Raw genomic sequence first — 53,376 nt, 5'->3', positions numbered from 1 at the left:
AGGTGGCGCGCTGCACCTGCCGGAAGATCCCCATCGGCACGGTCTGCATGCTCGGGTCGTCCAGCCGGGAGAGCGCGAACGCCGGGGTCGGGTCCTGCTCCGTGGGGTCGTGCACGACGACGCTGGTCCCGTCCGGGACCTGCCCCTCGGGCACCACCTCGAGACGCCCGTCCGTGCGGCGCACCACGACCCGGGCCTCCGGCGAGCCCTGGGCACCGATCCGGACCGGCTCGCCGGCGCGCAGGTGCGCGATCCGGGTGGTGGCCTCGTCCCGGTCCTTGAGCAGTTGGAAGGCGCCGTCGTTGAAGATCGGGCAGTTCTGGTAGATCTCCACCAGCGAGGTGCCCCGATGCTCCGCCGCGGCCTTGAGCACCTCGGTGAGGTGCGCACGGTCGGAGTCCATGGTCCGGGCGACGAAGGTGGCCTCCGAACCCAGCGCCAGGGACACCGGGTTGAAGGGGTGGTCCACCGACCCGGCGGGGGTCGACTTGGTGACCGCGCCGACGTCCGAGGTGGGGGAGTACTGGCCCTTGGTCAGCCCGTAGATCTTGTTGTTGAAGAGCAGGATCGTCAGGTTGACGTTGCGCCGCATCGCGTGGATGAGGTGGTTCCCGCCGATCGAGAGGGCGTCGCCGTCACCGGTGACCACCCAGACCGACAGGTCCTCGCGCGCCGTCGCCAGGCCGGTCGCGATCGCCGGCGCGCGCCCGTGGATGGAGTGCATGCCGTAGGTGTCGAGGTAGTAGGGGAACCGGCTGGAGCAGCCGATCCCGGAGACGAAGACCATGTTCTCCCGGCGCAGGCCGAGGCTCGGCAGGAAGCCCTGCACCGAGGCCAGGACCGCGTAGTCGCCGCAGCCGGGGCACCAGCGCACCTCCTGGTCGGAGGTGAAGTCCTTCTTGGTCTGCTGCTGTCCCTCGCCCACGGCGGGGACACCGCTCAGCCCGCTCACCGGCATACCGAGGTCCGTACTCATGAGGTCACCTCCTGCTCGACGTCCATGAGGTTCTCGTGGATCACCTGGGCCAGCTCGCCGGCCGCGAAGGGCAGGCCGCGGACCGTGGTGTGGCTGCGCACGTCGACGAGGTACCGCCCGCGCAGCAGCAGCGCCAGCTGGCCGAGGTTCATCTCCGGCAGCAGCACCCGGTCGTAGCGGCGCAGCACGTCGCCCAGGTCGGCGGGGAAGGGGTTGAGGTGACGCAGGTGCGCCCGCGCCACCTGGGCCCCGGTCGCCCGGACCAGCCGGGTGGCGGCCGCGATCGGACCGTAGGTCGAGCCCCAGCCCAGCACCAGCACCCGCGCCTCACCGCCGGGGTCGTCCACCTCGAGCGGGGGCAGCGAGTCCGCGATCCGCTCGATCTTCGCGGCCCGCAGCCGGACCATCTTGTCGTGGTTGTCCGGGTCGTAGGAGATGTTGCCGGTGACGTCGGCCTTCTCGATGCCGCCGATCCGGTGCTCCAGGCCGGGGGTGCCGGGCACCGCCCACGGCCGGGCCAGGGTATGCGGGTCGCGCAGGTACGGGTGGAAGACCGGCTCCCCCTTGGCGTCCGTGGCGTTCGGCTCGGTCGCGTGGGTGACCGTCAGGTCGGGCAGGTCGGCCGCGGTCGGGATGCGCCAGGGCTCCGAGCCGTTGCCGAGGTAGCCGTCGGAGAGCAGGATCACCGGGGTGCGGTAGGTGGTGGCGATCCGGGTCGCCTCCAGCGCCGCGTCGAAGCAGTCGGTCGGCGAGGCGGCGGCGACGACCGCCACCGGGGACTCCCCGTTGCGTCCGTGCAGGGCCTGCAGCAGGTCCGCCTGCTCGGTCTTGGTCGGCAGCCCGGTGGAGGGCCCACCGCGCTGGATGTCGATGACCAGCAGCGGCAGCTCGGTGGCGACCGCCAGGCCGATGGTCTCGCTCTTCAGGGCCAGACCCGGACCGGAGGTGGTGGTCACCCCCAGCGACCCGCCGAAGCTGGCGCCCAGCGCCATCCCCACGGCGGCGATCTCGTCCTCCGCCTGCAGCGTGGTCACCCCGTGCCCCTTGAGGCTGGACAGCTGGTGCAGCACGTCGGAGGCGGGGGTGATCGGGTAGGACCCGAGGACCAGCGGCAGCCCGGTGCGCTGCGCGGCGGCGACCAGGCCGAGGGCCATCGCCTGGTTGCCGGTGATGGTGCGGTAGGTCCCCGGGGTCATCGGGGCGGGCGCCACCTGGTAGCGGACCGCGAAGTCCTCGGTGGTCTCGCCGTAGGCGTGCCCGGTGCGCAGCGCGGTCAGGTTGGCCTCGAGGATCTCCGGCGCGGAGGAGAACTTCGCGCGCAGGAAGGCCTCGGTCGAGGCGACGTCACGCGAATAGAGCCAGGACAGCAGGCCCAGGGCCAGCATGTTCTTGGCGCGTTCCTTCTCCTTGCGGGTCAGGCCCTCGACGTCGGCGAGCGCCTCCACCGTCATCGACGTCAGCGGCAGCGCGTGCACGTGGTAGCCGGCGTCGGCCAGCGAGTCGTCCTCGAGCGGGCTGACGGCATACCCGACCTTGGCCAGGTTGCGCTTGCTGAACTCGTCGGAGTTCACGATCACCGTCGCCCCGCGCGGCAGGTCGGAAAGGTTGGCCTTGAGCGCCGCCGGGTTCATCGCGACGAGCACGTCCGGGGCGTCCCCGGGGGTGGCGATCTCGTGGTCGGCGAAGTGCACCTGGAAGCTGCTCACGCCCGGCAGGGTGCCCTGGGGGGCGCGGATCTCGGCCGGGAAGTTGGGCAGGGTCGACAGGTCGTTGCCGAGGCTGGCGGTGTCCGAGGTGAACCGGTCGCCGGTGAGTTGCATGCCGTCCCCGGAGTCCCCGGCGAAACGGATGACGACGCGCTCGAGCTGGTGCAGTGGTGTGGAAGACATGACAATAGACAAGGGTACTCTCCCCAAATACCCGGGATCGACCGTGTGGCGGGGCGGACCGCCCCGGCGGTTGCTGCGCCGGCTACCCGTGCCGGACGCAGGTGGTGGCCCAGGGACGGGCCTCCAGCCGGGCGGGCGGGATCGGCTCGCCGCACACCGCGCAGGTGCCGTAGCCGCCCGCCTCGATCGCGGCCAGGGCGGTGCGGACCTGGGCCAGGATGTCCGCCAGGTTGTCGTGCGCGCTGACCGCGGAGTGGCGGTCCACGGCCATCGCGGTGCCGTCGCCGACCCGCTTGCCGAAGGAGATGTTGCCCTGCTCCTGCATGGGCCGGCTGAGCTGGTCCATCTCGGCCTGGATCTGGACCGCTTTGGCCTCCAGCTCCGCCCGCGCCCGCTCGTGCATCAGGCTGTCCCGCCCCGGGCGGCGACGACCTCGTCCACGGTGCCCGCCTCCAGCGCGGCCACCAGCCCGGCGACGGCGTCCTCCACCTGGTCGTACATCGCGACGTAGGCCTCGCGCTGCAGGCCCCAGGGGTCCGGGACGTCCAGCACCTCGCCGTCGTCACCGGCGAAGGCGCCCAGCCGGACCACCTTGGCCTCGTCCTGCGGGGTGCGGGCCAGCGCCAGCACGTCGGCCAGGTTCGAGGAGTCCATCACCAGCACCAGGTCGGCCCGGTCGAAGTCCTCCGGGGCGAACTGCGCACCGCGCGAGGTGAAGGCATACCCCCGGCTCTCGCCCTCGGCCACCGACTCCGGGTGCGGGGTCTCACCGACGTGGTAGTCGGCCGTCCCGGCGGAGCTGACGGTGACCTCGTCCAGCCCCGCCTGCTCGAGCCGGTGGACGAGCACGGCCTCGGCGGCGGGGGAGCGGCAGATGTTGCCCAGGCAGACGGTCATGATGTGCATCCGTCCACCCTCTCAGGTCGGCGCCGTCCGCGCGCCGCCGTCCTGCCCCTGAGAGGCTGGACCGATGAGCACCGAGCCGTTCACCAAGACCCGCCCCGACGCCCCGGCCGGCTTCTTCGACCGGGAGGCGGTGGGTCTGCGGGCGCTCGCCGGGGCCGGTGCCCGGGTGCCGGAGGTGGCGGACGTCGCGCAGGACCACATCACGCTGACCCGGGTGGTCGAGGGCGGCCACCGGACCGCGGCCACCGAGGAGGCCTTCGGCCGAGAGCTCGCGGCCCTGCACGGCAGCACCGGCGACGCCTACGGCGCGGTGGACGGCGAGCCGCGGGCGTGGCTGGGGGACTGCCCGGTGGACCTGACCCCGAGCCCCACCTGGGCCGAGTCCTGGTTGACCCGCCGGGTGCTGCCGCTGACCCGGCGGGCCGTCGACGAGGGGCACCTGGACGCGGGCAGCCTCGCCGACGCCGAACGGATCAGTCCGGACGGGCTGGGCCCCCCGGAGCCCCCGACCCTGGTGCACGGCGACCTGTGGGCGGGCAACCGGCTGGTCGACCGCGGCGGTCGCAGCTGGCTGATCGACCCGTGCGCGCACTACGGGCACCGGGAGGTGGACCTGGCGATGATGCAGCTCTTCGGCGGGTTCAGCGGCCGGGTCTTCGCGGCTTACGTCGAGGAGCGTCCGCTGGCGCCGGGCTGGCAGGACCGGGTCGCGGTGTACCAGAGCGTGCCGCTGCTGGTGCACACCCTGCTCTTCGGCGGCGGGTATGCCGTGCAGACCGGTGACGCGCTCCGTCGGGCGGCAGAGCGGTGACCGGGCTCGGGCCGGCTACGGGCCGGGTGCTGGTCTGCTGCCTGGTGCTGACCGCGTGCAGCGGCCCGGGTGAGGACGACGCGGCGGTCACCTCCACCCCCGCGCTGGTGCTGGAGACGGACGGGGCGACCGCGGCCCCAGACCCGTCCGCGGCGCCCGAGGAGGCCGCCGTGACCACCGGCCCGGCGGACCTGCCGGAGATCGACCTGGCGGAGACCGTCACCGACCCTGAGCTGCGGGGGGCGCTGCGCTGGGTGCTGGGCCTGCTGGAGCCCGGCGCCGAGGGACCGGCAGCGGACGAGGCGGTCCGGCGGTTCGCGCCGGACTTCCTCGAGGAGGTGCCGGTGACCCGGCTCGGCGGTGTCCTCGCCCAGCTGCGTTCCGGAGGCCCCTGGACGGTCACCGACGCCCGCCAGGGGGAGGGCACGGCCCGGTCCGCGACGCTCGTCCTGGACGCGCCGGAGCAGCCGATGGTGATGACGATGGCGGTGGACGCCGAGCACCGGATCGCGTCCCTGTCCTTCCAGCCCGACACCTCCGGCGAGGAGCCGGAGCTGACCGGCTGGGCCGACCTGGACGCCGCCCTCGACGGGCTCGGCGGGCAGAGCCAGGTGGTCGTCGGGCGGGTCGACGGCGGCGCCTGCGAGCTGACGCACACCACCGCCGGCCTCGAGCCGGGCGGTGAGGCCGCCCCCAGCGCCTCGGTGGTCAAGCTGCTGGTGCTCTCCGCCGTCGCCGCGCAGGTGCAGGCCGGTGAGCTGGGCTGGGACCAGGAACTGACCGTCACCGACGAGCTCCGGAGCCTGCCCTCCGGGGTCCTGCAGGACCGTCCGGAGGGGTCCAGGGTCACCGTGCGGGAGGCCGCAGAGCTGATGATCTCGATCAGCGACAACACCGCCACCGACCTGCTGATCGAGGCCGTGGGCCAGCGCGCGCTCCGGTCTGCCGCCGACGCGGCCGGCCTGGACACGGTCCGGGTGATGCCGGTGCCCAGCACCCGCCAGCTCTTCCAGCTGGGCTGGCAGGTCGACCCCGAGGTGCGGACCCGGTGGGCCGAGGCCCGGGTCCCCGAGACCCGGGAGGCGATCCTCGCCGACCTGCCGGAGGAGCTGGAGCTGGACCCGGGCGCGGTCAACGGACCCCGCTGGCAGAACGACGTCGACTGGCTGCTGACCGGCGCGGAGATCTGCTCCCTGCACGCCCGCCTCCAGCAGCAGGCCCGCGACGAGGCCGCCGCGCCGGTGCGCGACATCCTCGCCGTCAACCCCGGGGTCACCACCGGCGAACCGGCCGCCTACCAGGCGTTCAAGGGTGGCTCGGCGCCCGGCGTGCTCGCCCTCTCCTTCTACGTCGAGGACGAGGCCGGCCGAGGGCAGGTGCTCGTCGTGCAGACCCGCAGTGCGGAGCCCGTCGACGAGCTGCGGGCGGTCACCCTCGCCCGGGCCGCCCTCCGGCATCTGGGCGCCCCGGCGGACTAGGCTGGCGGCACGATGTCTGACTACCTCGTCGTCGCCCTGGTGACCCTGACCGGCGTGGCCCTGGTCGCCGCGGCGACCGGCGCACGCCGGCTGCTGGCGCCGCACGACCCGACCCCGGCCAAGGTCACCACCTACGAGTCCGGGGTGGACCCGGTGGGCTCCGGCTGGGAGCAGGGCAGCGTCCGGTACCTCGTGTACGCCCTGCTCTACGTGGTCTTCGCGGTGGACGCCGTCTACCTCTTCCCCTGGGCCCTGGTCATCCGGACCGACCTGGGGGTGGCCAGCCTGGTCGAGATGGCGGTCTTCATCGGGATCCTCGTGGTCGCGCTGCTGCACGTGTGGCGCCGCGGCCTGCTGAGGTGGTGGTGAGGTGAGCACCGACCTGCCGACGCCGCGCCTGGGGGCGCCCGTGGAGAAGGCGCCCCGCGCCGTCCAGGTGGTCCTGAACTGGGGACGGAAGTACTCCCTCTGGGTCTTCAACTTCGGCCTGGCGTGCTGCGCGATCGAGTTCATCAGCGCCTCGATGGCCCGGCACGACTTCATCCGGCTCGGTGTCATCCCGTTCGCGCCCGGCCCGCGCCAGTCCGACCTGATGGTCGTCTCCGGGACCGTGACCGACAAGATGGCGCCGGTCATCCGCCGGCTCTACGACCAGATGCCCGAGCCGAAGTACGTCATCTCCTTCGGGGCCTGCTCCAACTCCGGCGGTCCGTACTGGGACAGCTACTGCGTGACCAAGGGCGTCGACCAGCTCATCCCGGTGGACGTCTACGTGCCCGGCTGCCCGCCCCGCCCGGAGGCGCTGCTGGCCGGCATCGTGGCGCTGCAGGACCAGATCGCCGAGGAGACCCCCGGCCGGGCCCGAGGTCAGGGACGGCCGCTGTCCCGGTATGCCGACCGCCCGGTCACCGCGGGCGAGGTCACCCGCGGCCTGGTCGCGCCTCCCAAAGGTGCCCCGTGAGCGCGGGCGTCACCGTCGAGGAGCGCCGCGTCGAGCCGTCCGGCTGGCACCGGTCGGTGCAGGAGGCCCGCGCCGAGGGGTATGCCTTCTTCGACTGGCTCTCGGCCGTGGACGAGAGCGACGCCGAGGAGCCAGGGCTCGAGGTGGTCTGCCACCTGCTCGACGTGCGACGGCGGGACGGCACCGGCCTGCGCCGGGTGCTGCTGCGCACCCGGGTGCCGGAGGGCGGCGCCCTGGCCTCGGTCACCGACCTGTTCGCCGGTGCGGCCTGGCACGAGCGGGAGACGCACGAGATGTTCGGGCTCGTCCTGGAGGGCTTCGAGGACGGCACCGGGCTGGGGCTGCGGCCGCTGCTGCTGCCCGAGGGCTTCGAGGGACACCCGCTGCGCAAGAGCTTCGTGCTGGCGGCGCGGGCCTCCAAGCCGTGGCCGGGCGCCAAGGAGCCGGGGGAGGGCGGCCGTCCGCCGGAGCAGGAGGCGCCCACAGCGCCTGCCAGCGGCACCCGGGCGAGGCGTCCCCGCAAGCGGCTGCTGCCGCCCGGTGTGCCGGACCCGTCGTGGGGGCCCCGCTAGGACTGCTCGGCTCCCTCCCGGAGCCGCTGCAGCTCGGGGTCCAGGAACCGGCCGAGGACGCTGACGCCCTGGTCGGCATACCCGAGCCGTTCGTAGAAGGCCAGGGTCCCGGCGTTCTCGGCGCGGACCATGAGCATCACCTTGGGCACCCCCTGACGGTCCAGCCAGTCCTCGGCGGCCCGCAGCAGCTCGGTGCCCAGACCGGTTCCGCGGTGCCCGGGGGCGACCGCGAGGTAGTAGACCCAGCCGCGGTGCCCGTCGTGGCCGGCCATCACCGTGCCGACGAGTCCTCCCGGGGGACCGGACGCGGTACCCGGGGTGCTTCCGGTGCCGTCCCCTGCCTCGGTGCGGGCGACCAGCACGGTCGAGGAGGCCCCGTCCACGGCGCGGGCCAGGTCGGCGTCCGGGTCGTTCCAGGGGCGGGTCAGGTCGCAGTCCGCCCAGAGCCGGGTCACGGCGGCGAAGTCGGGGGAGCCGGGGGAGAGCGGGACGATCTGCATACCGCTCATCCTCCCCGACACCCCCCCTGGGGCGGGGGACGCGCGCTCAGTGATGGACCCGGACGTCCCCGGTGCCGGTCCGCACCCGGACCTGCAGGTGCGGCTGCCCCTCCTCGGGGGCGCCGACGCTGTCCAGGTCGCGGCGCACGGTGCCCAGCCCGCTGCTCAGGTCCAGCCAGGTCGGTATGCCGCGCGGCAGCCGCACGTCCACCGCACCGGTGCCGGTCCGCCCCGCGAACGAGCCCCGGCCGTGGTCGCAGGTGATGTCACCGGTCCCGGTGGCGACGGTCACGTCGGTGAGCATCTGCCCGAGGTCCACGTCACCGCTGCCGGTGCGCACCTCGAGGGTGTCGGGGCCGGTGGCGCTCCGTACGGTGACGTCCCCGGAGCCGGAGGTCAGCGACCCGCCGGGCAGCGATCCCACCCGGATGTCCCCCGAGCCGGTGCCGGCCCGCAACCGACCGGAGTCCTGCACCGTGAGGTCGCCCGAGCCGGAGGAGATGGTGGTCGCCCCGCAGACGCCCTGCAGGACCACGTCACCCACCTTGGTGCGTACCTCGACGTCCGCGCCGGGGGGCAGGTGCACCTCGACGCGGGCCGGCTCGGACCGGCCGCCGATCGACAGCCTCCCCAGGGACAAGGTGCGCCCGCCACCACCGCCGGCGGCGTCCGCCCCGGTCAGGGCCGGGACGTCCACCGTCACCCGGCCGCGCTCGCAGGTGGCCACCACCGCGGAGAGGTCGACGGGGCGCCGGGTGGTGACGGTGACCTCGGCGGTGCCCTCCGGCGCGTCCAGGACCACGGCGACGTCACCGCTGTGGTTCTCCAGGGCGAGGGACAGCGGCAGGTCGTCGGCGAAGGAGAAGGTGCGGGTTGTCTCGGTCGTGCGGTGCATCTCGTGTCCTCTCAGGCCCAGCCCGTGACCCGGCGGGGGTGCCGGGTGGACTGGTCGGTGTGCCGGGCGGTGGGGGTGCTGGCGGTCGCCTCACGGATGACGTGGACGACCCAGGTGTTCAGGGACTGCCCCTCCTCACCGGCGCGCTCCTCGGCACGACGCTTGAGCGGGCCGGGCAGGCGCACGGTGAGGCGGGCGGTGCCGGCGTCCTCGCCCCCTTCGTCCTCCTGCTCGCCCGGGGCCGGCGGACCGGGCGGGGGCGGCGGGGCCAACGGGGCGTCGCCGGGCAGTCGCCGGACCTCGAGGACCGGTTCCCGGCCCTCCATCCGGACGGTGACGACGGCGTCGTCCAGCTGGGTGGTGAGGCCCGATGCGGCATCGGAGAGCGCCTGCACCAGGGCCAGGCGCACCGCAGGCTCGATCGCGGTGGCGACCCGGCGGGCCACCTCGCGGGTGTGGTCGTCGGCGAGCGCCGCCGCCCGGTCCAGGTCCTCCGCGACGGCGGAGACATACGGTTGAAGATCCATGACATCACTATGGCGTCATAATGATGTCATAGTCAAGACCTATGACGTCATCGCGCTCTCGGGTCGGGTCGGGTCAGCCGCGACAGCGCGCCGACGTCGGTGCGGCAGCCGCCTCCGCCCCCCGGGCCTCGGTAGGGTGGCGCGCAATGCTTGCCGAACTCCCGTTGGCCCTCGAGGTCGCGCTGAAGGCCGTCGTGGTGCTGGCGGCCTTCCTCACGCTGCCCCTCGCACTGGGCCAGCTGGAGCACAAGCTGATGGGGCATATGCAGGGGCGGCTCGGGCCGATGGAGGCCGGGTGGCACGGCATCGGCCAGCTGGTCGCGGACGGCATCAAGTTCGCCCAGAAGGAGGACATCACCCCGACCGCGGCCGACCGGCCGGTCTTCCGGCTGGCCCCTGCGGTGGCGCTGATCCCCTACCTGGTGGCGCTCGCCCCCCTCCCGCTGGGGGCCACCTGGGTGGCCGTCGACGTACCCGCGAGCCTGCTGCTGGTGCTGGCGGTAACCAGCGTCGGCGTGATCGGCACCCTGATGGCCGGCTGGGGCTCGGGCAACAAGTACTCGCTGCTCGGCGGGCTGCGGGCAGGCGCCCAGCTGGTCTCCTACGAGCTGCCGCTGGTGCTGGCCGCCGCGAGCGTCGCGATGGCCGCCGGCAGCCTCTCGCTGGTCGGGATCGCCCAGGAGTGGTCGTGGTGGTGGCTCGTCTGGCAGGCGCCGGCCGCGTTCGTCTTCCTGGCCGCCAGCGTGGCCGAGCTGCAGCGCACCCCCTTCGACGCGCCGCTCGCGGACTCCGAGCTGGTCTTCGGGCCGCTGACCGAGTACTCCGGGCTGCGGTTCGCCTTCTTCCTGCTGGCCGAGTACGCCGGGATGGTGGTGATGTCGCTGCTGTTCACGGTCCTCTTCCTCGGCGGGTGGCGGGGTCCCTGGGGTGATGTCGGGGTGGTCGGCGCCCTCTGGACACTGCTCAAGGCCACCGGGGTGGGCGTCGTCATCCTGTGGCTGCGGGTCGCCTGGCCCCGGGTCCGGGAGGACCAGCTGCAGCGCTTCGCCTGGCTGGTGCTGCTGCCGGTTGCCCTCGGTCAGCTGGCGCTCACCGGCGTCGGGGTGGTGGTGCTGGGATGAGGTCGATCACCGGACTGGTCCAAGGCCTGCTCACCACCGGGCGCACGCTGCTGCGTCCGGCGCACACGGCGCAGTACCCGCACACCGAGCCCGAGCTGCCGGAGCGCAGCCGCGGCGTCATCGCGCTGCTCGAGGAGAACTGCACCTCCTGCATGCTCTGCGCCCGCGAATGCCCCGACTGGTGCATCACCATCGACTCGCACAAGGAGGAGCTGCCGGCCGAGAGCGAGGGCGGACGGGCCCGCACCCACAACGTGCTGGACCGCTTCGACATCGACTTCTCGCTGTGCATGTACTGCGGCATCTGCATCGAGGTCTGCCCCTTCGACGCCCTCTTCTGGGCCCCCGACTTCGCCTACGCCGAGGGCGACATCCGCAACCTGCTGCACGGCAAGGAGCGGCTGGGGTCGTTCATGGCCCGCGTCCCCGACTCCGCGCTCCCGCCGGGGTATGCCCGCCCGGAGCCGGAGCCGGAGCCGGAGCCGGAGCCGGAGCCGGAGCCGGAGCCGGACGTCGAGGACGGGTCATCGGGGCGGGGCGCATGAGCGGACTGGACGTGCTCTTCCTGGCGGTGGGGCTGCTCACCGCGGGCTCCGCGCTGCTCGCGGTCACCTCCCGGCAGGTGCTGCACGCGGCGCTCTGGCTGGTGCTTACCCTCGGCGGGCTGGCCGGCTGCTACCTGGTGCTGGGCGCCGAGCTGGTGGCGCTCGTCCAGCTGCTCATCTACGTCGGCGCGGTCGTCGTGCTGGTGCTCTTCGCGCTGATGCTGACCCGCTCCGGCGGGGTGCCGGTGGTCACCGGTCTCGGTCAGCGCGTCGCGGCCGGACTGGTCGGTGCCGGGACCACGGTGGTCCTGGGGGGCGGGCTGCTGAGCGCCTTCGGCTGGGGTGCGGTCGCGGTCGACGGGGCCGACAACGAGCAGGTCGCCGCCGCGATCTTCGGCACCTACGTGTGGCCCTTCGAGCTGCTCTCGCTGCTGCTGCTGATCGCGCTGGTCGCGGCGGTGGCGGTCGCCCGGGCGCCGGTCGGCGGCCAGGACGACGCGAGCCTGCGCCCGGACGCACCCGCCGAGATCGAGGCGGCGCAGGGGGAGGGGGAGCGGTCGTGATCCGTCCTGCGCTGCCCTACCTGCTGGTCGCCGTGCTGGCCGGCCTCGGCGTCTACGGCATCCTCGCCCGCCGGCACGCCGTGCTGGTCCTGATCGGCGTCGAGCTGCTGCTCGGTGCGGCCGGGCTGCTGCTGGTCACGGTCGCCCAGACCGGCGCCGCCGGTGACCCGGGCGCCCAGGTGCTCACCCTCTTCGTCATCACCATCGCGGCCGCCGAGGTGGTCGTCGCGCTGGCCGTGCTGCTGGCCCTGTTCCGGGCCCGTGGGCACGTCGACCTGCACGCGCCGCTGGAGCAGCGGCACACCCCGGGCACGGCGGAGGTCGAGCGGTGAACCTGCCCGGGCTCCCGGACCTGAGCGACCTGAGCTGGTCGGACCTGCAGCTCCCGCAGCTGCCGCTGCCCACGGTGCCGGTGCCGGAGCTGTGGGGTGCCCCGGCCCAGTGGGCGATCCTGGTCACGCTGCTGGCGGCGCTGGGCGGGCTCGGGCTCACCGGTCGCTCCAACCGGCTCGGCGCCTGGGTCGGTGTCGGCGGCACCCTGGGGGCCTTCCTGGCCAGCCTGTGGCAGCTGCAGACGCTGACCCAGACGCAGGGTGCCGTCCGCACCGCCGGCACCGTCGGGTCGCCCTGGCTCGGCGACCTCGAGGTCCCGCTGCAGCTGGTGACGACCTGGCCGATGGCGCTGATCGGGGTCACCGTCGCCACCGTCGCGCTCATCGTCCAGGCCTACGCGCGGTGGTACCTCTGGTACGACCCGCGCTACCGGGCGTTCGCGGCGACCGTGTCCCTGTTCACCGCGGCGATGCTGCTCACCGTGCACTCGGGGGACGTGCTGCTCACCCTGGTCGGCTGGGAGGTGATGGGCTGGTGCTCGTTCCTGCTGGTCGGTCACCAGTCCACCCGGGGAGCCGCCCGCCGGGCCGCCGGCAAGGCGCTGCTGGTGACCCGCACCGCCGACATCGGCTTCGTGCTGGGGGTGGTCGTCCTCGCGGCCGGCGCCGGGACCACGAGCACGGCCGGGATCATCGAGCACTGGAGCGCCCAGGGGCCGTCGTTCACGCTGACCACGGCCATGGTGCTGCTCGTCGTCGGGGTGGCCGGCAAGTCCGCACTGTTCCCCTTCCAGGACTGGCTGCCGGACGCGATGGAGGGGCCGACCCCGGCCTCCGCCCTGATCCACGCCGCGACGATGGTGGCGGCCGGCACGGTGGTGCTCACCCAGCTCTTCGCCCTGCTGACCCTGGCCGGCCCGGCCCGGATGCTGCTCGCCGTCCTCGCCTGCGTGACGATGATCGGCGCCGCCCTGCTGGCCTTCGCCCAGGCAGACCTGAAACGGCTGCTGGCGTGGTCGACCGTCAGCCAGGTGGCGCTGATGCTGGCGGTGCTCGCGGCCGCGACACCGGCCACCGGACCGGACGCCGCCGCCCAGCACCTGATCGCGCACGCCTGGTTCAAGGCGCTCCTCTTCCTCACCACCGGCTGGCTCGGGGTGCTGGTGGGCGGCACGGCAATGGCGCTGGTCGCCTCCGGTGCCCGCCGCTACCGGGTGCTGCGGCGTCGCTTCGGGTGGGGACTGCTGGCCCTGGCCGGGGTCCCGCCCTTCGTCGGCTTCTTCTCCAAGGAGCTGATCCTGGGCACCGCGGAGGTGGGTGCGGCCGACAGCGGCGGGCTGGCCGCGGTGCTGGTGCTCGCCTCGGTGGGGGCCTCGGCGCCGCTCACCGCGGCCTACTGCATGCGGGCCTGGCTGGTGCTCAGCCGCCCCACCGCCGCCCAGGGCCACGCCCGGACCTACCACCCTGGGCCGGTGGACCGGATCGACGACTTCTTCGACGAGCCGCAGGTGGTGCAGGAGGCCGAGGGGGTGGAGCGGGCCGAGGCGGCGATCAGCTCCAGCGCCCGGATGGGCACCTCGGTGCTGATGCTGATGACGGTGCTGGGCGGGCTCGTCCTGCTGCTCCCGGTGTGGCGCTCCGACGTCGACCTCGACCTCACGCTGCTGGGCGCCACCCTGCTGCTGATGCTGGTCAGCGCCGTGCTGGTGACCCTGGGCGCCCGGGGCATCCGCACCCGGGACGCGGCGGCCAGGATCCCGGCCGGCACCTCGCTGGCCGGCGAGCGGGGACTCTACGCCGACCACGCCTACCGGGTGGTGGTCGTCGTCCCCGTGCTGGGCCTGGCCCGGGCGGTGACCTGGTTCGACCGGGAGGTGCTCGACGCCTGGGTGCGTGGCACCGCCGTCAGCACCCGGCTGCTCGGCCGGCTCGGTGACCTCAGCAGCCCGCGCCGTGCCACGCCGAGCCTGGCCCTGGTGCTCGCCGGGGTGCTGGTGCTGGCCGCGATCGGGGTGGTGACCTCATGAACGACACCCTGCGCGGGTTCCTGTCCGACGCGCTCGACCTGGTCCCCGACCTCGGCGCGCTCTGGCTGCTGGTCGCCCTGGCCCCGCTGCTGCTGGTGGCGGTGATGCTGCTGGGCGCCGGTCGGTGGCCGGTGCAGCCGGGCCACCGGGTGGTCCACCGCACCTCGATGGTCGCCGCCTCGCTGAGCTCGATCGGGGTGGCGGGCGTCGCGCTGCACCGCCCCGTGGTGGAGCTGTCCTGGATCCCGAGCCTCGGCGTCTGGTTCACCCTGCGCCCGGACGGGCTCTCGGTGCCGCTGCTGCTGCTCACCGCCGTGGTGGGGGTCGTCGCGACGTCCCTGCACCTGTACCCCACGCACGTCCGGCGCGAGGTCGGCCCGGAGCTGGAGGGGACGGACCCCACCTCCCCGATCCCGGTGGTGCGCGGCGCCGACGTCCCCGGCCTGGCCACCTACCACGCCTGCCTCCTGCTGGTGCTGCTCGGCGCCCTGCTGGCCTTCCTGGCCGGCGACGCGCTGCTCTTCTTCATCGGCTTCGAGCTGGTGCTGGTGCCCATGTGGGTGCTCGTCGCGCGCTACGGGGACCCGAACAGCGACCGGGACGGCGCCGCTCTGCGCTTCCTGCTGGTGACCGTGCTGGGCTCCTCCCTGGTGCTGCTCGGGCTGCTGGCGGTGGCGACCGCCACCGGCAGCACGGACCTGGCGGTCTGGGCGGAGCAGGGCGGCTCGGCGATGGGCCGCGGCACCCAGCTGGTGGTCGCCGCGCTGCTGCTGACCGGCCTGGCCCTCAAGGTCCCCGTCTTCCCGCTGCACACCTGGCTGCCGTGGGTGCACGCCACCGCCCCCACCGCCGGGTCGGTGCTGCTGGCGGCGGTGCTGCTCAAGCTCGGCACCTACGGCATCGTCCGGCTGGTGCTGCCGGTGGTGCCCGAGGGCTTCGCCGTGTGGTCCCCGCTGCTGGCGGGGCTGGCCGTCACCGGCATCGTCTGGGCCGGCCTGGTCTGCCTGGTGGAGCGGGACCTCAAGCGGCTCATCGCCTGGTCCTCGGTGGCCCACCTCGGCTTCGTGGTGCTGGCCCTGGCCACCGGCACCCAGGCCGGGCTGCAGGCGGCGCTCTTCGGCAACGTCGCGCACGGGCTGATCTCCGCGCTGCTCTTCGTGGTCGTCGGCGGGCTCAAGCACCGGTGGGGGAGCGCGGACCTCGCGGTGGCACGGGCGTCCCTGCGGGAGGCGACGCCCTTCCTCGGGTTCGCCCTGGTGGTCGGGATGGCGGCCTCCCTCGGGCTGCCCGGGCTCGCCGGGTTCTGGGGTGAGATCGGTGCCCTGCTGGCGGCCTGGTCGCCCGCCGCGGACCGTCCGGAGGGCTGGTTCCGGGCGTTCACCGTGGTGGCCGCCGTCGGGGCCGCGCTGGCCGCCGCCTACGCGGTCCGGGTGCTGCGCGAGGTCTGGTCCGGGGACCGGGTCGAGCCCCGGGTCCCCGACGCCGCCCTCACCGAGCGCAGCGCGCTGCGCATCCTGGGTGTGCTCGTGCTCGTGCTCGGTCTGCTGCCGGGCACCCTGCTGGCCCTCACCGCGCCCTTCGTCCAGGGGGTGCTCACACGATGAACATCGACCTCCGGCTGATGGCGACGCTGCCGGTGCTCGCCCCGGCGGCCGCCGCCGTCCTGGTGCTGCTCGTCGACGTGGCCCTGCCCGACCGTCGCCGCGTGCACCTGGGGCTCGCGGCGCTCGGCCTGGTGGTCGGCGTCCTGGGCGTGCTGCCCGGCCTCCGCCTCGGAGCGGGGGACCGCCGCGGCGCCTTCTGCCTGGACTCCGGCCACTGCGGGTATGCCGCCACCCACCTCACCTCGGTGCTCCAGCTGGCGGGTCTGCTGGCCGCCCTCGTGGTGCTCGTCCTGGCCCGGGACGACTGGGCCGCCCCCGGTGCGGGGGGCGCCCCCGACCGGACCGGACGCGCCCCGGTGGTGGTCGCGCTGGCGCTGGCGGCGACCGCCGGGGTGGTGGCCGTGCCTGCGGCCGGTGACCTGGGCACCCTGCTGGTCTCGCTCGAGCTGGCGACGCTGCCCACGGTGGCCCTGGTGGCCCTGGTCCGGACCGGCTGGCCCTCCGAGCGGCGGGCCCGGGCCGTCGACGGCGCGGTCTCCCTGCTCACCACCTCGCTGGTGTCCTTCGCGCTGCTCGCGCTGGGCGCGGCGTTCTGGGTCGCGGCGACCGGCAGCACGGTGCTCGGGTCCGTCACCGACGTCGCGCACCCGCCGCTGCTGGTGATGGCCGCCGTGCTGATGGTCGCCGGGCTGGCGTTCAAGGTCTCCGCGGTGCCCTTCCACGCGTGGACGCCGATCACCTACGCCGCGGCCCCGATGCCGGTCACCCTCTACCTGGCCACGGTCTCCAAGGTGGCCGCCCTCGGCGGGCTCGTGGTGGTGGTGCAGGCCCTCGGCGTGGTGGACGGGACCACCCTGGTGGCGGTGGCCGTGCTCGCCGCGGCCTCGATGACCCTGGGCAACCTGGTCGCGCTGGTGCAGCAGGACGTGCTGCGGCTGCTGGCCTGGTCGACCGTCGCCCAGGCGGGCTGGGTGCTGCTGCCGCTGGCCACCCTGTCCTCGCGCGCCACCCAGGCGGCCGGCTCCTACCTGGTGGTCTACCTGGCCGCCACCCTGCTCGCCTTCGTGGTCGTGCTCACCGTGGCCGTGCTGGTCACCGCGCACGACCAGGGGGAGGGGCCCGGGACCCGGCTGTCGGCATACCGGGGGCTGCTGCGGTCCCGACCGCTGCTGGCGCTGCCGCTCGGGCTGGCGCTGCTCACCCTGGCCGGGCTGCCGCCCGCGGTCGCCGGGGTGGTCGCCAAGATCGCCGCGCTGCGCCCGGTGCTGGGCGAGGAGATCTGGTGGCTGGCGCTGGTCGCGGCCCTCAACGTGGCGCTCGGGATCGCGGTCTACCTGCGCTGGGTCGCGGTGCTGGTCGCCACCGACCGACCCGGCCCGGTCACCGCCGCGGTCCGGGTCCCGGCCCCCACCTGGGTCCTGGTCGGGCTGCTCACGCTGCTGCTCGTCGTCGGCAGCATCGTGCCGCTGGGCGTGGTCTGAGCGGTGGGAACAGCCGGGCACGTCCCGCTCGTTGCGCAGACATGAGCAAGCACTACAACGGGTTGAAGACGACGTTGCTGTTCGGTGCCATCTGGGCGATCTTCCTCGGCCTCGGTGCCGTCGTCGGCAACGGGCGTTTCATCTGGTTGTTCGCCCTCATCGGCCTCGGCACCACCTTCTACGGCTACTGGAACTCCGACAAGCTGGCGATCAAGGCGATGCGCGCCCAGCCCGTCACCCGGGAGCAGCAGCCGGCCATGTACCGCATCGTGGAGGACCTCTCTGCGCAGGCCGGCAAGCCGATGCCCCGGCTCTACGTGAGCCCGACCGCCGCGCCGAACGCCTTCGCCACCGGGCGCAACCCGAAGAACTCCGCGGTCTGCTGCACCGAGGGCATCCTGCACCTGCTCGACGAGCGGGAGCTGCGGGGGGTGCTCGGCCACGAGCTGATGCACGTCTACAACCGGGACATCCTGACCAGCTCGATGGCGGCCGGCATCGCCGGTGTCATCACCTCGGTCGCCCAGATGATGCTCTTCTTCGGCGGCAACCGGAACGCGAACCCGATCGCGCTGATCGCGATGGCGCTGCTGGCCCCGCTGGCCGCGACCGTGGTGCAGCTGGCGATCAGCCGCACCCGCGAGTACGACGCCGACGAGGACGGCGCGGCCCTGACCGGCGACCCGTTGGCGCTGGCCTCGGCGCTGCGCAAGCTGGAACGGGGGACCGCCGCCGCACCGCTGGCGCCCGAGCCGGCGCTGGTCAACGCCAGCCACATGATGATCGCCAACCCGTTCCGGGCCGGGGACGCCAAGAAGCTCTTCGCAACCCACCCGCCGATGGACCGGCGGATCGCCCGGCTGGAGCAGATGTCCCAGGGGCAGCAACCCGGGATCACCCGCTACTGAGCAGGCCCGGGTCCTCGCCCGTCGCTCAGTCGGTACAGGGTTCGCCCCGCACCGCGCGGGCCGGTGGCCGGTCTCCCCGGAGGCTGGCCACCATGTCCACCACCCGCCGGGTCGCGCGCACGTCGTGCGTCCGGAAGACGGTGGCACCGAGCCAGGCGGCCACCGCGGTGGCCGCCAATGTCCCCTCCAACCGGTCCTGCACCGGCAGGTCGAGGGTCTCGCCGACGAAGTCCTTGCGGGATAGGGCCTGCAGCACCGGGTAGCCGAGGGCCGCGACGTCCGCGGTGTGCCGCAGCGTCACCAGCGAGTGCCGGGTCGTCTTGCCGAAGTCCAGGGTCGGGTCCACCAGGATCCGTTCGGCCGGCACCCCGGCCGCCCGGGCCGCCGCGGCGCCCTGCGCCAGGGTGGCCAGCACGTCGCGGACCACGGCCAGCTCGTCGTCGCCGTGCCCGTCGGCATACCGGACGTCGACCGGGTCGGTGCGTGGCGGCAGCCCGCCGGTGTGCGAGACGACCACCCCGGCCCCGATGTCGGCCGCGACCCGGACCAGCTCCGGGTCGTGCCCGGCCCAGGTGTCGTTGACCAGGTCCACCAGCCCGGCGGCCGCGCGCGCGACCTCGCTGCGCCAGGTGTCCAGGGAGAGCACCAGCCGCGGGTATGCCCGACGTGCCGCCTCCAGGACCGGCAGCACCCGGTCGATCTCCTCGGCGGCCGAGACCCGGGCGCCCTGCTCCCCGGCCCGTACCCCGCCCACGTCGACGATGTCCGCCCCCTGCTCCACGGCGGCGTCCACGGCGCTCAGCGCGTCCTGGAGCACGGGGTGCCGGTTACCGGCCCAGAAGGAGTCCTCGGTGCGGTTGACGACGGCCATCACCCCCGGCGCCGACGCGTCGAGGACCCTGCCGCGCAGCACCAGGGACGGGGGCCGGGGCAGGGTCCTCGGTCGCGGGAGGGGCATACCCCTCATGCTCGCACCCGCTACTCCCAGGCCCTCCAGTCGATCTCCTCGTCGGCCAGCGCGAGGACCGGGTAGCTCATGCCGTCCTCGGTGATCAGCGTCCAGGCGGGGACCTCCACGCTCCCGGACTCGGTCCACAGGGTGCCCTGGACCAGCTCGGCATCGACGACCGTCTTGTCCTTGAGCAGCAGCGGCAGCCTGTCCCCCGGCTCGAGACTCACCGGCTCGGGCAGCGTGGGTTCGACGAACTCCACGGGGGCGTCCCCGGCGAGGTCGTCCTCCGGCAGGCTGATCCCGTACTCCATCGAGAACTCTCGCAACCCGTACCGCTGCACCGCCTCGACCGGGGAGATCACCTGGTAGTCGCCGAGCGAGGTCATCTCGCCCAGCGAGGCGTAGGCGGTGACGACGCCCCCGGGGGCGACGGTCACGCTGGCCTGCAGCGGCCCGTACCGGTCGACGCCCTCGGGCCACGCCTCGACGGTCACGTACAGGGAGTCCGGCTCCCCATAGTCGATCGTCTCCAGGGTGTAGTCCTGCACCGGGACGCCGGCGTCGCGGAGGAAGTCACCGGCCAGGGTGAGCGCCTCCTCGTCGGTGGGACGCGGGCCCTCGGGGGTCACGCAGCTGTCCACCGACGGCATCGCCAGCTCGTCGCCGAAGGCGCTCTGCCACTCCTGGCGCAGCACCGCCAGGTCGTCCTCGGTCATCCCCTCGTAGTTCTGGGCGCAGTACTCGTCGCGGTAGACGTCGGAGTAGCTGAAGGACAGGGCGGCGCCGTCGTCGTGGACCGTCATGGCGCGGCCCGTGTCCGGGTCGAAGACCCCGTCCCCACCGAAGAAGTCGCTGTCCTGCTCCAGCGGCACGCCGGCGAAGCCGGTGGCCGCGGTCCAGGCGTCGAGGAACTCCTGCGGCTCCTGGTCGGCGACCAGGGCCCGCACCTGACCGGTGGTGCCCTCGGTGGACAACCCGGTGCCGGCCACCAGGCGCACCGGCCCGGGGTCGTAGGCCGCCGAGGTGGCCTCGGCCATCCCGACGCCGGAGTCGGTGGACGAGGTCAGCATGGCCTCGCTGGGCAGGTCGCCCTCGCCGACGGAGCTGCCGGGGCCGATCGCGGGGGTGAGCGGGTTGTCGGCCAGCACCACGGTGCCCTCGCCCTGCTGCTGGCCGAGGGCATACCCCCCGACGCCGACGGCGAGCGCCGCGACGGCGGCGGCCGCGATCCAGGGGGTGCGGATCCGGGGTCCGCGCAGCAGGTCGTCGTCGATCCCGGTCGCGGTGTCGGCGCCCTGCGCGTGCGTGCGCTGGCTGGCCGGCGCCCGGTGCGCGATGAGGGTCCGCAACCGGTGCAGGTCGGGGTGCGACCCGGTCGCCGGGTCACTGTCCCGCAGGCGTCGCATCGACGCGTCGGTGTGCTCGTCGGCCATCATGGTCTCCTGTTCGTGCGGTGCTGCCGGGGGTGAGGGTGGGGCCGTACCGGGTCGGGGGTGCTCACGGGTCCTGCTCCCAGGCCTCGCGCAGGCGGGCCCGGGCGCGGGAAAGCGCCGCCGCGGCCCCGCCCCGGGTGAGGCCGAGGGCACGGGCCATGCCCTCGCCGTCCAGGCCCTCCCAGGCGTGCAGCATCAGGACCGAGCGGTCCCGGACGCTGAGCCGGGCCAGGGCCCGGCGCACCTGGTCGTCGCCGACCACCAGCTCGGCCGGGTCGACGCTGCGCATGTGCGGGTCGTTGCGCTCCTGGGTGCCGTAGTCGGCGAGCAGCGTCAGGGTCGGCTTGCGGCGGTGGTTGGCGAGCACGTAGGCGGCGGTCCGGTAGAGCCACGGCAGCTCGAAGTCGGCCGGGACCCGGTCCCGGCGACGCCAGGCGGTCGCGAAGACCTCGGCGGTGAGGTCCTCGACGTCGCTGCGCTCGGCGCGCCGGACGACGTACCGGTGCACCGCGGTGGCGTGCCGGGCGAAGAACGCGTCGAACCAGGTGGCGTCGCGGGGCTCCTCCGCGGGGGCCGCGGCCGGGTAGCCCACGAGGTCGCCGCGGACGTCGCCTCCGACGTCGCCGCCGAGCGGCCTGGGTGTCATCGTTCCTCCTGCGGTACGGCGGCGTGCGCCGACCCCGACGGCGCCGACACCAGCACTATGTCGCCTCCACGCGTGGTGTTGCAGCGCCCCGCCGGCGGTGCCCGCCACCCCCTGGGCGTACCGGGTCCGGACGCACGGGAGGGGCACCGGATCTCCGGTGCCCCTCCGAGGTGGTGGCAGGTGCAGGATTCGAACCTGCGTAGGCGTAAGCCGACGGATTTACAGTCCGTTTCCATTGGCCGCTCGGACAACCTGCCAGTGCGCTGAGCGCGGGTGAAAGGATATCAGCCATCCAGCGGTGGGCCGAACTCGTCCGGACCACCACCACGACACGCAGGAGGTATGCCCATGGCCGACTCGTCCTTCGACATCGTCAGCAAGGTCGATCACCAGGAGGTCGCCAACGCCGTCAACCAGGCCGCCAAGGAGATCGGGACCCGGTACGACTTCCGGAACGTCGGTGCCCGGGTGGAGCTGACCGGCGAGGTGATCAAGATGGCCGCGAACACCCCCGAGCGGTGCGAGGCGGTGCTCGACGTGCTGCAGACCAAGCTGGTCAAGCGCGGCGTCTCCCTCAAGCACCTGGACTACAGCAACGACGGCGAGCCCTCCGCCTCGGGCAAGGAGTACCGGCTCGAGGCCGCGCTCACCTCCGGGATCTCCAGCGAGAACGCCAAGAAGATCTCCAAGATCATCCGGGACGAGGGGCCGAAGTCGGTGAAGTCCTCGATCCAGGGTGAGGAACTACGGGTCACCTCCAAGTCGCGCGACGACCTGCAGGAGCTGCAGCGGCTGCTCAAGGCCAAGGGTGACGACCTGGACGTGGCGCTGCAGTTCACCAACTACCGCTGACCCGCGCCCTCACCCTCCGCCCCCACCCCCGACCGGGCGAGCGCTGTGCCCCGACCGGGCGAGCGCTGTGCCCCGACCGGGCGAGCGTTGTGTCCTGACCGGGCGAGCGCTGTGCCCCGACCGGGCGAGCGCTGTGCCTCGACCGGGCGAGCGTTGTGCTCCGGACCGCTGTCCGGCGCGCACGCGGCACGGCCTACGATCGGTGCCCATGCCGACGGTGAACCCGGGTGACCCCGAGACCGACCACAGCCTGCCGACCCGGGCCGAGCGGATGGGCGAGATGCCCTACAGCCGCCGGCATACCCGGGTGCTGCTCGGCTCGGGCACCGGCTGGGCGCTGGACGCGATGGACGTGGGCCTCATCTCCTTCGTCGGGCTGGCGATCGCCACCCAGTGGGACCTCAGCGCGACCCAGCAGTCCTGGCTGCTCTCGATCGGCTTCGTCGGGATGGCGATCGGGGCCACCTTCGGCGGGATGCTCGCCGACCGCTACGGCCGCCGCACGGTCTTCGCGCTGACCCTGCTGGTCTACGGGCTCGCCACCGGCGCCTCGGCCCTGGCCACCGGGCTCGCCGCGCTGCTGCTGCTGCGCTTCCTGGTCGGAATCGGGCTGGGAGCCGAGCTGCCGGTGGCCTCGACCCTAGTCAGCGAGCTGTCCCCGACCCGGATCCGGGGCCGGATGGTGGTCATCCTGGAGTCGTTCTGGGCGGTCGGCTGGCTGCTCGCGGCGCTGATCGGCTTCTTCGTGGTGCCGCTGTCCGACGACGGCTGGCGCTGGGCCTTCGCGATCGGTCTGGTGCCCGCGCTGTATGCCGCCGCCGTCCGGTGGGGGCTGCCCGAGTCGCCGCTGTTCCTGGAGCGGCGGGGGCGGGTGGCAGAGGCCGAGCAGGTGGTGCGCTCCTTCGAGGACGCGGCGGGGATCGCCCACCCGGAGAGCCGCCCGCTGCCGGAGGCGCCCCCACGCACGCCGGGCACGCTCTGGTCGATGCCCTACCGGGTGCGGACCGCGGGCATCTGGATCGTCTGGTTCTGCGTCAACTTCTCCTACTACGGCGCCTTCATCTGGCTGCCCAGCCTGCTCTACGCCCAGGGCTTCGACCTGGTCCGCTCCTTCGGGTACACCCTGGTCATCACCCTCGCCCAGCTCCCGGGGTATGCCCTCGCGGCCGTGCTCGTCGAGGTCTGGGGGCGCCGCGCGACCCTGGCGACCTTCCTGCTCGGCTCCGCCGCGGCGGCGGTGTGCTTCGGGGTGGCCGGCGAGACCTGGCAGATCATCGCGGCCGGTTGCGCGATGTCCTTCTTCAACCTCGGCGCCTGGGGCGCTCTCTACGCGATCACCCCCGAGATCTACCCGACCACCGTCCGCGCCTCCGGCGCCGGCGCGGCCGCGGGCTTCGGCAGGCTGGCCTCGATCGCGGCACCGCTGCTGGTGCCGGTGATCCTGGCGGCCTGGGGGAACGCCGCCCTGTTCGCCATCTTCGGCGGCGCCTTCGTGGTCGGTGCGATCGCGGCATACCTGCTGCTGCCCGAGCAGGCGGGCGACGCTCTCGAACCCAGCTGATGCATAGCTATACTGGGTGATGCATGAGTACACGGCCGCGGTCCGGTGGCCCCGGCCCGTCCCTGCTCCCCGCCCGGGACCATCCCCGCCCCCGACCCTAGGATGAGACGCATGACTGAGCTGTCCACGAACCAGGACTTCATCGACCTCGAGGACAAGGTCGCCGCCCACAACTACAGCCCGCTGCCCGTGGTGGTGGGTCACGCGGAGGGCATCCATGTCACCGACGTGGAGGGGCGCACCTACATCGACGCCCTGTCCGGATACTCCGCGCTGAACTTCGGCCACCGCCACCCGGGCCTGGTGCAGGCGGCCAAGGACCAGCTGGACCGGTCCACGCTGACCTCGCGCGCCTTCCACAACGACCAGCTGGGCCCGTTCTGCGACGCGCTCGCGGACCTGGTCGGCAAGGACATGATCCTGCCGATGAACACCGGTGCCGAGGCCGTCGAGACCGCGCTGAAGATCGCCCGCAAGTGGGGCTACCAGGTCAAGGGCGTCCCGGACGGGCAGGCCGAGATCATCGTCATGGACGGCAACTTCCACGGCCGCACCACGACGATCGTCTCGTTCTCCGACGACCCGGAGGCGCACGACCACTACGGCCCCTACACCCCCGGCTTCGTGGCCGTCCCCTACGGCGACCTGGCGGCGGTCGAGGCTGCCATCACCGAGCGCACCGTCGCGGTGCTGGTCGAGCCCATCCAGGGCGAGCAGGGCGTGATGATCCCGGCGCAGGGCTACCTGCCCGGGCTGCGCGAGCTGTGCACCCGCACCAACGTGCTGATGATCGCCGACGAGATCCAGTCCGGCCTCGGGCGCACCGGCACCACCCTGGCCTGCGAGTACGAGGGTGTCGAGGCCGACATGTACACCCTGGGCAAGGCCCTCGGCGGCGGCATCGTGCCCGTCTCCGCGGTGGCCGCCAACCAGGACGTGATGAACGTCATCACCCCCGGTACGCACGGCTCCACCTTCGGTGGCAACCCGCTGGCGGCCGCCGTGGGCAAGGCCGTCGTCGACCTGCTCGCCACCGGGGAGCACCAGGCCCACGCCAAGGAGCTGGAGGCCGTGCTGACCGAGGAGCTGGGCAAGCTCGTCGGCCAGGGCGCCGAGGCCGTGCGGGTGCGCGGCCTGTGGGCCGGCGTCGACATCGACCCGAGCCTGATGACCGGCAAGGAGGCGTGCAAGAAGCTCGCCGCCAAGGGGGTCCTGGCCAAGGACACCCACGGCTCGACGATCCGGCTGGCCCCGCCGCTGACGATCACCGAGGCCGAGCTGCGCCAGGTGACCGACACCCTGGCCTCGGTGCTCGCCGACGCCCGCGGCTGAGGCACCCGACCCGCACGACGGGTCACCCCGCGGCGAGGGCCCTGCGGTCAGGGGCTCAGCCGCGTCCGCACCACCTCGAGGTGCTGGACCAGCTCCGGCGGGTCCAGCACCTCGATCTGCGTCCCGAGCATGACCAGCTCCGCGGCGAGGTAGTCCAGCGACTCCCCGCCGGTCACCAGCTCGCACCAGCCCTCGCCCAGCTCGCGCACCTGGCCGGCCAGCGGGGAGACCCGCTCGGACAGCTCCTCGACGCTCGTCCGCACCCGTGCGGTGGCCACGAACCGGTAGGGCGAGCGCGTCACCGAGGTGGTGATGTACTCCGCCGGGTCGGGGACCTCACGCGGGGCGTTGGGCAGGGTGCCGACGTCCAGCGCACGCGCCCGGTCCAGACGGAAGCTGCGCCAGTCGTCCCGGTCCAGGTCGAAGGCCAGCAGGTACCACCGGTGGCTGACCGCGACCAGCTTCGCCGGCTCGATCCGGCGCGTGCTCCCGGTCCCCGCCCGGTCCACGTACTCCAGGGTGGCCCGCAGCCGGTCACGGCAGGCGCGGGCGGCCGCCATCAGCACGCCGGGGTCCACGACCGCACGGGCGGTGCCCACCGTCACCGTGCTCTCGTGCAGCGCGGCCACCTGCTCGCGCGCCGCCGCCGGCATCACCTGGTCCAGCTTGGCGAGGGTCCGGACCGCGCTGTCGGTGACGCCCGCGACGGTGCCCCCCGCCGCCAGCCGCAGGCATACCGCGACCGCGACCGCCTCGTCCTCGGCGAGCAGCAGGGGAGGCAGCGCGCCGCCCGCGCCGAGCTGGTAGCCGCCGCCGGCACCGCTGCTGGCGCGGACCGGGTAGCCCAGCTCACGGAGCCGCTCGATGTCGCGGCGGATGCTGCGGGTGGTCACGCCGAGGCGCTGCGCCAGCTCCTCCGAGGTCCACAGCGCCCGGGTCTGGAAGAGGCCGAGCAGGCGGAGCACCCGGGTGGTGGGGTCGGTCATGGGAGCACTGTCCCACGCGTGGCGGACAGGATCCGTCCGCCAGGGGCGGTTGACTACCGTCATGGACGACCTCAACGACGGCCTCACCACGCACCTCGTCGACCAGCTGGCGTACCACTGGGAGCACGCCGCCCGACCCCGGCTCGAGGGGCTCACCGACGCCGAGTACCGCTGGGAGCCGGCACCCGGCACCTGGAACGTCCGCACCGCGGAGGAGGAGGCGCCCGCCGGGGTGGTCGTCCGCGCCGGCGCGGGTCCGTGGCTGGTGGACTGGGCCCCGAACCCCGACCCGGCGCCGGTCACCTCGATCGCCTGGCGGCTCGGCCACCTGATCACCGGCGTGTTCGGTATGCGGGTGCACAGCCACTTCGGCGGGCCGCCGGCGGACCAGCGGGACTGGGCCTACGCGGGCACCGCCGACGAGGCCCTCGCCCAGCTCGACCAGACGTATGCCGCCTGGGTCGAGGGCGTGCGCGGGCTCGGTCCGAGGGCGCTCGACACCCCGGTCGGGCCGGCGGAGGGGCCCTGGGCCGAGGCGCCGATGATCACCCTGGTGCTGCACATCCACCGCGAGGCGATCCACCACCTGGCAGAGGTCGCGCTGCTGCGCGACCTCTGGGCGCACCGGGTCGACTGACGGTGCAGCCGCCGTCGCTCAGGCGGTGGCCGACCCGGGGGTCCACCGAGCAGCGGTCTCGTCCTCGAGCATGCTCGAGTTCAGCCACGCCTCGGGGATGCCCATCCCCTCGACCAGCTCCAGCGCGTGCGGCCGCAGCTCGGAGCACAGCTGGTTGACCTGCGCCAGCACCGCCTTGGCCCGACCGGCCGACATCCTGTTGTGCGCCTGGAACCAGCCGCTGTCGGCGTCGATGGAGCTGAGCGCGTAGAGGGTGCACAGCCGCTCCAGCAGGTCCCTGACCTCGGGGTCCTCGCAGGCGTCGATCCCGGCGACGAAGGCCTCGAGGACCACCCGGTCCATGTGCGTGCGGGCCGCCATCAGCAGGTGGTCCTGGTGGGAGTTGAAGGCGGCGAAGGCGTCCTCGTCGCCGGCGCGCCGGCGCATCCGGGTCGCCAGCGTCTCCAGCACGTGGCGCTCGCGGTCGGCGAACATCGCCAGGTGCCAGCCGCGGTCGAGCAGCTTGTCGTCCTCGCTGCCGCGGGCGGCGGTGGCGCGCAGCCGCTCCACCAGCGGTCGCGCGGCGGTGGCCTCGACGAACTGGCCACCGAAGGAGCGGGCCGCGAACTGCACCATGCCGCGCATGTCCAGGTCGCCCCACATCTCCTTGTAGCCGGAGAGCAGACCCTTGGCGACCAGCTGCAGCAGCACCGTGTTGTCACCCTCGAAGGTGGCGAAGACGTCGGCGTCCCCGCGCAGCACGGTGAGCCCGTTCTCGGCCAGGTAGCCGGCCCCGCCGCACGCCTCGCGGCACATCTGCAGGGTGTCGTTGCCGAAGCGGGTGACGACCGCCTTGAGCCCGGCGGCCCGGGTCTCCAGCTCGCGCTGCGCCTCCTGGTCCTTGACCGGCATCTCGTGCAGCTCCTGCAGCCGCTCCACCACCTCGTTGACGGCGAAGGTGTGCGCGTAGCCGGTGGCGATCGCCGGGAGCAGCTTGCGCTGGTGCGCCAGGTAGTCCATCAGCACCACGTCGCCCTGGTAGCCGGGGGCGCTGAACTGGCGGCGGCGCAGGGCATACCGGGTCGCGATGGAGAGCGCCTTGCGGGAGGCGGTGCCGGCCCCCGCGGCGACGCAGATCCGGCCGCGGACCAGGGTTCCGAGCATGGTGAAGAACCGCTTGCTGTCGCCCTCGATGTCGGAGACGTAGCGCCCCTGCTCGTCGATCCCGCCGAAGCGGTCGAGCAGGTGCGCCCGCGGGACCCGCACCTGGTCGAAGGTGATGGTGCCGTTGTCGACGCCGGCCAGCCCGCCCTTGGCGCCGTTGTCGCCGAGGGTGACCCCCGGCACCGGGGTGCCGTCGGCGTCCCGGACCGGGACCAGCACCACGTGCACCCCGTGCGAGGTGCCGTCCACCACCAGCTGGCCGTAGACCGCGGCGATGTGCGCGTCCTCGGCGGCGGCGCCGATGTAGGTCTTGGTCGACGACGGGGTGGGGGAGTGCACCACGATCTCGTCGGTCGCCGGGTCATAGGTATGCGTGGTCTCCAGCGAGGCGACGTCGGAGCCGTGCCCGTACTCGGTCATCGCGTAGCAGCCGACCTGGTCCATGGACAGGTTGGGCGGCAGGAACGTCTCGTGGTGCCACGGCGTCCCGAGGGCGGTCACGGCACCGCCGTAGAGACCGAAGTGCACCCCGGACTTCACGGTCACCGACAGGTCGCCGTGCGCGGTCATCTCGAAGTCGACGCAGGACCGCCCGACGTCATCGAGGCCGCCCTGGGCGACCGGGAAGCCGCTGCCGGCCATCCCGTGCTCCACCAGCCGGCGCAACGAGGTGTTGGTCCAGGCGCGCGCCTCCGGCACCGACAACGAGGGGTCGCGGACCATCACCTCGGCGGGCACGGTGGCCCGGGCCAGGTCCCGCACCGGTCCGTAGCGACCGCCGGTGGCCCGGCGCAGGCCCTCGCCGAGCTCGGTGAGCCGTTCGTCCGAACGCGGTCGCCGCGCCTGGTCGCCGGCCGCGGCGGGCATGCTCACCTCCGTGCTCGGCCGGGGGGTGTGCGTGTCGGTCTGGGTGGAGGTGGTCATGCGCGGGTCACTCCTTGGAGGGCGGGGCGGATGAGCTCCATGACGGCGTGCGTGACGTCGTCCACGGAGGGCTGGTCGGGGTCGGTGGTGTTCGTGCTGAGCCAGTGGTCGGCGGCGGAGCGGACCATGCCCACGATGCCGTGCCCCCAGGCGGGGGCCAGCAGGTCGGCCTCGTCGGCGCGGCCGGCCTCGACCAGGTGGGCGTACAGCGCCGCGGTGATCTGTTCGCCGATGACGCCGGTCACGCGCTGGACGGGGTCCGGCTGGTCCGGGTCCTCCAGCGGCCGGGTCATCACGAAGCGATAGATGTCCGGGTCGCGCTCCACCAGCGAGAGGTAGGAGTGGGCCATCGCGGCGATCCGGCTGAGCAGGTCCCCGCCACTCTCCTGCGCCTCGCGCAGGTCGGCGAGGACGTTGTCGTCGACGGCGGACACGACCGCACCGTAGAGCCCGGCCTTGTCACCGAGATGTCGGTAGAGCACCGTCTTGCTGGTCCCGGCCTGGGCGGCGATCTCGTCCATGCCGACGCCGGCGCCGTGCTGGCGGATGGCCCGCAGGGCGGCCTCCACCAGCTGGCGGCGACGCTGGGTGCGATGGGCCTCCCAGCGGGCGTCCCGTCCGTCGCGGGCGCTACCGGCCAGGGCGGGCGAGGCCTGTGGCTCGATGCTCATGGATGTCAGAGTACCGCGTACCACGCGTATCGGCTACAGTCGGTATCGGATAGTTCGTCTTCCTCCGTGCCGCACCAAGGAGCACCACATGCCCGACCAGTTCAGAGACGCCGTCATCGTCGGTGGCAACCGGATCCCGTTCGGCAAGGCCGGGGGTGCCTATGCCGCCGCCTCGAACCAGGCGATGCTCACCTCCGCCCTGGACGGGCTGGTGGCCCGTTTCGGCCTGGCCGGACAGCAGGTCGGCGAGGTGGCCGCCGGGGCGGTGCTCAAGCACGCCCGCGACTTCAACCTCACCCGGGAGTCGGTGCTGGGGTCGGCGTTGTCCGCACGGACCCCCGCCTACGACCTGCAGCAGGCCTGCGGGACCGGGCTGGAGGCGGCGGTGCTGGTGGCCAACAAGATCCGGCTCGGCCAGCTGGACTCCGGGATCGCCGGTGGGGTCGACTCGGCCAGCGACGCGCCGATCGCCGTGGGTGAGGGGCTGCGCAAGGCGCTGATCAAGGCCAACCACGCACGCACCCCGATGGCCCGGGTGAAGGCGCTGGCCGGCGTCCGTCCCCGTGACCTCGCCCCGGAGACCCCGCGCAACGGTGAGCCCCGGACCGGGCTGTCGATGGGTGAGCACCAGGCGATCACCGCCAAGGAGTGGGGCATCACCCGCCAGGCCCAGGACGAGCTGGCCGCCGCCAGCCACCACAACCTGTCGCGCGCCTGGGAGTCCGGCTTCTTCGACGACCTGGTCACCGGCTTCCTGAAGCTCTCTGTCGACGAGGGTATGCGCCCGACCACCTCCGTGGAGAAGCTCGCCGCCCTGTCCCCGGTCTTCGGCAAGGGTGAGGGCGCCACCATGACGGCCGGCAACTCCACCCCGCTGTCCGACGGTGCCGCGCTGGTGCTGCTGGGCAGCCGTGAGTGGGCCGAGCAGCACCACCTGCCGGCGCTGGCCCGGTTCGTGGACGCCGAGGTCGCCGCCGTCGACTACGTCGACGGTGACGAGGGCCTGCTGATGGCCCCCGCCTACGCGGTGCCCCGGCTGCTGGCCCGCCAGGGTCTGAGCCTGCAGGACATCGACCTCTTCGAGATCCACGAGGCCTTCGCCTCGACCGTGCTGGCCACGATGGCCGCCTGGGAGTCCGAGGAGTTCTGCCGTGACCGGTTGGGCCTGGACGGCCCGCTCGGCACGGTGGACCGCAGCCGGCTCAACGTCAACGGGTCCTCGCTGGCGGCGGGTCACCCGTTCGCAGCCACCGGCGGGCGCATCGTCGCGTCGATGGCCAAGATGCTGCACGAGAAGGGTCCCGGCTCGCGGGGCCTGATCTCCGTCTGTGCCGCCGGCGGCCAGGGTGTCGTCGCGATCCTGGAGGGATGCTGACATGGCTGATCTGATGACGATGCTGACCACCAACCCGGTGGCCCGGCAGCTGGGCGTGCCGCAGGCCACCCGGCTGCGTCGGGGCCGTGAGCTGCCGGCCGGACAGGTGGCCCTGGGGGCCGCCGGCGGCGGGACCGTGGCGGCCAGGTCGCTGGCGCTGCTCGGCGTGAGCACCCGAGAGGCGCTCGTGGACACCTCGGCCACCCGGAGCGTCGAGACGGACGACAAGGGACGGGAGCGGCAGGTGCCGACGCCCTACCCGAGCAGGATCGGTGCGCTGGTGCTGGACGCCACCGGTGCCAGCGACCTGCGTGACCTGGAGGCCGTCCGTGGCCTGCTGCGCCCCGCGATGAAGGGCCTGGAGCCCTCCGGCCGGGTGATCGTGCTGGGGGTGGAGCCGCAGACGGCCGGCGCCCCGATGGCCGTCGCCACCCAGCAGGCCCTGGAGGGCGTCGTGCGCAGCGTCGGCAAGGAGCTGCGCGCCGGGGCCACCGCCAACCTGGTCCGTGTCGACCTGCTCACCGAGGGGGCGACCACCGCTGCCGACCTGGCCTCCACCCTGTCCTTCCTGCTGGAGGGCCGGTCGGCCTACGTCTCCGGCCAGGTCCTGCACGTCGGTCACGCCGAGGGCGACGCCGAGCGGCCCGTCGAGGCGGCCGGGCAGTCCCGGCCCTTCGAGGGCCAGGTCGTCGTGGTCACCGGGGCCGGTCGCGGGATCGGCGCCGGGATCGCCCGGACGTTCGCCCGCGACGGCGCCATGGTGGTGGCGGTGGACGTCCCGGCCGGCGGCCAGGGGCTCGCCGAGGTGGCCAACAGCATCGGCGGGACGGCGCTGCAGCTCGACATCACCGCGCCCGACGCCGGGCACCGGATCGCGGCCCACGTCGCCCAGCGGTTCGGCGACGCCGCCCGGATCCACGCCATCGTGCACAACGCCGGGATCACCCGCGACAAGCTCCTGGCCAACACTGACGATGAGCGCTGGGGCAGCGTCCTGGAGGTCAACCTCGCCGCCCAGATCCGGATGAACGAGCAGCTGCTCGACGCCGGGCTGCCGGGCGGTCTGGACGACGGCGGCCGGATCGTCGGGGTCGCCTCGACCTCCGGGATCGCGGGCAACCGCGGCCAGGCCAACTACGCCGCCTCCAAGGCCGGCGTGATCGGGCTGGTGCAGGCACTGGGGGCCGACCCGAGGCTCGCGGCCCGGCGCATCACCGCCAACGCGGTCGCCCCCGGCTTCATCGAGACCGAGATGACCGGCCGGATGCCGGTCGCCACCCGGGAGGTGGCCCGCCGGATCAACAGCCTCCAGCAGGGCGGCACCCCGGTCGACGTGGCCGAGGCCATCGGCTACCTGGCCGACCCCGCCTCCGCGGCGGTCACCGGTCAGGTGCTGCGGGTCTGTGGTCAGAGCCAGATCGGGGCCTGAGATGGACGACGTGGACGTGGAGCTGCTGGAGACCAGTCCGGGCGTGGGTCCCGCTCTCCTCCGGGGCGCCGTCACCGGTGCCGGGCGGCCCGGTGCCCGCGGCACCCTCCCGCGCCGCCGGCTGGTGCTGACCGGGGTCGAGCAGGAGGTCAGGGCGCTGGCGGACTTCTGCGAGGTCACCGGTGGCCTGCTGGGCAACGCCCTTCCCGCCACATGGTTGCACGTGCAGACCTTCCCCCTGCAGGTCAGGCTGATGGCCGCCCGCGACTTCCCGTTCCCGATGCTGGGCATGGTGCACGTCGCCAACCGGATGCGGGTGCACCGACCCGTCCGGGTGGACGAGACCCTGACGCTCTCCTCCTGGGCGCAGGACCTGACGCCGCACCGCAAGGGCCACACCGTGGACCTGAGGGGCGAGGCCCGGGTCGGCGACGAGGTCGTCTGGGAGGGGTCCAGCACCTACCTGGTGCGCTCCAGCACCCCACCGGACGTCGCCGGTGGTGGCCCCGGCACCCCGCCGGACACCGACTTTGGTGGGGACGGGTCCACCGACCCCACCCGCGCGGTCGCCACCTGGCGGCTGCCGGCCGGGCTGGGCCGGCAGTACGCCCGGGTCGCCGGCGACGTCAACCCCATCCACCTGAGCGCGCTCTCGGCCAGGGCGCTGGGGTTCCCGCGGGCGATCGCGCACGGCATGTGGACGCACGCCCGGGCGCTCGCCGCCGTGCAGTCCCGGCTCCCGGGGTCCTACGAGGTCGACACCCGCTTCCTCAAGCCGATCCTGCTGCCCTCCACCGTGGTGCTGCGCGCCGCGCTCGGCCAGGGGAGCGCCGACCTGGCGGTCACCGACCGGGAGGGCTCGAGGCGGCACCTGTCGATGCAGGTCAAGGCGCTGCCCTGAGCCGACGGCGGTGGCCGGGAGCCCGTTTTGGAATCGCCCGCCGCCCTCGTGTAAAGTTTCCTCTCGCTGCCTGGGAGCCTGGTGCTCAGCAGGAATCACAGCCCGCCCCCATAGCTCAGTCGGTAGAGCGTCTCCATGGTAAGGAGAAGGTCAACGGTTCGATTCCGTTTGGGGGCTCTGGTAGGCCGGTCCGCCGGCCTCCGCGAGGCGGAGTAGCTCAGCTGGTTAGAGCGCACGACTCATAATCGTGAGGTCGCGGGATCGAGTCCCGCCTCCGCTACCACGTACCGTCGCCGGTACGACACCGCAAGAGCACTGATCCACACCGAGAGCAGGTTGCACCGTGGCCAAGTCCACCGACGTCCGCCCCAAGATCACCATGGCGTGCACGGAGTGCAAGGAGCGCAACTACATCACCAAGAAGAACCGTCGGAACAACCCCGACCGGCTCGACATGGCGAAGTTCTGCCCGCGCTGCGGCAAGCACACCGCGCACCGCGAGACGCGCTGACCCAGCCGTCCGCACGCACGCGAGGCCGTCACCCGAGGGGGTGGCGGCCTTCGTCGTCCTCGTTAGGCTGTCCGGTATGCCCGTCAACCCAGATCTCGCCGGCCGCGCCTACCCACCGGCCGGCCCGTTCGAGGTGACCCGCGACCAGCTCGCCGCCTTCGCCGACGCGATCGGGGCGACCGGCGCCGCCTACCGGGACCCGGCCGCCGCCCGCGCGCTCGGGCACCCGGACGTCGTGGCCCCGCCGACCTTCGCGGTGCGCCTCGCCCAGCAGTGCGAGGCCCAGCTGATCCAGGACCCCGAGGCTGGCATCGACTTCTCCCGGGTGGTGCACGGCCAGGAGGGCTTCGTGCACCACCGGCCGATCGTGGCCGGTGACGTGCTCACCGGCACCCTGCACGTCGACACCATGCGGGAGGCCGGGGGCCACGGCATGGTCGCCACCCGGGTCGAGCTCGCCGACGCCGACGGGGGACCGGTCACCACGGTCACCTCCACGATCGTCGTCCGGGGGGAGGGCTGATGAGCGAGCTGACCCGCACGGTGAGCGTCGACCGCACCCGGCTCCTCGCCTACGCGGAGGCCTCCGGCGACCGGAACCCCATCCACCAGGACGCCGAGGTGGCCCGTGCCGTGGGCCTGCCGGACGTCATCGCGCACGGCATGTGGACCATGGGGGCGGCCCTGGAACTGGTCACCGAGTACGTCGGCGGCGACCCGGGCCGCATCCTGTCCTGCTCCACCCGCTTCACCGGCATGGTCGTGGTCCCCGAGGGCCGGACCGTGCAGGTGCAGGTCACCGGCGTCCCGGGGACGGTCGACGAGGAGGCCGGCACCCAGACCCTCGACCTCACCGCGACCTGCGACGGCGAGAAGGTGCTGGGCCGCTGCCGGGCGGTGGTCCGGAGGTGACCACGGCGCTGGCCGAGCTGACCACCATGCGGATCGGCGGGGCCCCCCGCCGGCTGGTCACCGCGGACACCGAGGCCGAGCTCGTCGAGGCGGTCAGCGGGGCCGACGCCGCGGGCGAGCCGCTGCTGGTGGTCGGTGGCGGCTCCAACCTGCTGGTCTCCGACGCGGGCTTCGCGGGCACCGTGGTCCTGGTCCGCACCCGTGGCGTGCAGGTGCCCCACCACTCGTCCTGCGGCGGGGTCGGCGTCACCGTCGCCGCCGGCGAGCCCTGGGACGAGCTGGTCGCGCAGGCCTGCGAGCAGGGCTGGTCGGGCATCGAGGCGCTCTCCGGGATCCCCGGCGGCACCGGGGCCACCCCGGTGCAGAACGTCGGCGCCTACGGCCAGGAGGTCGCCCAGACCCTCGCCCAGGTCCGTGTCTGGGACCGCACCGAGCGCCGGGTCCGCACCCTCTTCGCGGCGGACCTCGACTTCTCCTACCGGCACTCCGTGCTCAAGGGGTCGATGGCCGCAGCGGGTCCTGGCTCCGTCACCCCGCGCTACGTCGTGCTCACCGTCACCTTCTCGCTGCGCCCCACCGAGCTCTCGCAGCCGATCGGGTATGCCGCGCTGGCCGACGGCCTGGGGGTGCCCCTGGGGGAGCGGGTGCCGCTGGGCGAGGCCCGGGCCGCCGTGCTGGAGCAGCGCCGTCGCCGCGGGATGGTGCTGGACCCGGCCGACCACGACACCTGGTCCTGCGGGTCTTTCTTCACCAACCCGATCCTGACCGCCGGGCAGCGGGAAGAGCTGCAGCGGCGGGCCGCCGCGCTGCCCGGGGCGCCCGGGTCGGTGGCCCCGGAGTTCCCGGCCGTCGACGGCCGGGTGAAGACCTCGGCCGCCTGGCTCATCGAGCGGGCCGGCTTCGACAAGGGCTACGCGACCACCCAGGGACGTCCGGCGGGACTCTCGACCAAGCACACGCTGGCGCTGACCAACCGTGGGTCGGCACGGGCCCAGGACGTGCTGGCCGTCGCCCGCGAGGTGCGCGACGGGGTCCGGGAGACCTTCGGGGTGAGCCTGGTCAACGAGCCGGTGCTGGTGGGACTCGAGCTCTGAGGCTCTGACCGCGGCCCGCCCCTCACCCGGGTGCTGTCGACTCCCACGCGGCCACCTGGTCCAGCAGCTCGCGGCGCAGCTCCGGCGGTGCCGCCGACCCCTCGATGGAGCCGCGGGCCAGGTCGGCGAGCGCGGTGTCGGGCAGGTCGTGGTCCAGGCGTGCGGAGACGTACTGGTCGGCCAGCCGGCTGCCGAAGAGCAGCGGGTCGTCGGCCCCCAGGGCGACCCGCGCCCCGACCTCGAGCAGCCGCCGCAGCGGGACCGCCCCGAGCGAACCGTAGACCCCGAGCGCCACGTTGCTGCCGGGGCACACCTCCAGGGTGACCTGGTCGCGCACCACCCGGTCCAGCACGGCCGGGTCCTCCACCGCACGCACCCCGTGACCCAGCCGGTCCGGTGCCAGGTGGTCCAGCGCCACCTGGACGTGGTCGGCCCCCAGCAGCTCCCCGGCGTGCGGGACGCTGGCCAGGCCGGCCCGGGCGGCGATCCGGAAGGCGTGCTCGAAGTCGCCGGTCCAACCGCGCCGCTCGTCGTTGGACAGCCCGAAGCCGACCACGGTGCCCGGCCCCCGGCCGGCGTGCCGGGCCGCGAGTCGGGCCAGGGTGCGGGCCTCCAGCGGGTGCCGCATCCGGCTGGCGGCGACGACGACGGCGACCTGGGTGCCGGTCCGGGCGCTCGCCTCCCTGGCCTCGTCCAGGACGATCTCCAGCGCCGGGGTGAGGCCCCCCACGTAGGGGGCGTAGGAGGTGGGGTCGACCTGCAGCTCCAGCCACCGGGACCCCTCGGCGGCGTCGTCCTCGGCCGCCTCGCGGACCACCCGTCGCAGGTCCTCCTCGTCGCGGACGCAGGCCCGGGCGGCGTCGTAGAGGCGCTGGAAGCGGAACCATCCCCGCTCGTCGCGCCCGGAGAGCTCGGGCGGCCAGCCGGTGGTGAAGGCGGGAGGCAGGCGCAGGCCGTGCTTGACGGCCAGCTCCTGCACCGTCGTCACCCGCATCGAGCCGGTGAAGTGCAGGTGCAGGTGCGCCTTGGGCAGCGCCAGGATCGATCTGCTGCGCTCGGGCATCCCCCCACCGTAGACGGGGGCCAGCACCCTGCCTCGGCACCCCCGGGGTGGTTAGAGTCCTCCTCGTGACAGTTATCCAGACGCGGTCGCTGACCAAGCGTTTCAGCTCCAGCGCCCCGGCGGCCCTGAACGAGCTGTCCATCGAGGTCGGGGACGGCGTCACCGGCCTGGTCGGGGCCAACGGCGCGGGGAAGTCGACCCTCATCAAGATCCTGCTCGGGCTGCTCGCCCCCACCTCCGGCGGCGCCACCGTCCTCGGGCACGACATCGGCGGGCAGGGGGAGGCGATCCGCCGGGTGGTCGGCTACATGCCGGAGCACGACTGCCTGCCCCCCGACATGCGGTGCATCGACTTCGTGGTCCACATGGGGCGGATGTCCGGGCTGCCGCCGGCGCCCGCCCGGGAGCGGGCCGCCGACGTGCTCCGGCACGTGGGCCTGGCCGAGGAGCGCTACCGGTTGATGGGCGGGTACTCCACCGGGATGAAGCAGCGCGCCAAGCTGGCGCAGGCGCTGGTCCACGACCCGCAGCTGGTGATGCTGGACGAGCCGACGAACGGCCTCGACCCGGCCGCCCGGGACGACATGCTCGCGCTGGTGCAGCGGATCGGCCACGACTTCGGCATACCGGTGCTGGTCACCTCCCACCTGCTTGGGGAGCTGGAGCGGATCAGCGACCACGTGGTGGTGCTGGACGCCGGCGACCTGCTGCGCTCCGAGGCGACCCGCACCTTCCTGGCCGACACCGGGCTGGTGCTGGTGGAGGTGCTCGGGGAGACGGACGCCCAGACCCGGATGGGGGAGGCGCTGGCCGCACGTGGCCTGTCCTGCCGCCCCCGGGGGACGCTGATCGAGATCGACCCGATCCCCACCGAGGGCGCCGGCGACGACACCGGCGACGCCATGCCAGACCCCGAGGCGGCCGCCCGGGCCCACGACCGGCTCCGGGACGTGGTCCGGGACACCGCCGCCGAGCTGGGGGTCGGGCTGGTGCGGGTGCAGCCGCAGACCGGCCGGCTCGAGGACGTCTTCCGGGACGAGGTGCCGGCATGAGCGCCACCGGGGAACGCACCGGTGTCATCCACGACATCGGCTACCGGCGGTATGCCGGTGCCCGCACCGGGCGGGCCGGCATCATCCGGGCGCTGCTCGGCTCCGGCGTGCTGGCGATCTTCGGCTTCGGCCGGTCCGGCAAGGCCAAGGTGCTGCCCTTCGTGCTGCTCGGGATGACCCTGGTGCCGGCCGTCATCCAGGTCGCCATCATGGTCGTCATCGGCCTCAGTGCCGACCTGCTCACCTACTCCGCCTACAACGCCGGGAGCTCGTTCCTGGTGGTGCTCTTCGTCGCCGCCCAGGCACCCGTCCTGTTCAGCCGCGACCTGCGCTCCGGGGTGATCAGCCTCTACCTGGCCCGACCCCTGGGCGCGGCGACCTTCGCGCTCACCCGGTGGGCGTCGCTGGTGCTGGCCATCCTGGCCTTCGTGCTCACCCCGCTGCTGGTCCTCTTCATCGGCGGGCTGAGCGCCGGTGCCTCCTTCTCCGAGGAGCTGCCCCGGGTGGCGGTCGCCTTCGGCGGGGCGATCCTGCTGGCGCTGCTGGTGGCCACCGTCTCGGCGGTGATCGCGTCCTGGACGCTGCGCCGGGGGCTGGCGATCGCCGGCTCGATCATGGTGCTGCTGGTGGGGCTGGGGGTCACCGCCGGCATCCAGGAGACGGCGAGCTCCGAGGGGCTGGACACCTTCGCCCGGTGGGCCGCGCTGCTCTCGCCCTTCGTCCTGGTCGACTCTGTGCAGGTCGGCCTCGGCGACACCACCGGCCAGTTCCCGGCACCCGCCGAGAGTGCCGGCACGGCCTGGCTGCTGCTGCTCTCCGCGGTGGTGCTGATGGTCGGTGGGCTGGGCCTGCTCATCCGTCGCTACCGCAGCAAGGGGGCATGATGTCCGACCTGGTCCTCACCGGGGTCTCCCGGTGGTACGGCAACGTCGTCGCCGTCAACGACGTCTCGATGACGATCGGCCCCGGGGTGACCGGCCTGCTCGGCCCCAACGGGGCCGGCAAGTCGACCCTCATCGCCCTGATGGCCGGCTTCCTCGCCCCGTCGTCGGGGGAGGTGCGCCTGGACGGCGCTCCCGTCTGGCGCAACGTCGCGGCATACCGTGACCTGGGGCTGGTGCCCGAGCGGGAGGTGAGCTTCGCCTACCTCACCGGACGCCAGTTCGTGCAGGCCACCGCCGAGCTGCACAAGCTCCCGGACGCCCGCCGCGCGACCGAGGCGGCGCTCGCCGAGGTGGAGCTCACCGACGCGGCGGACCGGGCGATCAGCACCTACTCCAAGGGCATGCGGCAGCGGGCCAAGCTGGCCTCGGCCCTGGTGCACGAGCCCGGGGTGCTGCTCCTGGACGAGCCCTTCAACGGGGTGGACCCGCGCCAGCGGATGCACCTGATGGCGCTGCTGACCCGGATGGGGGAGCAGGGACGCACGGTGCTCTTCTCCAGCCACATCCTGGAGGAGGTCGAGCAGATCGCCCGGCACATCGAGGTCGTCGTCGCCGGTCGGCACGCGGCCAGCGGGGACTTCGGGGCGATCCGACGACTCATGACGGACAGGCCCTCCCACTACGTGATCCGCTCGAGCGACGACCGCGCCCTCGCCGCCGCCCTGATGGGGCAGCCGAGCGTGCGCAGCGTCGGGCTGGGCCGGGTCGGCGCGGGGGAGGCGATCACGGTGGAGGTGACGGAGATGGGCCAGTTCACGCACGCGCTGCCCCGGCTGGCCCGGGAGGCGGGGATCACGGTGCGTGAGCTCGCACCCTCGGACGAGAGCCTGGAGTCGGTCTTCACCTACCTGGTGCAGTCATGAACCCGACGATCGCGAGGCTGGCGTTCCGGGCGCTCGTCGGCGGCTGGCGCGGGATCGTGCTGATCGCGCTGCCGGTGCTGCTGGTGCTGCTGGCCGGACTCCTGCGGGGCCTGACCGGGGAGCCGGTCGAGCCGGACCTGGTGATGGTCGAGGTGGGTCTGGCGCTGGTGGTGCCGCTGGTGGCGCTGCTCGCCGCGAACGGCGTGCTCGGCCCGGAGATCGACGACGGCTCGGTCGTCTACCTGCTCTCGACCCCGGTCAGCAGGTATGCCGTCGCCGCGTCAAAGTACCTGGTCGCCGGTGGTATCGCCGCCTTGGTCTCGGTCGTCGGGCTGCTCGCGGCATCCCTCGCCGGAGGACTCGACGGGGAGTGGCTGCTGGTGTCCCTGGTGACCGGCGGGGTGGGGGCGTTGCTCTACACCGCGCTGTTCACCGCCTTCTCGGCGGCCACCCGGCACGGCATGATCGCCGGGCTGCTCTACATCACGGTGCTGGAGGGGCTGCTGGGCCGGCTGCTCACCGGACTGCGCTACGTCTCGGTGCGTTCGGTCGCCGAGCGCCTCGGGGAGGCGGCCTCCGGCGTGGACCTGGGGGGCCAGGACCTGTCGCTCACCTACGCGCTCATCGCCTCCGCCGTGCTGCTGGTCGTCGGCGTCGGGGCCGCGGGCTGGCGGCTGCAGCGCTTCCAGCTGCGCGGGGACGAGTAGCGGCTCGCGTCCCCGCCGCTCAGGTCGGTCCCGGGAGGGCGCACGCCTGGGTGCCGCCGGGGAGCTGGTGCCGGTGGGCGGCGACCCAGCGGTAGGCCGCCGAGGCGGGGCGCTCGAGCACGCGGGAGCCCAGCACCCGACCCAGCAGCGGCAGCGGGACCGGGCAGTGCCGGAGCACCTGCGCGAAAGCGTGGTGCCCCCAGGCCACCTCCCCGCCGGGCAGCAGCACCGGGATCTCCAGCAGGGCGCGGTCGGCGTCCACCCCGAGCGCGGCCAGGTCCCTCGACTGGAGCGGGACGACGTCCACCCGGGCGCCGAGGCGGGGGATCCAGCCCGCGGACAGGGTGCAGAAGCCGCAGTCGGCGTCGTACAGCACCAGCGGGCGGTCCGGGCCGGTCCGTGCGGTCATGCCTCTAGTATCCCTCTCCCCGACCGGGCGCGCCTTCTGCTCCGACCGGGCGCGCCTTCTGCTCCTTCTCCGGGGCCACTGACCTGCGGGTTGCATAGATATGCGGTGGTGCGCATACACTCGTTTCCATGTCCAAGGTCTTGACGAGCATCCCCATCGGTGAACACGTCGGCATCGCCTTCTCCGGCGGTCTCGACACCTCAGTCGCGGTGGCGTGGATGCGTGAGAGGGGTGCCGTGCCCTGCACCTACACGGCCCACATCGGTCAGTACGACGAGACCGACATCGACGGCGTGCCCGGGCGCGCCCAGGAGTACGGCGCCGAGCTGGCGCGGCTGGTCGACTGCCGGCCCGAGCTGGTCGAGGAGGGCCTGGTGGCCCTCGCCTGCGGCGCCTTCCACATCCGCTCCGGCGGACGCACCTATTTCAACACCACACCGCTGGGTCGCGCCGTGACCGGCACCATGCTCATCCGCGCGATGAAGGACGACGAGGTCCACATCTGGGGTGACGGGTCCACCTACAAGGGCAACGACATCGAGCGCTTCTACCGCTACGGTCTGCTCGCCAACCCGCAGCTGCGGATCTACAAGCCGTGGCTGGACGAGGCCTTCGTGCACGAGCTGGGCGGGCGCGACGAGATGAGCCAGTGGCTGCACGAGCGGAACCTGCCCTACCGCGCCAGCAAGGAGAAGGCATACTCCACCGACGCCAACATCTGGGGCGCCACCCACGAGGCGAAGACGCTGGAGCACCTGGACGTGGGGATGGAGATCGTCGACCCGATCATGGGCGTGCGCTTCTGGGACCCGGAGGTGGAGATCCCCACCGAGGACGTCACCGTCTCCTACCGTGACGGGCGCCCGGTGGCGATCAACGGCGAGGACTTCGGCGGCGACGCGGTGGCCCTGGTGATGGAGGCCAACGCGATCGGCGGCCGGCACGGGCTGGGGATGGCCGACGAGATCGAGAACCGGATCATCGAGGCCAAGTCCCGCGGGATCTACGAGGCGCCCGGGATGGCCCTGCTGCACATCACCTACGAACGCCTCGTCAACGCGATCCACAACGAGGACACCATCGCCGCCTACCACGCGCAGGGACGCGCGCTGGGCCGGCTCATGTATGAGGGGCGCTGGCTGGACCCGCAGGCGCTGATGATCCGGGAGTCGCTGCAGCGCTGGGTCGCCTCCGCGGTCACCGGCGAGGTGACGCTGCGGCTGCGGCGCGGTGAGGACTACACCATCGTCTCGACCGACGGTCCGGCCTTCTCCTACCACCCGGACAAGCTGTCGATGGAGCGGGTGGCGGACGCCGCCTTCGGGCCCACCGACCGGATCGGCCAGCTGACCATGCGCAACCTGGACATCGCGGACTCCCGCTCCCGGCTCGAGCAGTACGTCGGGATGGGGCTGCTCGGCAAGGGCGGCGCCGACTCCGGCCGCTCGGCGCTCGGGCTGGCCAGCACCACGCTGGTGGGCGAGCTCACCCCCGGCGGGGCGGACCGCATCGCGCGCGGCGTCGGCCCGACCGAGGAGGACGAGGAGGCGCTGGACTGGGCGGCGATGGAGTTCGGCACCGACTAGACGGGTCCACGGCCCGGTGGCACGGCGCCACCGGGCCGGTTCCCTGCGGGGTCAGTACCACTCGCGCCGGGGTATGCCGATCTCCTCGCGGAAGCCGTTCTCGGTGAGGTCGAAGTCGTAGTCCTCGCCGTCGGCCTCGGGGACGATGCCCGTGTCCCAGGGCAGGCCGACGTTCTGCCGCTCGATCAGCGGCTCCCCGTTCTCGTCGACGAAGCGCTCGCCCGTGCCGGGGTCGGTCCAGTGACCGGATCCGCCGCCCTGCGAGCGGTACTGGTTGATGTGCCCCATCTCGTGGAAGAGCACGACGATCGGCGGCTTGCCGGACCAGCCCTGCGGGTCGGTGGTGTTGTTGATCCCACCCTGGTAGGTCGGGTTGATCTCGATGGCATAGCCGTCGGGCCCGTGGCTGGCGAAACCGTTCTGCTCGTCCAGCTCGCGCAGCACCACCCTGTCCTTGCCCATCCCGAGGAAGCCGGACTCGTCGTAGTGGTTCCCCTGGGCCTCGAGCATCGCCTGGCCGGTCTCGCTGGAGGCCATCATCTGCAGGTCGGCGAGCATCCGCTCCCGGAAGGCGTCGCTGCCGTCGACCTCGAACTCGAGCCACCGGGTGTAGTGCTCCTCCGCAGGGATCTCGATGACGATCCGCTCCTCGCCGACGAGGTCGTCGCCGTCCTCGCCGGTCACCGTGTCGTCGCCCGCCCCACCGGCGAAGGTGTCGTCGCCGCTGCCGGCGTACAGGGTGTCGTCGCCGCGGCCACCCAGGCCGAGGTCGTCACCGAACCCACCGGAGACGATGTCGTCTCCGTCGCCGCCGAAGAGCGTGTCGTCGCCGCTGGCACCCTCGAGGTAGTCGTGGCCCTCGCCACCGCTGATGACGTCGTCACCGCCCATGCCGTACAGGATGTCGTTGCCCAGGCCGCCGAAGACCTGGTCGTCGCCGCCCCCGGAGTCGACGTAGTCGTCTCCGTCGCCGCCGAGGACCGTGTCGTCCCCGCTGCCCAGCTCGGCGATGTCGTCGCCGGCCCCGGCGAAGAGCTCCACCGGCCCGGTCGCCTCCCGACCGGTCACCGTGTCGTCGCCGTCCCCGGTCGAGAAGCGCAGGCTCACGTCCACCCCGGGCGGGACGGAGATGGTGTCGTCACCGCTGCCGGTGTTGATGACCACGTCCTGACCGGCCGGGATCCGGATGTCCTCGACGATGCACTGGTCCTGGGTGTAGTGGGTGATCCGCAGGGCGGTCTCCCCGGTGTCCGGGTCCACCAGGACCTGGACGTCGGTGTCGAGGTCGCCGGTCGTCACCGTGGTGGTGTCGCCCAGGGTCGTCTGCTGGATGCCGTAGGTCACCCCGGTCGGGTGGTCCCAGGCGGGGGTGCCTCCGGCGGGGCCGGCCCAGGCGTCGGCCAGGGCGCCGGCCTCCGTGCCCACCGCCGACAGGTTCCCGGCCCGTCGGCCGAGGCTCTCGCGGACGCCGCTGAGGATGGAGCCCGCGGTGGCGCGCTCGCCGTCGATCTCGGTGGGGCGGTCCTCCTCCTCGGCCCAGGAGAAGGTGACCTGACCGTCCGCCCGGGAGACCGAGGTGCAGCGTGCACCGGCCCGCACGTAGGAGGTGTCCAGGTCCGCCTGTGCGTCGTCGAGGACGGACGTGATCCCCTGCAGCACCTGCTCGACGCGGCCGACGAGGTCGCTGCCCCGCTCCAGCGCGACCTTCAGCCCTGGGGCGTAGGCGTGGTACGACGCCGCGTGAGCGCCCTCCCAGTGCTGGGCCAGGTCCTCTCGGGTGCTGCCCACCGTCCCCGCGGTGTCCGCCAGGGTCGTCGCCAACGTGGTGAGCCGGCCGCGAGCCGTGACCAGCCACGAGGTGTTCGCCTGCAGGTCCCACACGTCGTGGACGGTGGTGCTGCTCACCGTGTCCCCTCGGGGAGCTCGACGACCTCGCTGCACACGGTGGTGGTGCCGGAGGCGTTCGCGGCGATGGTGGACGCGTACGGCTCCTCCTGACCTGGTTCCGGTCCCGGTGCCAGCTGCACGCAGACCTCGACGCCGGTCACCGCCGCGGGATCCTGCAGCGGGTCCTCGGTCACGGTGATGGTCCGGGTGCCCTCGGGCAGGTCCGTGGCCAGGGGCAGGGTGACGAAGGCGGTGTCCTCGAGCGTTCCACCCGGCTCCACGGTGGCACTGCCCACCCGGTGCAGGTCGGTCGGCAGCACCCCGTCCGGTATGCCGAACACCTGCTTGGACAGGCGCGCCACGTCGGGGGAGCTGCCGGCGCTGACCCAGACCGCGGCGCTCGCGGTGACCGAGGACCGGGTCTGGCCGGAGCCACGGTCGGTGGCCACCTTGATCGGCTCAGGGCCGTCGTTGGTGACGGTGTAGGTCACGAGCACGCCCTCGAGCCCGGCGGTGAAGCCCTCCGGTGCCGTGGCCGGGGTCGCGCTCGCGTCGACGGACACGCTGAAGGCGTCCGGCTCCGCGCTCGTCCGGGTGTCCTCGTCGGCGGGCGGGCCGGTGGTCGCGGGCGTGGTCTCCTCGGTGCCCATCTGCTCCTCCTGGCTGCCGCACGCGGCGAGGGTCATGATCATCGTCAGCGCCACGGCGGCGCCCCGTCCCCGTGCCCTCATGGGGGGACGGTCCCGCCGCCGGCCCCTCCACCGGCTCCACCACTACCGGCCCCTCCACCGCCGCCCTCCGCGTCGTTCGCGGCGGTGTCGATCTCCCGCGAGGCGCGCTGCAGGTGGTGACCGTCCGTGGCGCAGGTGTCCCCGAGCCGCCCCGTCGCGCGGACCAGCTCGGCCAGCGCCGCGTCGAAGGCGGCAGCCACCCCGCTGCCGGTGGCCGCCCGTCCCAGCGACGCCTCGTCGAAGGTGCGGTACGCCCCCAGGGCGGTCTGCCCGCCCTGCAGGTCGATCGCACAGTCCATCGTCGTGCTGCCCGACCCGTTGAGCCGAGCAGGATCCCCACCCACCATCTGTCGACCTCCTGGCAGCGAGGCTAGCGCACCGTCGCCCTCAGCGCGCCTCGCCCAGCAGAGCCTGGATCCGGCCGACGCCCTCGCGCAGGTCGTCGTCGCCCAGCGCGTAGGACAGGCGGAGGTAGCCGCTGGGCCCGAAGGCCTCGCCGGGCACCACCGCGACCTCCACCTCGTCCAGGATCAGGGCGGCCAGCTCGGCCGACGTCTGCGGGGTGCGGCCCCGGATGGTCCGGCCCAGGACCCCCTGCACGCTGGGGTAGGCGTAGAAGGCACCCTGCGGGACCGGGCAGTGCACGCCCTCGATCGCGCTCAGCATCTCGACCATCAGCCGGCGCCGCCGGTCGAAGGCCAGCTTCATCTCCTCGACCGCGCCCAGGCTGCCCTCCAGCGCGGCGATCGCGGCGCGCTGGGACACGTTGGCGACGTTGGAGGTGGCGTGGCTCTGCAGGTTGGTGGCCGCCTTGACGACGTCCTTGGGGCCGATCATCCAGCCCACCCGCCAGCCGGTCATGGCGTAGGTCTTGGCGACGCCGTTGAGCACCACGCAGGTGTCCGCCAGCTCGGGCACCAGCACCGGCATCGAGGGCGCCTGGGCGCCGTCGTAGAGCAGGTGCTCGTAGATCTCGTCGGTGATCACCCAGATGCCGCGCTCGAGCGCCCAGCGCCCGATCGCCTCCACCTGTTCGGGCGGGTAGACCGCGCCGGTCGGGTTCGACGGTGAGCAGAACAGCAGCGCCTTGGTGTGCTCGGTGCGCGCCGCCTCGAGCTGCTCCACGGTGACGAGGTATGCCTGGTCGGCCCCCGCGAAGACGTCCACCGGGGTGCCGCCCGCCAACTGGATCGCCTCCGGGTAGGTGGTCCAGTAGGGCGTGGGCAGGATGACCTCGTCACCCGGGTCGAGCAGCGCCGCGAAGGTGTTGTAGACCGCCTGCTTGCCACCGTTGGTGACCAGCACGTTGGCCGGCTCCACGGCATACCCGGAGTCGCGGCGTGTCTTGGCGACGATGGCCGCCTTGAGGTCGGGCATCCCGCCGGCGGGGGAGTAGCGGTGGTTCGCCGGTACGCTGCACGCCTCGACGGCGGCCTGGACGATGTAGTCGGGGGTGGGGAAGTCGGGTTCGCCGGCGCCGAAGCCGATGACGGGGCGTCCTTCGGCCTTGAGGGCCTTCGCCCTGGCGTCGACCGCCAGGGTCGCGGACTCGGCGATGGAACCGACACGGGCACTGATGCGGGTCTGCGGGCTCACCCGCCCATCTTTGCACCTGTGGACGCGCGTCACGTAGACTGCCCATTCGGGTGTTCGCACCACGCACCAGCCTGCCCCCCAACGGCGGCCGGTGCCGCGGTCCCCGGGTGAAGGGCAATAGCTCAATTGGTAGAGCACCGGTCTCCAAAACCGGCGGTTGGGGGTTCGAGTCCCTCTTGCCCTGCGCGAGCGACGTGCAGGCAGAGCATGGACGTCGCGACCAACCAGACCTGCAACAGGAAGGCGATCCGTGGCGAACCCCGCCCGCGACACCGATGGTGCCGCCCGCAGCGAGCCTGGCTCCGGCCAGTCGGTGCGCCCGGCCACCTTCGTCGAGCAGGTCCTGGCCGAGCTGCGCAAGGTCGTCCAGCCCACGCGGCAGGAGCTCATCACCTACACGATCGTCGTGTTCGTCTTCGTCGTCGTGATGATGGCCTTCGTCTTCGGCCTCGACCAGCTGTTCCAGCGGCTGGTCGGCCTCGTCTTCGGGGCCTGACCGCCGCTCCTCGTCGCCCCCGCGCCGAGGCACCACACCTGAGGAAGTAGGGCATGTCCGAGCACACCCCTGACCATGACCAGGTCACCGCCGAACAGTCCGTGCAGGACGCCGACCTCGACGTCGCGTCCGCGGCGGACGGTGCCACCGACTCCTCGGCGACCGACCCCGTGGAGGACGCCGTCTACGGGGAGGACGACGAGGTTCACTCCGAGCCGGTCGCCGACCCGGCGCCCGAGGGTGCGGAGCCGGCCGACGAGGACGGCGACGACGCCGAGGCCGTGGTGGACCCCCTGGAGGAGTTCACCTCGGTGCTGCGCGGCAAGTACGGCGACTGGTTCGTCGTGCACTCCTACGCCGGCTACGAGAACCGGGTGAAGCACAACCTGGAGACCCGTATCACCAGCCTCAACATGGAGGACTACATCTTCGAGGTGGAGGTCCCCATGGAAGAGGTGACCGAGATCAAGAACGGCCAGCGCAAGCAGGTGCGCCGCGTCCGGATGCCCGGCTACGTGCTGGTCCGGATGGAGCTCACCGACGAGTCGTGGGGAGCCGTGCGGCACACGCCCGGCGTCACCGGCTTCGTCGGCAACGCCCACCAGCCGGTGCCGCTCTCGATCGACGAGGTCGTCTCCATGCTGGCCCCGACCTTCGACACCCCGGCCCCGGCCGCCGGATCCTCCGCCGCCTCCGGCCAGCAGGACTCCGGGTCCTCCCGCTCCGCGCAGCCGCAGGTCGACTTCGAGGTCGGCGAGTCCGTCACCGTCATGGAGGGTCCGTTCGAGACCCTTCCCGCCACGATCTCCGAGATCCTGCCCGAGAGCAACAAGCTCAAGGTGCTGGTCTCGATCTTCGGCCGCGAGACCCCGGTCGAGCTGTCGTTCAACCAGGTCGCCAAGATCTGATCCCCCCGGGGCGCGGACCCGCGCCCCGGACTGCAACCGGGTCATCGCCCACGGCGTCGGCCCACCGACGAAGGAGAAATCAGCATGCCCCCCAAGAGCAAGAAGGTCTCCGGCTTCATCAAGCTGCAGATCCAGGCCGGTGCCGCCACCCCCGCCCCGCCCGTCGGGCCGGCGCTGGGTCAGCACGGTGTCAACATCATGGAGTTCGTCAAGGCCTACAACGCCGCGACGGAGTCCCAGCGTGGCAACGTCATCCCGGTCGAGATCACGGTCTTCGAGGACCGTTCCTTCACCTTCATCACCAAGACCCCGCCGGCCGCCGAGCTGATCAAGAAGGCTGCCGGCGTCGCCAAGGGGTCCGGTGAGCCGCACAAGACGAAGGTCGCGAAGCTGACCGACGCGCAGCTCACCGAGATCGCGGAGATGAAGATGCAGGACCTCAACGCGAGCGACCTGGAGATGGCCAAGCGGATCATCGCCGGCACCGCGCGCTCGATGGGCGTCACCACCGAGTGATCACCCTGAGGTATGCCGGTCCGCCCCCCGGGCGGCACGGCATACCTCGCACTGTGGCAGGGCCTGCGCCGGCCCGTACGACCACAGCTCCCACCACACCGAATGGAGTGCACGATGAAGCGCAGCAAGGCCTACCGCGCCGCGGCGGACAAGCTCACCGAGGGCACGCTCTACACCCCTCGTGAGGCGATCCGCCTGGCCAAGGAGACCAGCACCACCACCTACGACGCGACCGTCGAGGTCGCCCTGCGACTGGGCGTCGACCCGCGCAAGGCGGACCAGCTGGTCCGTGGCACCGTCAACCTGCCCGGCGGGACGGGCAAGACCGCCCGCGTCCTCGTCTTCGCCAACGGCGACAAGGCCGAGGCCGCCCGCGAGGCCGGTGCCGACTACGTCGGCTCGGACGACATGATCGACAAGGTCTCCGGCGGCTGGACCGACTTCGACGCCGTGGTCGCGACCCCGGACCTGATGGGCAAGGTCGGCCGTCTGGGCAAGATCCTGGGCCCCCGCGGCCTGATGCCGAACCCGAAGACCGGCACCGTGACGATGGACACCGGCAAGGCCGTCTCCGACATCAAGGGCGGCAAGATCGAGTTCCGCGTCGACAAGCACAGCAACCTGCACTTCATCATCGGCAAGACCTCGTTCGACGAGGCCACGCTGGCGGAGAACTACGGTGCGGCCATCGAAGAGGTGCTGCGGCTCAAGCCGTCCAGCTCCAAGGGCCGGTACGTCACCAAGGCCACGATGGCCACCACGATGGGCCCCGGCATCCCGCTGGACCCGTCGCGCGTGGGCTCCGTGGTGGAGGTCGCCGCAGGCGAGTGAGCGGTCGACGAGGCCCCCGGTGAGCGAGAGCTCGCCGGGGGCCTCTGTCGTCCCCACGCCCGTATGCGCCCCGACCCCAGGGGCGCTTACGGCCCTGAGGGGTCGCACGCACCTCAGAGACACCACGGCGCCGGCCGTTCGCCCACCCTGGGCGGATGGATGACGCGCTGAGCCTGCTGCTGGCCACCCACCGAGGGGTCGCCGGCACCCGGGACCTCGAGGCGTTGGGCCTCGGGTCCGAGGCGGTCCGGGACCTGGTCGCTCGCGGGCGCCTGGTGCGCCTGCGCCGGGGGACCTTCGTGGACGGCGAGCTCTGGCGGGCCGCCCCGCCCTGGGACCGGCACCACCTCCGGGCTCGTGCCGTGGCGCGGGAACGCGCCGGGGCGGCGGTGGCGCTGAGCCATCACAGCGCCCTCGCCGTCCAGGGCATCGGGGTGCACGGCGTCGACGAGCGCGTGCACCTGGTCCGCACCGTCCCGGGGCGCTCCCGTGCCGACCGCACGGTGGTGGTGCACCAGCAGGTGCCGTCACCCTTCCTCGCCGACCGCGAGGGCACCCGCTGCGTGGTCCCGGCGATGGCCTGCCTGCAGGTGGCGTCCCGCTTCGGTGTCGAGGCCGGCCTGGTGAGCGCGGACGCCGCGCTGCACACGGGCGTCATCGACCGCGCCGCCCTGGACGTCGCTGCTGCCGCGCTCGGCCCGGTGACCGGTCGCGGCCGTGCACTCAGGATGATCGAGCTGGCCTCGGCGCGCAGCGAGTCGGCGGGGGAGTCCCGCTGCAGGTGGGTCTTCGTGCTGGTCGGCCTGCCCGACCCCGAGCAGCAGGCCGAGATCCGGGACGCCGCCGGGGCGTTCGTGGCCCGGGTCGACTTCCTCTTCCGCGACGCCGGAGTGGTCGTGGAGTTCGACGGGATGCTGAAGTACGGGGACGCGGCGGCCCTGCGCGCCGAGAAGGTCCGGGAGGACCGCCTGCGCGAGCTCGGCTACGAGGTCGTCCGGCTCACCTGGGCCGACCTCGCCTCGGGTGCCACGGTCGCCGGCAAGCTGCACGCCGCCTTCGCCAGAGCTGCTGCCCGGCCCGGCACCCACGCGCGAGCTCTCACCGGCCCGGCCTCCTGAGCCACCACCGCCCACACGCCCCACAGGCCCCATGTCGCCAGGAAACCCTGGATCCGCCGCCGTCAGAACCTGCGCGGATCTGCCTGGCGTGGCGCCTGGTGTCGTGGGGCTGGGGACTCGGGGGACCGCGCCCTTGAGTATGACGGCCCTGCGGCCCTCAGCCCTTCGAGACCTCGGGCAGCCGCCACGACACGGCCGCCCCGAGGAGCCCCAGCACCGCGAGGAAGACCAGGGCGGGCAGCTGGCCGAAGAGCGCGAGCCCGGCGCTGACGGCACCGGTGACCAGCAGCACCAGCCCCATCGCGGTGTTCGACACCGCCACGTAGCGGGTGCGCTGGTCGCCCTCGGCGACGTCCACGACATACGTCTTGCGGGCGACCCGGACGCCCACGTGCACCAGGCTGATCACCAGGTATGCCCCGACCAACGTCACCGGCAGCACGACCGAGCCGTCCGGCGCCAGCGCGACCACCAGCACCACGACGAGGACGGCCAGCGAGGCGACCAGCGACCCGAGCACCATCACCAGGCGGCTCGACCGGTCGGCCAGCCGGCCGAAGACCCGACCCCCCACGGCCGACGCCACGCCCTGGGCGATCACGAAGGAGCCCAGCCCCGCCAGCACGGACCCGCCTGCGTCCACGGCCAGGGTCACGATGAAGGGCGGCGCCAGGGCCGACACCAGCAGCAGTGTCCGGGCCAGCACGAAGGACCGGAAGGCCCGGTCACCGCGCAGCAGGTCCACCGTGTCCCGCCACCAGGGCGCGTGCTCCTGCGCGTCGGCCGCAGGCTCCTCCGGGATCCCGGCATAGACGACGATGCCGACGCACCAGGCCAGCGCGGCACCGACCAGGAAGGCGGCCAGGGTGCCGGCCGACAGCGACGGTCCGAGGGCGTGCAGACCCAGCCCCACGGCGATCGCGGCCACGCCGGAGATGGCTGTGGCCGTGCCGGTCACCTGTCCGCGCTGCCCCTTGGGCACGCTGCGTCCTTGCACGTCCTTGGCGGCGATCGAGCACAGCGCACGGCCCAGGGCGAAGCAGGTCAGTGCCACCAGCACGGCCGCCCCGGCGGGTGCGCCCACCAGCAGCACCGCGGCGGCGGCCATCCCCAGCGTGGACACGCCCTGGACGGCCGCGCCCAGCATCCACACCCGGGTGCGGCGCGGGCGTGCGGCCACCCGCGGCGCCAGCGCGGCCTGCGGCAGCATCGACCCGGACTCCCGCAGCGGCACCAGCAGCGCCACCATCGCCGCGGGGGCCCCCAGCACGGAGAACAACCAGGGGAGGACGGTCTTGGCGTTCACCACCTGGTCGCCGACGTTCTGCAGGGCGTTGGCGACGATCAGGCGGACGCCCCCGGCGGCCACCCGGCCGCTGCCGCCGAACTCCTGCTCGGCAGCGGGGTCCGGCTGCACCAGCCGGTGGTAGACGTGCTCTGCGGGGGGTTCGTGCATCGGACCATCATCCCCCGGGACCGCCCAGGGGGCCGCGTCGTGCTGCCGGATTTGTCCGTGCCGCGCGCGATGCCCTACCCTGAGGGGCATACCCACAGACCGCCGGTTGTCGGCGTGCCCCGGACGTGCAGACGTCCTGGACCATGTCGGCCGAAGGTTCCCACGACAGGGACGCCAGCGTAGGTGACACGAGCTTGAGCTGCGGCGGTATGCCGACGCAGACCTGATGAGCCCTGGCGCCTGCGCCGGGGCTCTTGTCGTGTCGGGCCGGGGGGTATCCGGCACCACGACGTGAAGGAGGCCAGTATGGCGACGCCCGAGAAGGCTGCTGCCATCGCCGAGCTGACGGAGAAGTTCCGCAGCTCCGGTGCGGCCGTGCTGACGGAGTACCGCGGCCTCAAGGTGAGTCAGATCACCGAGCTGCGGAACACCGTCCGTGAGCACGCCACCTACGCCGTGGTGAAGAACACGCTGACCAAGCGTGCTGCTGCCGAGGCCGGTATCGACGGACTCGACGAGCACCTCCAGGGCCCCACGGCCATTGCTTTCGTGACCGGTGACCCGGTCGCGGTCGCCAAGGGTCTGCGTGACTTCGCCAAGGCCAACCCGGCCCTGGTCATCAAGGGCGGTGTCTTCGACGGTGCGCCGTTGACGCCCGCCGAGATCACCAAGCTCGCGGACCTCGAGTCCCGCGAGGTCCTGCTGGCCAAGCTGGCAGGTGCCATGAAGGGCAACCTGTCCAAGGCCGCCGGCCTGTTCGCCGCACCGCTGTCCTCCACCGCACGGGTGGTCGACGCGCTGCGCGCGAAGGTCGAGGCGCAGGGCGGTTCCACCGCAGGGTCCGAGTCGGCTGCTGCCGACGAGGCTCCGTCGGCCGAGGCCGACACCCCCGCCGAGGCTCCGGCCGAGGCGACCACCGACGTCGCCGAGGGTGGCGACGAGAGCTGAGCCGAGCCCCACGGGGCACGGTCCGGTTCACCATCACAACGCCACTCACGGCACAGAAGAGGAAGGAACGCCACCATGGCGAAGCTGAGCACCGAGGAGCTCCTTGAGCAGTTCAAGGAGATGACCCTCATCGAGCTGTCCGAGTTCGTCAAGGTCTTCGAGGAGACCTTCGAGGTCACCGCCGCCGCCCCGGTCGCCGTCGCGGCCGCCGGTCCGGCCGGTGGTGGCGAGGCCGCCGCCGTCGAGGAGCAGGACGAGTTCGACGTCGTCCTCGAGGCCGCGGGCGACAAGAAGATCCAGGTCATCAAGGAGGTCCGTGCGCTGACCTCCCTGGGCCTCAAGGAGGCCAAGGACCTCGTCGACGGGGCGCCGAAGCCGGTCCTGGAGAAGGTCGACAAGGACGCCGCGAACAAGGCCAAGGAGCAGCTCGAGGGCGCTGGCGCCACCGTCACGCTCAAGTGAGCCGCGCCGGGCGTCGTGAGGTGACTCACGGCTGACCCGGACGCTCCACTCCGCCTCGGGCGGGGTCGCACCCACGGGTGCGACCCCGCCCGCGTCGCGTTCCGGGCCCTGTGCGAGGGGGGCACGCCCGGACCATTGCTTGACGGGAGGGTGGGGGAGGGAGCACCATCGAGTCACGCAACTGCCGGTGGGCAGGTGCCGGGACGATCCCGGGGGCGCGGCCGCCCCCGACGCCGGCATCGGAGACCGAGCACCCCGTCGTCCCGATTGGACGTCGGGTCAGTCATCCGTGTACAGTCGTACTTTGCGCTGCCCTGCACCTGTCTCCGATCTCCGCTAGATGCGTCG

The 53,376-nt window shown here is 73.1% G+C and carries 56 protein-coding genes and 4 tRNA genes (1 of these 60 running past the window's edge); 39 read left to right on the top strand and 21 right to left on the bottom strand.

The window, feature by feature from the left end; all coding sequences use genetic code 11:
- The 4 genes from ACI3EY_RS11560 to ACI3EY_RS11545 all read right to left on the bottom strand — a co-directional run.
- On the bottom strand, positions 1-976 hold the 5' portion of the coding sequence (locus ACI3EY_RS11560; RefSeq protein WP_405040491.1) for a 2-oxoacid:ferredoxin oxidoreductase subunit beta. 227 nt of this gene lie to the left of the window's left edge; 976 of the gene's 1,203 nt are visible here — the first part of the coding sequence; the start codon lies at positions 974-976; the stop codon falls past the left edge of the window.
- The gene (locus tag ACI3EY_RS11555; RefSeq protein ID WP_405040490.1) at positions 973-2,865 is read right to left on the bottom strand and encodes a 2-oxoacid:acceptor oxidoreductase subunit alpha; all 1,893 of its coding nucleotides are present in this window, start codon (positions 2,863-2,865) and stop codon (positions 973-975) included. Before ACI3EY_RS11555 ends, ACI3EY_RS11560 begins: the two co-directional genes overlap by 4 nt.
- An 82-nt stretch (positions 2,866-2,947) precedes the next feature.
- Positions 2,948-3,268, bottom strand: a complete 321-nt coding sequence (locus ACI3EY_RS11550; RefSeq protein ID WP_405036416.1) for a TraR/DksA family transcriptional regulator — start codon at positions 3,266-3,268, stop codon at positions 2,948-2,950.
- Complete coding sequence (locus tag ACI3EY_RS11545) at positions 3,268-3,771, bottom strand: low molecular weight protein-tyrosine-phosphatase (protein ID WP_405040489.1); 504 nt, start codon at positions 3,769-3,771, stop codon at positions 3,268-3,270. The genes ACI3EY_RS11550 and ACI3EY_RS11545 overlap by 1 nt, the downstream gene beginning before the upstream one ends.
- A 64-nt stretch (positions 3,772-3,835) precedes the next feature.
- On the opposite strand from ACI3EY_RS11545, the gene ACI3EY_RS11540 reads away from it, so the two are divergent.
- From ACI3EY_RS11540 to ACI3EY_RS11520, 5 genes are read left to right on the top strand one after another with little or no spacing between them, the layout of a single operon-like run.
- Entirely contained in the window at positions 3,836-4,582 is a 747-nt protein-coding gene (locus ACI3EY_RS11540) for a fructosamine kinase family protein (protein WP_405036418.1), read from the top strand.
- Entirely contained in the window at positions 4,579-6,060 is a 1,482-nt protein-coding gene (locus tag ACI3EY_RS11535) for a serine hydrolase (RefSeq protein WP_405040488.1), read from the top strand. Before ACI3EY_RS11540 ends, ACI3EY_RS11535 begins: the two co-directional genes overlap by 4 nt.
- Before the next feature lie 12 nt (positions 6,061-6,072).
- The gene (locus tag ACI3EY_RS11530; protein WP_405036420.1) at positions 6,073-6,429 is read left to right on the top strand and encodes an NADH-quinone oxidoreductase subunit A; all 357 of its coding nucleotides are present in this window, start codon (positions 6,073-6,075) and stop codon (positions 6,427-6,429) included.
- A gap of 1 nt (position 6,430) precedes the next feature.
- Positions 6,431-7,021, top strand: coding sequence for an NADH-quinone oxidoreductase subunit B (locus ACI3EY_RS11525; protein WP_405040487.1), 591 nt, complete (start codon positions 6,431-6,433; stop codon positions 7,019-7,021).
- A complete protein-coding gene (locus tag ACI3EY_RS11520) occupies positions 7,018-7,593 on the top strand; it encodes an NADH-quinone oxidoreductase subunit C (RefSeq protein ID WP_405040486.1) in 576 nt (191 codons plus the stop codon). The genes ACI3EY_RS11525 and ACI3EY_RS11520 overlap by 4 nt, the downstream gene beginning before the upstream one ends.
- On the opposite strand, the gene ACI3EY_RS11515 is transcribed toward ACI3EY_RS11520, so the two are convergent.
- From ACI3EY_RS11515 to ACI3EY_RS11505, 3 genes are read right to left on the bottom strand one after another with little or no spacing between them, the layout of a single operon-like run.
- A complete protein-coding gene (locus ACI3EY_RS11515) occupies positions 7,590-8,093 on the bottom strand; it encodes a GNAT family acetyltransferase (protein WP_405040485.1) in 504 nt (167 codons plus the stop codon). The genes ACI3EY_RS11520 and ACI3EY_RS11515 overlap by 4 nt on opposite strands.
- Positions 8,094-8,139: 46 nt before the next feature.
- A complete protein-coding gene (locus ACI3EY_RS11510; RefSeq protein ID WP_405040484.1) occupies positions 8,140-8,988 on the bottom strand; it encodes a DUF4097 family beta strand repeat-containing protein in 849 nt (282 codons plus the stop codon).
- An 11-nt stretch (positions 8,989-8,999) separates the two neighbouring features.
- A complete protein-coding gene (locus ACI3EY_RS11505; RefSeq protein ID WP_405036425.1) occupies positions 9,000-9,515 on the bottom strand; it encodes a toxin-antitoxin system HicB family antitoxin in 516 nt (171 codons plus the stop codon).
- A gap of 146 nt (positions 9,516-9,661) precedes the next feature.
- Between ACI3EY_RS11505 and ACI3EY_RS11500 the strand changes: the two genes are divergently transcribed.
- The 8 genes from ACI3EY_RS11500 to htpX are packed head-to-tail and all read left to right on the top strand — an operon-like array spanning position 9,662 to position 18,096.
- Entirely contained in the window at positions 9,662-10,636 is a 975-nt protein-coding gene (locus ACI3EY_RS11500) for a complex I subunit 1/NuoH family protein (RefSeq protein WP_405040483.1), read from the top strand.
- The gene (locus ACI3EY_RS11495; protein ID WP_405036427.1) at positions 10,633-11,181 is read left to right on the top strand and encodes a NuoI/complex I 23 kDa subunit family protein; all 549 of its coding nucleotides are present in this window, start codon (positions 10,633-10,635) and stop codon (positions 11,179-11,181) included. The genes ACI3EY_RS11500 and ACI3EY_RS11495 overlap by 4 nt, the downstream gene beginning before the upstream one ends.
- A complete protein-coding gene (locus ACI3EY_RS11490; protein WP_405036428.1) occupies positions 11,178-11,744 on the top strand; it encodes an NADH-quinone oxidoreductase subunit J family protein in 567 nt (188 codons plus the stop codon). Before ACI3EY_RS11495 ends, ACI3EY_RS11490 begins: the two co-directional genes overlap by 4 nt.
- Entirely contained in the window at positions 11,741-12,076 is a 336-nt protein-coding gene (gene nuoK, locus ACI3EY_RS11485) for an NADH-quinone oxidoreductase subunit NuoK (RefSeq protein ID WP_405040482.1), read from the top strand. Before ACI3EY_RS11490 ends, nuoK begins: the two co-directional genes overlap by 4 nt.
- Positions 12,073-14,103, top strand: a complete 2,031-nt coding sequence (locus ACI3EY_RS11480; RefSeq protein WP_405040481.1) for an NADH-quinone oxidoreductase subunit 5 family protein — start codon at positions 12,073-12,075, stop codon at positions 14,101-14,103. The genes nuoK and ACI3EY_RS11480 overlap by 4 nt, the downstream gene beginning before the upstream one ends.
- A complete protein-coding gene (locus ACI3EY_RS11475) occupies positions 14,100-15,707 on the top strand; it encodes a complex I subunit 4 family protein (RefSeq protein WP_405036431.1) in 1,608 nt (535 codons plus the stop codon). The genes ACI3EY_RS11480 and ACI3EY_RS11475 overlap by 4 nt, the downstream gene beginning before the upstream one ends.
- Positions 15,704-17,188: an NADH-quinone oxidoreductase subunit N gene (locus ACI3EY_RS11470; protein WP_405040480.1), complete on the top strand. Its 1,485-nt coding sequence runs from the start codon at positions 15,704-15,706 to the stop codon at positions 17,186-17,188. The genes ACI3EY_RS11475 and ACI3EY_RS11470 overlap by 4 nt, the downstream gene beginning before the upstream one ends.
- Before the next feature lie 41 nt (positions 17,189-17,229).
- Positions 17,230-18,096 carry a zinc metalloprotease HtpX gene (htpX, locus tag ACI3EY_RS11465; RefSeq protein ID WP_405036433.1) on the top strand — a complete coding sequence of 289 codons (867 nt, stop codon included), beginning with the start codon at positions 17,230-17,232 and terminating at the stop codon, positions 18,094-18,096.
- A gap of 25 nt (positions 18,097-18,121) precedes the next feature.
- On the opposite strand, the gene folP is transcribed toward htpX, so the two are convergent.
- From folP to ACI3EY_RS11445, 4 genes are all read right to left on the bottom strand, one after another.
- Entirely contained in the window at positions 18,122-19,054 is a 933-nt protein-coding gene (folP, locus tag ACI3EY_RS11460; protein WP_405040479.1) for a dihydropteroate synthase, read from the bottom strand.
- Positions 19,055-19,074: 20 nt separating this feature from the next.
- Entirely contained in the window at positions 19,075-20,481 is a 1,407-nt protein-coding gene (locus tag ACI3EY_RS11455; protein ID WP_405040478.1) for a hypothetical protein, read from the bottom strand.
- Between the two features lie 64 nt (positions 20,482-20,545).
- Entirely contained in the window at positions 20,546-21,127 is a 582-nt protein-coding gene (locus tag ACI3EY_RS11450; RefSeq protein ID WP_405040477.1) for an RNA polymerase sigma factor, read from the bottom strand.
- 171 nt (positions 21,128-21,298) lie between these two features.
- Positions 21,299-21,384 (bottom strand) — tRNA-Tyr (locus ACI3EY_RS11445).
- Positions 21,385-21,475: 91 nt separating this feature from the next.
- Between ACI3EY_RS11445 and ACI3EY_RS11440 the strand changes: the two genes are divergently transcribed.
- The 3 genes from ACI3EY_RS11440 (at position 21,476) to rocD (ending at position 24,872) form a co-directional block, all read left to right on the top strand.
- Positions 21,476-21,979, top strand: coding sequence for a YajQ family cyclic di-GMP-binding protein (locus ACI3EY_RS11440; protein WP_405036513.1), 504 nt, complete (start codon positions 21,476-21,478; stop codon positions 21,977-21,979).
- 208 nt (positions 21,980-22,187) lie between these two features.
- Complete coding sequence (locus ACI3EY_RS11435) at positions 22,188-23,540, top strand: MFS transporter (RefSeq protein ID WP_405036437.1); 1,353 nt, start codon at positions 22,188-22,190, stop codon at positions 23,538-23,540.
- A 111-nt stretch (positions 23,541-23,651) separates the two neighbouring features.
- The gene (gene rocD, locus ACI3EY_RS11430; protein WP_405036438.1) at positions 23,652-24,872 is read left to right on the top strand and encodes an ornithine--oxo-acid transaminase; all 1,221 of its coding nucleotides are present in this window, start codon (positions 23,652-23,654) and stop codon (positions 24,870-24,872) included.
- Positions 24,873-24,919: 47 nt separating this feature from the next.
- On the opposite strand, the gene ACI3EY_RS11425 is transcribed toward rocD, so the two are convergent.
- Entirely contained in the window at positions 24,920-25,858 is a 939-nt protein-coding gene (locus tag ACI3EY_RS11425) for a helix-turn-helix transcriptional regulator (RefSeq protein WP_405040476.1), read from the bottom strand.
- 61 nt (positions 25,859-25,919) lie between these two features.
- Between ACI3EY_RS11425 and ACI3EY_RS11420 the strand changes: the two genes are divergently transcribed.
- Complete coding sequence (locus tag ACI3EY_RS11420) at positions 25,920-26,495, top strand: DinB family protein (protein ID WP_405040475.1); 576 nt, start codon at positions 25,920-25,922, stop codon at positions 26,493-26,495.
- 18 nt (positions 26,496-26,513) lie between these two features.
- On the opposite strand, the gene ACI3EY_RS11415 is transcribed toward ACI3EY_RS11420, so the two are convergent.
- The gene (locus ACI3EY_RS11415; protein WP_405036441.1) at positions 26,514-28,562 is read right to left on the bottom strand and encodes an acyl-CoA dehydrogenase family protein; all 2,049 of its coding nucleotides are present in this window, start codon (positions 28,560-28,562) and stop codon (positions 26,514-26,516) included.
- Complete coding sequence (locus ACI3EY_RS11410) at positions 28,559-29,233, bottom strand: TetR/AcrR family transcriptional regulator (protein WP_405036442.1); 675 nt, start codon at positions 29,231-29,233, stop codon at positions 28,559-28,561. The genes ACI3EY_RS11415 and ACI3EY_RS11410 overlap by 4 nt, the downstream gene beginning before the upstream one ends.
- A gap of 88 nt (positions 29,234-29,321) precedes the next feature.
- Between ACI3EY_RS11410 and ACI3EY_RS11405 the strand changes: the two genes are divergently transcribed.
- From ACI3EY_RS11405 to ACI3EY_RS11365, 9 genes are all read left to right on the top strand, one after another.
- Positions 29,322-30,608, top strand: a complete 1,287-nt coding sequence (locus ACI3EY_RS11405) for an acetyl-CoA C-acetyltransferase (RefSeq protein ID WP_405040474.1) — start codon at positions 29,322-29,324, stop codon at positions 30,606-30,608.
- A 1-nt stretch (position 30,609) separates the two neighbouring features.
- Positions 30,610-32,037, top strand: coding sequence for a 3-oxoacyl-ACP reductase (locus ACI3EY_RS11400; RefSeq protein ID WP_405040473.1), 1,428 nt, complete (start codon positions 30,610-30,612; stop codon positions 32,035-32,037).
- A 1-nt stretch (position 32,038) separates the two neighbouring features.
- Positions 32,039-32,938, top strand: coding sequence for a MaoC/PaaZ C-terminal domain-containing protein (locus ACI3EY_RS11395; protein WP_405040472.1), 900 nt, complete (start codon positions 32,039-32,041; stop codon positions 32,936-32,938).
- A gap of 104 nt (positions 32,939-33,042) precedes the next feature.
- Positions 33,043-33,115, top strand: a tRNA-Thr gene (locus ACI3EY_RS11390).
- A 29-nt stretch (positions 33,116-33,144) separates the two neighbouring features.
- Positions 33,145-33,221, top strand: a tRNA-Met gene (locus ACI3EY_RS11385).
- 60 nt (positions 33,222-33,281) lie between these two features.
- Entirely contained in the window at positions 33,282-33,449 is a 168-nt protein-coding gene (gene rpmG / locus ACI3EY_RS11380) for a 50S ribosomal protein L33 (protein ID WP_010148718.1), read from the top strand.
- A 76-nt stretch (positions 33,450-33,525) separates the two neighbouring features.
- Entirely contained in the window at positions 33,526-33,972 is a 447-nt protein-coding gene (locus ACI3EY_RS11375; protein ID WP_405036446.1) for an FAS1-like dehydratase domain-containing protein, read from the top strand.
- A complete protein-coding gene (locus ACI3EY_RS11370) occupies positions 33,972-34,361 on the top strand; it encodes a MaoC/PaaZ C-terminal domain-containing protein (protein ID WP_405036447.1) in 390 nt (129 codons plus the stop codon). Before ACI3EY_RS11375 ends, ACI3EY_RS11370 begins: the two co-directional genes overlap by 1 nt.
- A complete protein-coding gene (locus ACI3EY_RS11365; protein ID WP_405040471.1) occupies positions 34,358-35,455 on the top strand; it encodes a UDP-N-acetylmuramate dehydrogenase in 1,098 nt (365 codons plus the stop codon). The genes ACI3EY_RS11370 and ACI3EY_RS11365 overlap by 4 nt, the downstream gene beginning before the upstream one ends.
- A 22-nt stretch (positions 35,456-35,477) precedes the next feature.
- Here the strand turns inward: ACI3EY_RS11365 and ACI3EY_RS11360 are convergent, their stop codons facing one another.
- Entirely contained in the window at positions 35,478-36,518 is a 1,041-nt protein-coding gene (locus tag ACI3EY_RS11360) for an adenosine deaminase (protein WP_405040470.1), read from the bottom strand.
- Positions 36,519-36,583: 65 nt separating this feature from the next.
- Here ACI3EY_RS11360 and ACI3EY_RS11355 point away from each other — a divergent pair, with 65 nt between their 5' ends.
- The 4 genes from ACI3EY_RS11355 to ACI3EY_RS11340 are packed head-to-tail and all read left to right on the top strand — an operon-like array spanning position 36,584 to position 40,084.
- The gene (locus ACI3EY_RS11355) at positions 36,584-37,570 is read left to right on the top strand and encodes an ATP-binding cassette domain-containing protein (RefSeq protein ID WP_405040469.1); all 987 of its coding nucleotides are present in this window, start codon (positions 36,584-36,586) and stop codon (positions 37,568-37,570) included.
- The gene (locus ACI3EY_RS11350; protein ID WP_405036451.1) at positions 37,567-38,454 is read left to right on the top strand and encodes a hypothetical protein; all 888 of its coding nucleotides are present in this window, start codon (positions 37,567-37,569) and stop codon (positions 38,452-38,454) included. The genes ACI3EY_RS11355 and ACI3EY_RS11350 overlap by 4 nt, the downstream gene beginning before the upstream one ends.
- Entirely contained in the window at positions 38,451-39,377 is a 927-nt protein-coding gene (locus ACI3EY_RS11345; RefSeq protein ID WP_405040468.1) for an ABC transporter ATP-binding protein, read from the top strand. The genes ACI3EY_RS11350 and ACI3EY_RS11345 overlap by 4 nt, the downstream gene beginning before the upstream one ends.
- Entirely contained in the window at positions 39,374-40,084 is a 711-nt protein-coding gene (locus ACI3EY_RS11340; protein ID WP_405040467.1) for an ABC transporter permease, read from the top strand. Before ACI3EY_RS11345 ends, ACI3EY_RS11340 begins: the two co-directional genes overlap by 4 nt.
- Positions 40,085-40,103: 19 nt before the next feature.
- Here ACI3EY_RS11340 and ACI3EY_RS11335 read toward each other — a convergent pair whose 3' ends face one another.
- Positions 40,104-40,493, bottom strand: coding sequence for a thiol-disulfide oxidoreductase DCC family protein (locus ACI3EY_RS11335; RefSeq protein ID WP_405036454.1), 390 nt, complete (start codon positions 40,491-40,493; stop codon positions 40,104-40,106).
- Positions 40,494-40,621: 128 nt separating this feature from the next.
- Here ACI3EY_RS11335 and argG point away from each other — a divergent pair, with 128 nt between their 5' ends.
- Entirely contained in the window at positions 40,622-42,079 is a 1,458-nt protein-coding gene (gene argG / locus ACI3EY_RS11330; RefSeq protein ID WP_405036455.1) for an argininosuccinate synthase, read from the top strand.
- Between the two features lie 51 nt (positions 42,080-42,130).
- On the opposite strand, the gene ACI3EY_RS11325 is transcribed toward argG, so the two are convergent.
- From ACI3EY_RS11325 to ACI3EY_RS11310, 4 genes are all read right to left on the bottom strand, one after another.
- Positions 42,131-43,984, bottom strand: coding sequence for a M91 family zinc metallopeptidase (locus ACI3EY_RS11325; protein ID WP_405040466.1), 1,854 nt, complete (start codon positions 43,982-43,984; stop codon positions 42,131-42,133).
- Positions 43,981-44,697: a hypothetical protein gene (locus ACI3EY_RS11320; protein WP_405040465.1), complete on the bottom strand. Its 717-nt coding sequence runs from the start codon at positions 44,695-44,697 to the stop codon at positions 43,981-43,983. Before ACI3EY_RS11320 ends, ACI3EY_RS11325 begins: the two co-directional genes overlap by 4 nt.
- Positions 44,694-44,996, bottom strand: a complete 303-nt coding sequence (locus tag ACI3EY_RS11315) for a hypothetical protein (RefSeq protein WP_405036458.1) — start codon at positions 44,994-44,996, stop codon at positions 44,694-44,696. Before ACI3EY_RS11315 ends, ACI3EY_RS11320 begins: the two co-directional genes overlap by 4 nt.
- An 88-nt stretch (positions 44,997-45,084) precedes the next feature.
- Positions 45,085-46,293 (bottom strand): pyridoxal phosphate-dependent aminotransferase, encoded by a 1,209-nt coding sequence (locus ACI3EY_RS11310; RefSeq protein WP_405040464.1) that lies wholly within the window; start codon positions 46,291-46,293, stop codon positions 45,085-45,087.
- A 111-nt stretch (positions 46,294-46,404) separates the two neighbouring features.
- Here ACI3EY_RS11310 and ACI3EY_RS11305 point away from each other — a divergent pair.
- The 6 genes from ACI3EY_RS11305 to ACI3EY_RS11280 all read left to right on the top strand — a co-directional run bounded on the left by ACI3EY_RS11305 (position 46,405) and on the right by ACI3EY_RS11280 (position 50,162).
- Positions 46,405-46,477: transfer RNA gene (locus ACI3EY_RS11305), tRNA-Trp, on the top strand.
- 66 nt (positions 46,478-46,543) lie between these two features.
- Positions 46,544-46,789 carry a preprotein translocase subunit SecE gene (secE, locus tag ACI3EY_RS11300; RefSeq protein ID WP_405036460.1) on the top strand — a complete coding sequence of 82 codons (246 nt, stop codon included), beginning with the start codon at positions 46,544-46,546 and terminating at the stop codon, positions 46,787-46,789.
- Between the two features lie 53 nt (positions 46,790-46,842).
- On the top strand, positions 46,843-47,697 hold the full coding sequence (gene nusG / locus ACI3EY_RS11295) for a transcription termination/antitermination protein NusG (protein WP_405040463.1): 855 nt from the start codon (positions 46,843-46,845) through the stop codon (positions 47,695-47,697).
- A gap of 84 nt (positions 47,698-47,781) precedes the next feature.
- The gene (rplK, locus tag ACI3EY_RS11290; RefSeq protein WP_405036462.1) at positions 47,782-48,213 is read left to right on the top strand and encodes a 50S ribosomal protein L11; all 432 of its coding nucleotides are present in this window, start codon (positions 47,782-47,784) and stop codon (positions 48,211-48,213) included.
- Positions 48,214-48,327: 114 nt separating this feature from the next.
- Positions 48,328-49,044, top strand: a complete 717-nt coding sequence (gene rplA / locus ACI3EY_RS11285; RefSeq protein ID WP_405036463.1) for a 50S ribosomal protein L1 — start codon at positions 48,328-48,330, stop codon at positions 49,042-49,044.
- Positions 49,045-49,199: 155 nt separating this feature from the next.
- Complete coding sequence (locus ACI3EY_RS11280; RefSeq protein ID WP_405040462.1) at positions 49,200-50,162, top strand: type IV toxin-antitoxin system AbiEi family antitoxin domain-containing protein; 963 nt, start codon at positions 49,200-49,202, stop codon at positions 50,160-50,162.
- A 157-nt stretch (positions 50,163-50,319) separates the two neighbouring features.
- On the opposite strand, the gene ACI3EY_RS11275 is transcribed toward ACI3EY_RS11280, so the two are convergent.
- Positions 50,320-51,618 carry an MFS transporter gene (locus ACI3EY_RS11275; RefSeq protein WP_405040461.1) on the bottom strand — a complete coding sequence of 433 codons (1,299 nt, stop codon included), beginning with the start codon at positions 51,616-51,618 and terminating at the stop codon, positions 50,320-50,322.
- A gap of 306 nt (positions 51,619-51,924) precedes the next feature.
- Between ACI3EY_RS11275 and rplJ the strand changes: the two genes are divergently transcribed.
- Entirely contained in the window at positions 51,925-52,566 is a 642-nt protein-coding gene (rplJ, locus tag ACI3EY_RS11270) for a 50S ribosomal protein L10 (RefSeq protein WP_405036466.1), read from the top strand.
- A gap of 75 nt (positions 52,567-52,641) precedes the next feature.
- Positions 52,642-53,028: a 50S ribosomal protein L7/L12 gene (rplL, locus tag ACI3EY_RS11265; RefSeq protein WP_405036467.1), complete on the top strand. Its 387-nt coding sequence runs from the start codon at positions 52,642-52,644 to the stop codon at positions 53,026-53,028.
- The last annotated feature ends 348 nt before the right edge of the window (positions 53,029-53,376 follow it).

Origin of the sequence: Serinicoccus shuyuelongi, from assembly GCF_045032955.1 — a bacterium.
In the GTDB taxonomy this organism is placed as follows: domain Bacteria; phylum Actinomycetota; class Actinomycetes; order Actinomycetales; family Dermatophilaceae; genus Ornithinicoccus.
Note: the sequence above shows the minus strand (reverse complement) of the source record. Positions and strands in the feature narration are given on the sequence as shown.

What these genes read in the sequence shown, in the direction of transcription:
- ACI3EY_RS11340 (WP_405040467.1), top strand. Translation starts at nt 39,374, where the DNA reads ATGAACCCGACGATCGCGAGGCTGGCGTTCCGGGCGCTCGTCGGCGGC.
- ACI3EY_RS11435 (WP_405036437.1), top strand. Translation starts at nt 22,188, where the DNA reads ATGCCGACGGTGAACCCGGGTGACCCCGAGACCGACCACAGCCTGCCG.
- ACI3EY_RS11505 (WP_405036425.1), bottom strand. Translation starts at nt 9,515, where the DNA reads ATGGATCTTCAACCGTATGTCTCCGCCGTCGCGGAGGACCTGGACCGG.
- ACI3EY_RS11450 (WP_405040477.1), bottom strand. Translation starts at nt 21,127, where the DNA reads ATGACACCCAGGCCGCTCGGCGGCGACGTCGGAGGCGACGTCCGCGGC.
- ACI3EY_RS11470 (WP_405040480.1), top strand. Translation starts at nt 15,704, where the DNA reads ATGAACATCGACCTCCGGCTGATGGCGACGCTGCCGGTGCTCGCCCCG.
- rocD (WP_405036438.1), top strand. Translation starts at nt 23,652, where the DNA reads ATGACTGAGCTGTCCACGAACCAGGACTTCATCGACCTCGAGGACAAG.
- argG (WP_405036455.1), top strand. Translation starts at nt 40,622, where the DNA reads ATGTCCAAGGTCTTGACGAGCATCCCCATCGGTGAACACGTCGGCATC.
- ACI3EY_RS11500 (WP_405040483.1), top strand. Translation starts at nt 9,662, where the DNA reads ATGCTTGCCGAACTCCCGTTGGCCCTCGAGGTCGCGCTGAAGGCCGTC.
- ACI3EY_RS11440 (WP_405036513.1), top strand. Translation starts at nt 21,476, where the DNA reads ATGGCCGACTCGTCCTTCGACATCGTCAGCAAGGTCGATCACCAGGAG.
- ACI3EY_RS11375 (WP_405036446.1), top strand. Translation starts at nt 33,526, where the DNA reads ATGCCCGTCAACCCAGATCTCGCCGGCCGCGCCTACCCACCGGCCGGC.
- ACI3EY_RS11345 (WP_405040468.1), top strand. Translation starts at nt 38,451, where the DNA reads ATGATGTCCGACCTGGTCCTCACCGGGGTCTCCCGGTGGTACGGCAAC.
- rplA (WP_405036463.1), top strand. Translation starts at nt 48,328, where the DNA reads ATGAAGCGCAGCAAGGCCTACCGCGCCGCGGCGGACAAGCTCACCGAG.
- nusG (WP_405040463.1), top strand. Translation starts at nt 46,843, where the DNA reads ATGTCCGAGCACACCCCTGACCATGACCAGGTCACCGCCGAACAGTCC.
- ACI3EY_RS11545 (WP_405040489.1), bottom strand. Translation starts at nt 3,771, where the DNA reads ATGCACATCATGACCGTCTGCCTGGGCAACATCTGCCGCTCCCCCGCC.
- ACI3EY_RS11395 (WP_405040472.1), top strand. Translation starts at nt 32,039, where the DNA reads ATGGACGACGTGGACGTGGAGCTGCTGGAGACCAGTCCGGGCGTGGGT.
- htpX (WP_405036433.1), top strand. Translation starts at nt 17,230, where the DNA reads ATGAGCAAGCACTACAACGGGTTGAAGACGACGTTGCTGTTCGGTGCC.
- ACI3EY_RS11475 (WP_405036431.1), top strand. Translation starts at nt 14,100, where the DNA reads ATGAACGACACCCTGCGCGGGTTCCTGTCCGACGCGCTCGACCTGGTC.
- ACI3EY_RS11530 (WP_405036420.1), top strand. Translation starts at nt 6,073, where the DNA reads ATGTCTGACTACCTCGTCGTCGCCCTGGTGACCCTGACCGGCGTGGCC.
- rplK (WP_405036462.1), top strand. Translation starts at nt 47,782, where the DNA reads ATGCCCCCCAAGAGCAAGAAGGTCTCCGGCTTCATCAAGCTGCAGATC.
- rplJ (WP_405036466.1), top strand. Translation starts at nt 51,925, where the DNA reads ATGGCGACGCCCGAGAAGGCTGCTGCCATCGCCGAGCTGACGGAGAAG.
- ACI3EY_RS11315 (WP_405036458.1), bottom strand. Translation starts at nt 44,996, where the DNA reads ATGGACTGTGCGATCGACCTGCAGGGCGGGCAGACCGCCCTGGGGGCG.
- ACI3EY_RS11515 (WP_405040485.1), bottom strand. Translation starts at nt 8,093, where the DNA reads ATGCAGATCGTCCCGCTCTCCCCCGGCTCCCCCGACTTCGCCGCCGTG.
- ACI3EY_RS11490 (WP_405036428.1), top strand. Translation starts at nt 11,178, where the DNA reads ATGAGCGGACTGGACGTGCTCTTCCTGGCGGTGGGGCTGCTCACCGCG.
- ACI3EY_RS11555 (WP_405040490.1), bottom strand. Translation starts at nt 2,865, where the DNA reads ATGTCTTCCACACCACTGCACCAGCTCGAGCGCGTCGTCATCCGTTTC.
- ACI3EY_RS11510 (WP_405040484.1), bottom strand. Translation starts at nt 8,988, where the DNA reads ATGCACCGCACGACCGAGACAACCCGCACCTTCTCCTTCGCCGACGAC.
- ACI3EY_RS11370 (WP_405036447.1), top strand. Translation starts at nt 33,972, where the DNA reads ATGAGCGAGCTGACCCGCACGGTGAGCGTCGACCGCACCCGGCTCCTC.
- ACI3EY_RS11335 (WP_405036454.1), bottom strand. Translation starts at nt 40,493, where the DNA reads ATGACCGCACGGACCGGCCCGGACCGCCCGCTGGTGCTGTACGACGCC.
- ACI3EY_RS11420 (WP_405040475.1), top strand. Translation starts at nt 25,920, where the DNA reads ATGGACGACCTCAACGACGGCCTCACCACGCACCTCGTCGACCAGCTG.
- ACI3EY_RS11495 (WP_405036427.1), top strand. Translation starts at nt 10,633, where the DNA reads ATGAGGTCGATCACCGGACTGGTCCAAGGCCTGCTCACCACCGGGCGC.
- ACI3EY_RS11400 (WP_405040473.1), top strand. Translation starts at nt 30,610, where the DNA reads ATGGCTGATCTGATGACGATGCTGACCACCAACCCGGTGGCCCGGCAG.
- ACI3EY_RS11360 (WP_405040470.1), bottom strand. Translation starts at nt 36,518, where the DNA reads ATGCCCGAGCGCAGCAGATCGATCCTGGCGCTGCCCAAGGCGCACCTG.
- ACI3EY_RS11320 (WP_405040465.1), bottom strand. Translation starts at nt 44,697, where the DNA reads ATGAGGGCACGGGGACGGGGCGCCGCCGTGGCGCTGACGATGATCATG.
- folP (WP_405040479.1), bottom strand. Translation starts at nt 19,054, where the DNA reads ATGCCCCTCCCGCGACCGAGGACCCTGCCCCGGCCCCCGTCCCTGGTG.
- rplL (WP_405036467.1), top strand. Translation starts at nt 52,642, where the DNA reads ATGGCGAAGCTGAGCACCGAGGAGCTCCTTGAGCAGTTCAAGGAGATG.
- ACI3EY_RS11275 (WP_405040461.1), bottom strand. Translation starts at nt 51,618, where the DNA reads ATGCACGAACCCCCCGCAGAGCACGTCTACCACCGGCTGGTGCAGCCG.
- ACI3EY_RS11425 (WP_405040476.1), bottom strand. Translation starts at nt 25,858, where the DNA reads ATGACCGACCCCACCACCCGGGTGCTCCGCCTGCTCGGCCTCTTCCAG.
- ACI3EY_RS11280 (WP_405040462.1), top strand. Translation starts at nt 49,200, where the DNA reads ATGGATGACGCGCTGAGCCTGCTGCTGGCCACCCACCGAGGGGTCGCC.
- ACI3EY_RS11455 (WP_405040478.1), bottom strand. Translation starts at nt 20,481, where the DNA reads ATGGCCGACGAGCACACCGACGCGTCGATGCGACGCCTGCGGGACAGT.
- ACI3EY_RS11405 (WP_405040474.1), top strand. Translation starts at nt 29,322, where the DNA reads ATGCCCGACCAGTTCAGAGACGCCGTCATCGTCGGTGGCAACCGGATC.
- ACI3EY_RS11350 (WP_405036451.1), top strand. Translation starts at nt 37,567, where the DNA reads ATGAGCGCCACCGGGGAACGCACCGGTGTCATCCACGACATCGGCTAC.
- ACI3EY_RS11410 (WP_405036442.1), bottom strand. Translation starts at nt 29,233, where the DNA reads ATGAGCATCGAGCCACAGGCCTCGCCCGCCCTGGCCGGTAGCGCCCGC.
- ACI3EY_RS11550 (WP_405036416.1), bottom strand. Translation starts at nt 3,268, where the DNA reads ATGCACGAGCGGGCGCGGGCGGAGCTGGAGGCCAAAGCGGTCCAGATC.
- ACI3EY_RS11540 (WP_405036418.1), top strand. Translation starts at nt 3,836, where the DNA reads ATGAGCACCGAGCCGTTCACCAAGACCCGCCCCGACGCCCCGGCCGGC.
- ACI3EY_RS11415 (WP_405036441.1), bottom strand. Translation starts at nt 28,562, where the DNA reads ATGACCACCTCCACCCAGACCGACACGCACACCCCCCGGCCGAGCACG.